The following is a 57,671-nucleotide window of genomic DNA, read 5'->3' as shown; positions in this document are numbered from 1 at the left end:
GGTCAGCCCGTCGAGGACGTCGACGTCGGGCCGGGCCATCGTCGGCATGAGGCCCTGCACGAAGGCGCTGTAGGTCTCGTTGATCATCCGCTGCGACTCCGCGGCGATCGTGTTGAACACCAGGGAGCTCTTGCCCGAGCCGGAGACGCCGGTGAACACGGTCAGGCGGCGTTTGGGTATCTCGACGCTGACGTCCCGGAGGTTGTTCTCACGCGCGCCGTACACGCGGATCAGGTCGTGGCTGTCGGCGGCGTGCGGCTCGGGCGCCTCCGCGTCCGCCCTGGTGGCCGTGCTCATCGTGATCTCCCTCGGTCGGGTGAGGCCTCTGCGTCGGCGTCGTCTGGGTCGGCCCACCAGCGCCGGGCGACGGCCGTCGCGTGCCGGTCCATGTGACCGGTGGGGTCCGTGGTGCCAACGCTAGACGGGGGAGCGGGGGCGGCGCTTCTCGATTCCTGACCGGAGGGCCCGGAGCGCCTAGTCCATGGCGGCGCGGCCGTGGCGCCAGTAGCCGATGAAGGCGATGTCGTCCTTGGGGATGTGGTGTTGGCGGACGAGGGTGCGGCGTAGTTCGGTGGGGAGGGCGTTCTCTCCGGCGACGAAGCAGTAGGGGCGTCCTGGGGGGAACTCGGTGGTGCGTACGGTCTCCAGGGCGAGTTGTCCGGGGACGGTGTGGGGGTCGGTGCGGGGTAGCCAGTGCACGTCGACTCCGGGCGGGGCCTGGACGGGGCGGATGTCGTCTGTGCTGGGGACTTCGAGGTAGGCCTGTCCGCGGAGGTGGGCGGGGGCCTGTTCGAGGATGGAGAGCAGGGCGGGTACGGCGCTCTCGTCGCCGACGAGCAGGTGCCAGTCGGCCTCCTCCGAGGGCACGTAGTACACACCGTCCGCGAGCATGCCCGCCTCGTCGCCGGGAGCGGCGGCGCGGGCCCAGGCGGAGGCGGGACCGGCGTCGCCGTGGTCCACGAACTCGATGTCCATCTCCAGCGCCTCGGGGTCGAAGCGGCGCACCGAGTAGCTGCGCACGTGCGGCTGGCGGCTCGGCGGCATGGCGCGGAGCTGCTCGAACCACCGCTTGCCGGCGTCGGCGGGCATGTGCAGCCGGTCCTGGCCCTCGCGGGGAAGGAACAGGCGCACGAACTGGTCCCGTCCGAGGAAGGCGAAGTCGGCCAGCTGGGCGCCGCCCAGGGTCACCGTGACGAAGTGCTTGCTCAGGCGCTCGGTCCGCACCACGCGGGTGCGGATCATGGCGCGGTGGCCGGGCTGTTCGACGCGCACGGGACCTCTTCCTCCTGGTTCGGGGGCACGGGGGTGGACCGCCTCCAGGTGAGGTTAGCCGAACCTTGCTTCGCCTGCGTTATCCCGGTTCCGAACCCCGGGACCCCTCCAGCGGCTGGACCGCGCGCGGAGTCCGGACACCCTGCAGGTCAGTCCCGGGACCCGGCCCGCACCCACCGCCACAGGCCGCCCGCCCGGTGGCCATGGGGCCAGATGGCGCGTCTTTCACACCTCTTGTCCAAGTTATGAATCTACGTGGTAAAGGTGCCATTTGTCTGTTTTTCCATTGAACGGGGGAGCCTCTTCACGAAACCGGGCACCCCAACGGGACACGACTGTCGGCACCGTGCCCCAGAATCGGCGTATGACACAGCCAGCACACCGACACCACGCCATCGACTACCTGGAGCTCACGGTCACCGACCTGGACCGGGCGCGGCGCTTCTACGCCGAGGCGTTCGGATGGCGCTTCAACGACTACGGCCCCGGCTACGCGGGCATCCAGGACCCCGAGGGCCCGGACGCCCCCGAGGTGGGCGGCCTCGCGCTGGGCGAGGAGACGCGCGCGGGAGGCCCCTTCGTCCTGCTGTACTCGGCCGACCTGGACCGCTCCGTCGAGGCTGTGGAGGGCGCGGGCGGCCGTGTGGTGCAGGGCCCCTACGCCTTCCCCGGCGGGCGCCGCTTCCACTTCACCGACCCCAGTGGCAACGAACTGGGCGTCTGGGCCGAGGCCTGATGGGCGGGCAGGGGCACGAGGGGGGCGACCCCGCCGTGGAGCACCTGACCGCGACCCTGCGCCGCCGCCGGGAGGAGCTGGCGGGAGCGGTCGGGGTGCGGATCGGCAACGCCCTGGTGGTGCACGCGCTCGCCACGCACATGTGGGCGGGGGTGCCGGTGCCCGCTGTGGCCTGCCACGCGGCCGTGGACCCGTTGCGGCTGTCCCCGTCGGCCGGGCCGGTGACGTGCCGGAGGTGCCTGGGCCGTGGCCGCCAGGAGCAGCACCAGGTGCCCGGGCAGACCGAACTGGAGGTGTGACCGGCCGCGGTCCGGGGCCGGTCGGCACGCGAGGCGGCGGTGTGCCCCTCCGCCGCCCGCGCCCGGCTCCGTCCCCGCGTGCTTCCCGCCGCCCGGCTCAGGCGGTGCGGCCGGTGTGGCGGGCGACGGCCTCGTTGAGGACCGCGCAGGCGCGGCGCAGGTCGGCGGGGTGCGCCGACCCGTAGCCCAGGACCAGTCCGTGCACGGTCGGGGCGCCGTGGCTGGCCCGCGAGGTGTCGTCCACCAGCACGCCCCGTTCGGCGGCCTCGGCCACCACGGGGGCGACGGCGTCTGCGGGCAACGGGAGCAGGACGTGCAGGCCCGCGGTGTCCCCGACGGGGCGGGTGGTGAGGAGGTCGATCAGCAGCCCGCGGCGGCGGGCGTACTCCAGGCGCATGCGGCGCAGGTGCCGGTCGAGGTCGCCGCGTTCGAGCAGCAGGGCGGTGGCGGCCTGGACCGGAACGCTGGTGCGGTCCGACAGGTCGTGGCGGACGGCGGCCAGGCGTTCCAGCAGCGGGGGTTCGGCGACGATCCAGCCGATGCCCAGGTCGGGGGAGAGGGTCTTGGACAGGGTGCCGAGCAGGATGACGCGGTCGGGGTCCAGGCCGTAGAGGGCGGGCAGGGGCGCCACGTCGTAGCGGAACTCGGCGTCGTAGTCGTCCTCCACGATCATCGCCGCGTTCCGGCGGGCCCAGGCCAGGAGGCGTTCGCGGCGCGGGACGGGCAGCCGTCCGCCGAGCGGGTACTGGTGGGCGGGTGTGGTGTGGACGAGGGTCAGGTCGTCGGGCAGGTGCTCGGTGAGGATGCCGTCGTGGTCGACCGGGCAGGGGAGCACGCGGGCTCCGCGGGCGGCCAGGATGGTGCGGGCCTTCTGGTAGCCGGGCTCCTCCACGCCCGCGCGGGTGCCCGCGCCGAGCAGGGCGGCCCCGACCAGGTCCAGGCCGTTGCCGGTGCCGCGGGTGACCATGACGTTCTCGGGGCCGATGCGTACTCCGCGGGTGCGGCGCAGGTGGTCGGCCAGGAGTGCGCGCAGCCGGGGCAGGCCGCGGGGGTCGGGGTCCTCGTCCAGGGGTTGTTCGGCCGCGTGCCGCCAGGCCCGGCGCCAGGCGGCGCGGTCGTGGTCGCGGACCCAGGGGGCGCCGGGGCGCAGGTCGATCATGCCCTGGCTGCGGGCCTGTTCCCGGGAGGGGCGCGGGGCGGTGGTGTGCACGGCGGGGGCCGCGGTGGTGGACGGGGCGCCGTGTCCGCTGTCGTCGTCGTTGCCGCTGACGGTGTGCTCACCGGCGCCGCGTCCGTCGTCGGGGAGCCGGGCGGGGGAGGGAGGTGAGCTGTCCTGGGCGACGAACGTGCCCGAGCCGTGGCGTCCCTCCAGCCAGCCCTCGGCGTAGAGCTGCTGGTAGGCCTCGGTGACCACGGTCCTGCTCACGCCCAGCTGCGCGGCCAGGGCGCGGCTGGAGGGCAGGCGTTCCCCGGGGGCGAGGGCCCCGCCGGACATGGCCTCCCGCAGTGCGTCGGACAGCTGCGCCGTGAGGGGGCGGGCGGCGGAACGGTCGAGGTGGAAGGCCGGTTCGGCCAGGCGGCGGGGCACAGTGGTCCTTCGTTTTCGGGTAGAAGTGGCCATGGTCGTAAGGTCCACTTGCTTCCTAGGCTACGGTCATGCTCTCCACGACAGAACGCACCCGGCTGCGCCGCGGCAAGCACAAGGCCCGCACCGACCGGGCCGACCTGTACGACCTCCTGGACGAGGGGATGGTGTGCCACCTGGGGGTGGTGGTCGACGGCGCGCCCATGGTGGTGCCCACCGCCTACGGGCGGATCGGGGACACCCTGTACCTGCACGGTTCGACGGGGGCGCGGTCGCTGCGCGCGGGCGGTGAGGTGTGTGTGACCGTGACCCTGCTGGACGGCCTGGTGCTGGCCAGGTCGCTGTTCCACCACTCGGTCAACCACCGCTCCGCGATGGTCTACGGCGTGCCGCGGGTGGTGGAGGACGAGCGGGAGCGGCTGGAGGGGTTGCGCGCGCTGGTCGAGCAGTTGACGCCGGGGCGGTGGGAGGAGGCCCGGGAGCCGACCGCGAAGGAGTTGGCGGCCACGCGCGTGCTGGCGCTGTCGCTGGAGGAGGCGTCGGTGAAGGTGCGGACGGGGCCGCCGGCGGATGACGAGGAGGACCTGGCCCTGCCGGTGTGGGCGGGGGTGCTGCCGGTGCGGCAGGTGTTCGGGGAGCCGGAGTCGGATCCGGGACTGGCGCCGGGGCTGGAGGTTCCGGCCTCTGTGGCGGGGCGGTCGCTGTTCCCGTCGCCGCTGTCCTGAGGTCGGGCGGGCCGGGAAAACGGTACGCGGGAAAAGCGTGGGGCCGACCCGCCGGACATTCTTTGGTCTATTGGATAGGCCAATGGTCCTTTATTGCGGTGCGTTCGCCGACCGGACACCGTCCTGGTCACCGCCGCCGCGGGAATCAGCCCTCCGGTGTGGCGAACCTCGCGTGAAACGGGGGTCGGGCGGTGCGGCCGAGCGTTTTTTGTGGGGTTCCCACAATGCATCGGCTTCGCTATGCGTGGTTCGGCCCATTGGTGTACCGGGCGGTAACCGACCAGGGTAGAAAGGTAGGTGCAGGCGACGCTCCGAGACCCGGACGTCGCCTTCTGCGCGTGGTACTTGGGAGGCTCAACCGGTGTTCAGTCGTGTCGCCATCGTCAACCGTGGAGAGGCCGCGATGCGGCTCATCCACGCTGTCCGGGACCTCTCAGCGGAAACCGGCACGCGGATCGAGACGGTGGCCCTCCACACCGACGCCGACCGCGACGCCACCTTCGTCCGCGAGGCCGACGTCGCCTACTCGCTGGGTCCCGCCTCGGCCCGTCCCTACCTCGACCACGCCGTCCTGGAGCGCGCGCTGGTCCAGACCGGCGCCGACGCGGCGTGGGTGGGCTGGGGCTTCGTCGCCGAGGACCCGGCCTTCGCCGAGCTGTGCGAGAGGATCGGCGTCACCTTCGTCGGGCCCAGCGCCGAGGCCATGCGCAAGCTCGGCGACAAGATCGGCGCCAAGCTGATCGCCGAGGAGGTCGGCGTCCCGGTCGCGCCGTGGAGCCGCGGCGAGGTCGCCACCCTGGAGGAGGCGCTGCGCGCCGGTGAGGAGATCGGCTACCCGCTGATGCTCAAGGCGACCGCGGGCGGCGGCGGTCGCGGTATCCGCATGGTCGCCTCGGGCGAGGACCTGGCCGAGGCCTACGAGCGCACCAGCCAGGAGGCGCTGCGCGCCTTCGGCTCCGGCGTGGTCTTCCTGGAGCGCCTGGTCACCGGCGCCCGCCACGTCGAGGTCCAGATCATCGCCGACGGACAGGGCACGGCGTGGGCGCTGGGGGTGCGCGACTGCTCGGTGCAGCGGCGCAACCAGAAGATCATCGAGGAGTCGGCCTCCCCGGTCCTGGACGCGGAGCAGACCGCGCACCTGAAGGCGTCGGCCGAGCGGCTGGCGCTGGCCGTGGACTACCGCGGCGCGGGCACCGTCGAGTTCCTGTACCACCCGGGTGAGAAGCTGTTCGCGTTCTTGGAGGTCAACACCCGCCTCCAGGTCGAGCACCCGATCACCGAGATCACCACCGGCACCGACCTGGTCCGGCTCCAGCTGCACGTGGCCAGCGGCGGCAGGCTGGAGGGCCCCCAGCCGGTCGAGTCCGGCCACGCCGTCGAGGCCCGGCTCAACGCCGAGGACCCCGACCGCGACTTCGCGCCCGCCCCGGGCCGCATCGCGCGCCTGGTCCTGCCCTCCGGTCCGGGCGTGCGCGTGGACACCGGTGTGCGCGAGGGCAACACCATCCCGGCCGACTTCGACTCGATGATCGCCAAGGTCATCGCCTACGGCCGCGACCGCGAGCAGGCGCTGGCCAGGCTGCGCCGCGCGATGGCCGAGACCACGGTGATCATCGAGGGCGGCGCGACCAACAAGAGCTTCGTGCTCGACCTGCTGGACCAGCCCGAGGTGATCGACGCCAGCGCCGACACCGGCTGGATCGACCGCGTGCGCGCCCAGGGGCGCCTGGTCAGCCACCGCCACTCCGCGGTGGCCTTGGCCGCGGCCGCGATCGAGGCCTACCAGGACGAGGAGGAGGTCAGCCGCCAGCGGCTGCTGTCCACCGCGCACGGCGGCCGCCCGCAGGTGCAGCACGAGAGCGGCCGTCCGCTGGACCTGAAGCTGCGCGGCGTGGGCTACCGGGTGAGCGTGGCCAGGGTCGGGCACCGGCGGTTCCGCGTCGGCGTCTCCGGAGGCGGCGACGTGCACCCGGCGGACGTGGAGGTCGAGCGCTTCGACGCGCACAGCGGCCAGATCGTGGTCAACGGCCGCCGGTTCCGGCTGGTGTCGGCCACGCACGGGCCGGTGCACCTGGTCGAGGTGGACGGCGTCACGCACCGGATCAGCCGCGACGAGGGCGGTGTGCTCCGCTCCCCGGCGCCCGCCCTGGTGGTGGCGACGCCGTTGGCGGTGGGCGACGAGGTCGAGTCCGGCGCGCCCGTCCTGGTGCTGGAGAGCATGAAGATGGAGACGGTGCTGCGTGCGCCGTTCCGCGCCCGGGTGCGCGAGTGCCCGGTGTCGGTGGGCAGCCAGGTCGAGACCGGTGCGCCGCTGATGCGGTTGGAGCCGCTGTCCGACGGGGACGCCGAGGAGGCGGAGTCGGGCTCGGAGGCCGTGGCGATCGAGCTGCCCGAGGAGGCCGGGGAGGCGTCCGCGGCCGAGCGCGTGGAGCGCGGCCTACAGGACCTGCGCGGTCTGCTGCTGGGCTTCGACGCCGACCCGCACGACCGCGGGCGGGTGCTGGCCGACTACCTGGTCGCGCGCGCCGAGCTGGGCGGTCGTCCGGTCGAGGGCGAGCTGGACCTGTTCACGGTGTTCGCCGACCTGTGCGAGCTGAGCCGCAACAAGCCGGGCGGGGAGCCCGACACCGAGCCGCACAGCTCGGTGCACAGCCCGCGCGAGTTCTTCCACAGCTACCTGCAGAGCCTGGACGTGGAGCGCGCCGGGGTGAGCGAGGGCTTCCAGGCCAAGCTCACCCGGGTCCTGGCCCACTACGGGGTCTCCGACCTGGACCGCACGCCGGAGCTGGAGGCCGCGGTCTTCCGGATCTTCCTGGCCCAGCAGAACACGGGCGCCGCGCTGGCGATCGTGTCGGAGCTGCTGCGCCGCTGGCTGGCGGGCGGGCCGCCCGCGGAGGCGCTCAGCGAGCGCGCCGGGCTGGCCCTGGAGCACCTGGTGGAGGCCACGCAGGTGCGTTTCCCCACGGTGTCGGACCTGGCCCGCGGTGTGGTCTTCCGCTGGTTCGCCCAGCCGCTGCTGCGCCGCAACCGGGCCCGGGTCTACGCCGCGGTGCGCGACGACCTGCGCCACCTGGACCGCGACCCGGACGCGCCGGACCGGGCGGAGCGGATCCAGGCCATGGTGGCCAGCGCCGAGCCGCTGGTGCGGCTGGTCGGCCAGCGCATGGGGCGGGCCGGGCGCGACCACGTCCCGCTGCTGGAGGTGCTGACCCGCCGCTACTACGGCAACCGCGGGCTGTCCCGGGTCGCCGCGCGCGAGGTCGGGGGCTGCCGGTTCGTCACCGCCGAGCACAACGGCGCGGGCGGCCTGACGCGCGTGGTCACGACCGCCGTCGACATCGCCGCCCTGCCCGACGCCCTCGGGGCGGTCGGTGAGCTGGCCGCCGACGTGGCCGAGCGCGGCCTGGTGGCCGACCTCTACCTCACCTGGGAGGGCCAGCCCGACGCCGACGCGATGGCGGTGCGGCTCGGGGGGCTGCTGGCCGAGCACCCGCTGCCCGCGGGTGTGCGCCGGGTCACCGCCACCGTCGCCGGTACCAGCGGCGCGGTGATGCACCACCACTTCACCTTCCGGCCCGAGGGGGACGGCTTCGCCGAGGACCGGCTGATCCGGGGTCTGCACCCGCAGATCGCGCGGCGCCTGCAGTTGCAGCGCCTGCGCGAGTTCGACCTCACCCGGCTGCCCTCGGCCGACGAGGAGATCTACCTGTTCCGGGCGGTGGCCAAGAGCAACCCGGCCGACGAGCGCCTCTTCGCGATGGGCCAGGTCCGCGACCTGACGCCGCTGCGCGAGGCGGACGGGCGCCTGATCGCGCTGCCCGCGCTGGAGGACACGGTCACCGGGTGCCTGGACGCGATCCGCAACATCCAGGCGCAGCGCCCGCAGAACCGGCGCTTCGACACCAACCGCATCATGATGTACGTGTGGCCGGCGACCGAGCTGACCTCCGAGGAGCTGGACACGCTGGTCCAGCGGCTGCTGCCGACCACGGCCGGGGCGGGGCTGGAGGAGGTCCAGTTCCTGGCCCGCCAGCGCACCTCCTCCGGTGAGCTGACCGAGGTCGCGGTGCGCATCAGCCTGGACCAGGGCCAGGACGCGCGGGTCCACGTCGAGGAGCCCTCGACCGAGCCGGTGCTGCCGCTGGACGACTACCGCCAGAAGGTGCTGCGCGCGGCCCGGCGCGGGACCGTCTACCCCTACGAGCTGACCGGCCTGCTGTCGGGTCCGGGCGGCGGTTTCACCGAGTACGACCTGGACGACAACGGTGTGCTGGTCCCGGTGGACCGGCCGCGCGGGCACAACTCCGCGGCGATCGTGGCCGGTGTGGTCACCACGCCGACCATGCGCCACCCCGAGGGGGTCACGCGCGTGGTGCTGCTGGGCGACCCGACCAAGGCGCTGGGCGCGCTCTCGGAGCCCGAGTGCTCGCGGGTGATCGCCGCGCTGGACCTGGCCGAGTCGATGCGGGTGCCGCTGGAGTGGTTCGCGCTGTCGGCGGGCGCGCGGATCTCGATGTCCTCGGGCACCGAGAACATGGACTGGGTCGCGGCCGCGCTCAAGCGGATCGTGGAGTTCACCCAGGACGGCGGCGAGATCAACATCGTGGTCGCGGGCATCAACGTCGGCGCCCAGCCGTACTGGAACGCCGAGGCGACGATGCTCATGCACACCAAGGGCATCCTGGTGATGACGCCGGACTCGGCGATGGTGCTCACCGGCAAGCAGTCGCTGGACTTCTCCGGCGGGGTGTCGGCCGAGGACAACTTCGGCATCGGCGGCTACGACCGGGTGATGGGCCCCAACGGGCAGGCGCAGTACTGGGCGCCGAACCTGGCCTCGGCCCGTGAGATCCTCATGGCGCACTACGACCACACCTACGTCGTGCCGGGGGAGGAGGCGCCGCGCCGGGCCAGGACCCTGGACCCGGTCGACCGCGACGTCTCGGTGTTCCCGCACGCGGTGGCGGGCAGCGACTTCGCCACCGTCGGCGAGATCTTCTCCGCCGAGCACAACCCGGACCGCAAGAAGCCCTTCGACATCCGCACGGTGATGCGGGCGCTCTCGGACCAGGACCACGCGGTGCTGGAGCGCTGGGCGGGCATGGCCGACGCCGACACGGCGGCGGTGCAGGACGTGCACATCGGCGGTTGGCCGGTGTGCCTGGTGGGGATCGAGTCGCGGTCGGTGCCGCGGCACGGCTTCCCGCCCACCGACGGCCCCGACACCTACACGGCGGGCACGCTGTTCCCGCGTTCGTCCAAGAAGGTGGCGCGGGCGATCAACGCGGCGTCGGGCAACCGGCCGCTGGTGGTGCTGGCCAACCTGTCGGGGTTCGACGGCTCACCGGAGTCGCTGCGCAAGCTCCAGCTGGAGTACGGGGCCGAGATCGGCCGGGCGATCGTCAACTTCGACGGCCCGATCGTGTTCTGCGTGATCTCGCGCTACCACGGCGGCGCGTTCGTGGTGTTCTCCAAGGCGCTCAACCCGAACATGACGGTGCTCGCGCTGGAGGGCTCGTTCGCCTCGGTGCTGGGCGGGGCCCCGGCGGCGGCCGTGGTGTTCGCGGGTGAGGTCAACACGCGTACCGCGAGCGACCCGCGGGTGACCGGGCTCCAGGAGCAGGTGTCGGCGGCCAGCGGTGCCGAGCGGGCCGCGCTCAACGCCCGGTTGGCCGAGACGCAGTCCTCGGTGCGGGCGGAGAAGCTCGGCGAGGTCGCCGCGGAGTTCGACCGGGTGCACAGCATCCAGCGCGCGGTCGAGGTGGGTTCGGTGGACGCGATCATCAGCGCCGCCGAGATGCGGCCGCGCATCATCGAGGCGATCGAGCACGGCATGAAGCGTTAGGGCCGGTCGTGGGCGGGGCGCGGGTGGACCGCGGCCGCCCGCGTGGGGCGGGGGTGCGGCGGCGGACCGCGGCCCCGCCCCGTTCGTGTGCGCCGAGGGGGTGGGCGGTGGGTCCGCCTCCGGCGTGTGGGCGGACCGGGACGACGGACGAAAGCACCGGTCGGCCGGACCGCCCCGTCCGTGTTGTCAGCGGATCTTCTCGCCGTACACGTGGTCGACGGGCATGGTCATGAGCACCCTGCGGTCGGAGACCATGACCGACCGGTACTCCTCCCAGTCGGGGTGCTCCCCGGCGGCGAGGCGGTAGTAGTCCACCAGTGACTCGACCTCGGGGCCGTGCGGGTCGGTGCCCGGCCCGGTGAGGGTGGCCACGCCCTCGGCGGTGGCCCACGCCCAGCCGTCGGCGCTGGTGACCTGGAGTGTGGCGCGCGGGTCGCGGCGCAGGTTGGCGGTCTTGGCCCGGCCCTCGGTCATGGAGACGTGCAGCAGGTCGGTCTCGGCGTCGTAGAAGGGCTGGACGGGGGAGAGCTGGGGGCGGCCGTCGGCCTTGATGGTGGCCAGGACGCCGAGCTTGCTCTGGGCGAGCAGCGCGCGCGGGTCGAACGTCGTCGTGGTCATGTTCCAGGACCCCTCTCTGCCGGATGCTGGTGGTGCGCGGTGGTGCGGGGCCGTGTGCGGCCGGTCACGATCGTACTCCCGGTGTGTGCGCCGGTCCCGGCTCCGCCGCGTGGTCCGCGCCGCCGTGTCCGCCGGCCGCGGCCCGCGCGGCCGTGTCCGCCGGCCGCGGCCCGCGCGGCCGGGCCCGCCACCCGGCGTTCCGGGGCGCCCGCGTCGGTGTCGGCCGGAGCGAGGGTGCGGCCCCAGCGCTCCACCGGCTCCCCGGAGTCGCGCTGACCGGGGCGGGCACCGGAGCGGTGGCGCGGGCGCGGCCCCTGTGCGCCTTCCGGCCGCGAGGGGCCGAGGGGGCCTTGATAGTCTGCCGGGGCCAGTCGTACCACGTACGTGGTCAGGGAATCCGGTGCGAATCCGGAACTGACGCGCAGCGGTGAGGGGGACGGGCGGGGTACTCACGCCACTGGGGCGGAGGCCGCGGCGACCACGGAGTCGAGGCGGCACCGACCTGGGAAGGCATCCCGTCCGGGCGAACCCGAGTCCGAAGACCTGCTGGCCCCTCCGCGTCGAGTGCGCGGAGGCGTCCCGTGCCAGGCTCCGCGTTCGAGCCCCGACATCCAAGGCATGCCCATGCTGCGTCGCGCCCCGCGCCCCCTTCCCCTCCTGCTCGCCTCCGTCCTGCTGCTCACCGCCTGCGCCCCGTCCCCGGAAGGGGGGAGCGGGGGCACGGAGGCCGCCGACGCCGACGGCGCCCGCACGGTCGACAACTGCGGACACCGGGTGAGCGTCGACGCCCCGCCCGAGCGGGTCGTCTCCCTCAACCAGGGCAGCACCGAGATCCTGCTCTCCCTGGGGCTGGCGGACCGCCTCGTCGGCACCGCCACCTGGACCGATCCGATCATGGAGGGGTTGGAGGAGGCCAACGGGGGCATTCCCCGCCTGGCCGACAACGCCCCCTCCTTCGAGGTGGTCCTGGACGCCGAACCGGACTTCGTGACGGCCTCCTTCGTCTCCACGCTCGGCACGGGCGGTGTCGCCACCCGCGAGCAGTTCGAGGAACTGGGCGTGCCCACCTACGTCTCCCCGACCGACTGCGCCACCGGCAAGGACAACGACAGCGGGGGAGACGGCTCGCGCAGCGAACCGCTCACCCTCGACGCCGTGTACGGCGAGATCCGCGACCTGGCCCTGCTGTTCGGGGTCGAGGAGCGCGGGGAGGAGCTGATCGCCGAGCTGGAGGGGCGGGTGGCGGCGGCCACCGCGGACCTGGACGCCTCCGGCGTCTCCCTCATGTACTGGTTCGCCAACTCCCAGTCGCCCTACCTCGCGGGCTGCTGCGGCGCCCCCGGCGCCATCACCCGCGCGGTCGGCGCGCGCAACGCCTTCGACGACACCCACGACGAGTGGCCCCAGATCAACTGGGAGACCGTGGCCGACCGCGACCCCGACGTCATCGTCCTCGGCGACCTGACCCGCGACTCCCAGACCGCGGAGTCCGCCGACGCCAAGATCGCGTTCCTGGAGTCCCACCCCGCCACGGGCAACCTCACCGCCGTGCGCGAGGAGCGCTACGTCCTGCTCAGCGGCCAGGCCATGAACCCCTCGATCCGCACGGTCGAGGGGATCGAGCAGGTCGCCGAGGGTCTGCGCGGCCTCGGGCTCGGCCGGTGAGCGGTGCGCGTCTGGCGCTGCTCTCCTGCGGTGGACTGGTGCTCCTGGCCGTGTCGGTCTCGGTCGCGGTGACCATCGGCCCCGCCGACATCACCACGGCCGAGGTCTGGAGGTCGGTCGCCGCGCGGCTGGGGTTCGGCGAGAGCGGCCTGTCGCCGCTGCGCGAGGGCATCGTGTGGGACCTGCGCATGCCCCGCACCCTGCTCGCCGCGGTGTGCGGGGCGGGGCTGGCGCTGTGCGGGGCGGTCATGCAGTCCCTGCTGCGCAATCCGCTGGCGGACCCCTTCGTGCTCGGGGTGTCCTCGGGGGCCTCCACCGGGGCGGTCGCGGTGCTGGTGCTGGGCTGGGGCGGCGCGGTGGTGTCGCTGTCGGCGGGCGCCTTCGTCGGCGCGCTGGTCTCCTTCGGGCTGGTGGTGCTGCTCTCGCACACCCTGGGCGCGAGCATGGACCGCGTGGTGCTGTCCGGGGTGGCGGCCATGCAGCTGTTCTCGGCGCTGACCTCGTTCATCGTGCTGACCTCGGCCGACGCCGAGACCACGCGCGGGGTGCTGTTCTGGCTGCTGGGCTCCCTCAGCGGTGCCGGGTGGGACGACGTGGTGCTGTGCGCGGTGGTGCTGGCCGGTGTGCTCGCCGTGTGCCTGGCGCACACCACCACCCTGGACGCGTTCGCCTTCGGTGAGGAGGCCGCGGCGAACCTGGGCGTGCGGGTGGCCCGCGCCCGCATGGTGCTGCTGTGCGCCACCGCGCTGCTCACCGCCGCGCTGGTCAGTTCGGCCGGGGCGATCGGCTTCGTGGGGCTGGTCCTGCCGCACGCGGCCCGCGCGCTCACCGGCGCGGCCCACGCCAGGCTCCTGCCGGTCACCGCGCTGGCGGGCGCCGTCTTCCTGGTGTGGGTGGACACGGTCGCCCGCACCGCGCTGGACCCCCAGGAGATCCCGGTGGGGGTGGTGACCTCCCTCATCGGGGTGCCCGCCTTCGTCGCCGTGCTCTACCGCGCCAGGAGGCACACGTGACCCCATCCGACCAGGCGGTGGCGCGCGGCCGCGACGGTGCGTCCTCCGCGACGGCGCCGGGGAAGGACGCCGCGCCGCAGGAGCTCGGCGGGAGCGGCCCGCCCGTGCGCCAGGCGCCCCCGACCGACGACCGACGGCCCGAAGGAGGGGACCGGGCGCGGCGCGGCGCGCCCGCCGGGACCGGCCTGCACGCCGAACGGGTGAGCCGCCTGATCGGCGGAGGGCTCGTCCTGGACGGTGTCACCCTGGCTCCGCGCCCCGGCGAGACCGTCGGCCTGCTCGGCCCCAACGGTTCGGGCAAGTCCACGCTGCTGCGGCTGCTCTCCGGTGTCCTGTCACCCTCCGCGGGCGTGGTCGCCCTCGACGGGACGCCGCTCGACCGGACCGCGCGCCGGGCGGTGGCGCGGCGCGTGGCCGCCGTCGAACAGAACGCGCACACCCAGACCGAGCTGACCGTCCGCGACGTGGTGGCCCTGGGGCGCGTCCCCCACCGCCGCGCCTGGACGCCCATGTCCGCGGCCGACGCGGACGCCGTCGCGGCGGCTCTGGGGCGCACCGGCCTGACCGGTACCGCCGACCGGTCCTGGCACACGCTCTCCGGCGGTGAGCGCCAGCGCGCCCAGATCGCCCGAGCCCTGGCCCAGGAACCGAGCGAGCTGTTGCTGGACGAGCCGACCAACCACCTCGACATCCAGTACCAGCTCGACCTCATGGAACTGGTCGCGGGCCTGCCGGTCACCACCGTCATCGCCCTGCACGACCTCAACCTGGCCGCGATGTACTGCGACCGGCTGCTGGTGCTGTGCGGCGGGCGCGTCGTCGCCGAGGGCACGCCCCCGCAGGTCCTGACCCCCGCCCTCATCGAGGAGGTCTACGGGGTCCGGGCCGAGGTCGAACCCGGACCCGGACACCCGGTGATCCGCTTCCTGCGCCGCGGCTCCGAGCCGCCGCGCCACAGTGACGCCCCCGCCGCCAAGGCGCGGACGACCCCCGGACCCGAGCGGTCCGACCGACGATGGGGAGCCAACCCCGAAGGAGGAATCCGGCCATGACGGTACGGATCGCACTGCTGTCCACCTCCGACACCGATCTGCTCTCCGCGCGGGCCAGCGACCGCGCGTACGCGTGGGCCAACCCCTCCCGCGCCTCCGACGCCGAACTCACCGGCGTCGTCGAGGGCGCCGACCTGGTGGTGGTGCGGCTGCTCGGCTCCCCGCACGACCTGTGGCCGGGCCTGGCCGCCGTCCGGGAACGGGGCACGCCGCTGGTCGTCCTGGGCGGCGAGCAGCAGCCCAGCGCCGAACTCATGGAGCACTCCACCGTCCCGATCGGCCTGGCGGCCGACGCCCACCGCTACCTGGCCGAGGGCGGCCCGGCCAACCTCGCGCGCCTGCACGCCTTCCTGTCCGACACCGTGCTGCTGACCGGCGAGGGGTTCGAGGCCCCCGCGCCCGTCCCGCTGTGGGGTCTGGCCGAGCGAGACCGTCCGCGCGGCTCCGCGCCCGCGTCGTCCGCCGCCGCCTCCGGCGACCGGTCCCCGACGGCGGGGCCCTCCTCCGACGGGAACCTGCCGAAGGTGGGCATCCTCTACTACCGGGCGCACGAGGCGGGCGGCAACACCGCCTTCGCGCACGCCCTGGCCGACGCCGTCGACGCCACCGGGCAGGCCGTGGGCGTGCCCGTGTTCGCCGGATCGCTGCGCTCGGCGCCCGACGAGCTGTACGAGGCGCTCGGCGGCTTCGACGCCCTGGTGGTCACCGTCCTGGCGGCCGGCGGCAGCGTGCCCGCGTCCGCGAGCGCGGGCGGCGACGACGAGGCGTGGGACGTGGAGCGGATGGCGGCCCTGGACGTTCCCGTCCTCCAGGGGCTGTGCCTGACGAGCCCGCGCGCCGACTGGGAGGCCTCCGACGACGGCGTCACCCCGCTGGACTCGGCGAGCCAGATCGCCATCCCCGAGTTCGACGGCCGCATCATCACCGTCCCCTTCTCCTTCAAGGAGATCGACCGCGACGGCCTGCCCCGCTACGTCGCCGACCCCGAGCGCTGCGCCCGCCTGGCCGGGATCGCGGTCGCCCACGCCCGACTGCGGCACGTGCCCACCGCCGACAAGCGCGTGGCGGTGGTCCTGTCCGCCTACCCCACCAAGCATTCCCGCATCGGCAACGCCGTCGGGCTCGACACGCCCCGTTCGCTGGTGCGCCTGCTGCGCCGGATGCGCGCCGAGGGCTACGACCTGGGAGAGCCCGGCGCCCTGCCCGGCCTGGACCTGCCCGACGAGACCGAGGCCGGGGACGCGCTGATCCACGCCCTGATCGCGGCGGGCGGCCAGGACGAGGACTGGCTGACCTCCGTGCAGCTGACCGACGCCCAGGTGCGCATCACCCCGGAGGAGTACGCCGCCTGGACCGAGGGCCTGCCCGCCCCGCTGCGGGAGGCGATGGCCGAGGCCTGGGGCGCCGCGCCCGGCAACCTCTACGTCAACGACGCGGGCGAACTGGTCCTGGCCGCGATGCGCGCGGGCAACGTCGTCGTCCTGGTCCAGCCCCCGCGCGGCTTCGGTGAGAACCCGATCGCCATCTACCACGACCCCGACCTGCCTCCCAGCCACCACTACCTGGCCGCCTACCGGTGGCTGGAGCACGGCTTCGGCGCCCACGCCGTCGTCCACCTGGGCAAGCACGGCTCGCTGGAGTGGCTGCCCGGCAAGAACGCCGCGCTCTCGGCCGCCTGCGCCACCGACGCGGCGCTCGGCGACCTGCCGCTCGTCTACCCGTTCCTGGTCAACGACCCGGGCGAGGGCGCCCAGGCCAAACGCCGCGCCCACGCCACGGTCGTGGACCACCTCATCCCGCCGATGGCCCGCGCCGAGTCCTACGGGGACATCGCCCGCCTGGAGCAGCTGCTCGACGAGCACGCCAACATCGCGGCCATGGACCCGGCCAAGCTGCCCGCGGTGCGCGGCGAGATCTGGTCGTTGATGCGCGCGGCCGAGATGCACCGCGACCTCGGACTGGAGGAGCGGCCCGACGACGAGGAGTTCGACGACTTCCTGCTCCACGTGGACGGCTGGCTGTGCGAGATCAAGGACGCGCAGATCCGCGACGGCCTGCACGTGCTCGGCGAGGCGCCCGAGGGCGAGGCCCGGGTGAACCTGGTCCTCGCGGTTCTGCGCGCCGCCCAGGTGTGGGGAGGGGTGGGCGCCGCGGTGCCCGGTCTGCGTTCGGCGCTGGGCCTGAAGGAGGACGCGCCCGCCGCCGAGGTCGACCAGGTCGAAGCCCTGGCCCGCGGACTCGTCGAGCGGATGGAGGCCGCCGACTGGGACCCGGCCGCCGCCTCCGGCCTGCACGACGACCCCGGGGTGCGCTCCGTCCTGGAGTTCGCCGCCGCGCAGGTGGCGCCGCGCCTGGCCCGCACCACCGACGAACTCGACCACGTCGTCCACGCCCTGGCGGGCGGTTTCGTCCCGGCGGGCCCCTCCGGCTCCCCGCTGCGCGGCCTGGTCAACGTGCTGCCGACCGGCCGCAACTTCTACACCGTCGACCCCCGCGCCGTCCCCTCCCGGCTGGCCTGGCAGACCGGGCAGGCGATGGCCGAGTCCCTGCTGCGCCGCCACCTGGAGGACACCGGGACCTACCCCGAGTCGGTGGGCCTGTCGGTGTGGGGCACGTCGGCGATGCGCACCTCCGGCGACGACGTGGCCGAGGTGCTGGCGCTGCTGGGCGTGCGCCCGGAGTGGGACGAGGCCTCGCGGCGGGTCTCGCGGCTGGACGTGGTGCCGCTGGAGGAGCTGGGCCGCCCGCGCGTGGACGTCACGGTGCGCATCTCCGGCTTCTTCCGCGACGCCTTCCCGCACGTGGTCGCCATGCTGGACGACGCCGTGAACCTGGTGGCCGACCTGGACGAGCCCGAGGAGAGCAACTTCGTGCGCGCCCACACCCGCGCCGACCTGGCCGAGCACGGCGACCGGCGCCGCGCCACCACCCGGATCTTCGGCTCCGCGCCCGGCTCCTACGGCGCGGGCATCCTCCAGGTGGTGGAGTCGGGCACCTGGCGCGACGACCGCGACCTGGCGGAGGTCTACACGGCCTGGGGGGGTTTCGCCTACGGGCGGGGCCTGGACGGCGTGGCGGCGGCCGACGACATGCGCGCCAACTACCGCCGGATCAAGGTCGCGGCCAAGAACGTGGACAGCGCCGAGCACGACATCGCCGACTCCGACGACTACTTCCAGTACCACGGCGGCATGATCGCCACCGTCCGCGCCCTCACCGGCGCCGACCCCAAGGCCTACGTCGGCGACTCCACCTCGCCCGACGCGGTGCGCACCCGCACCCTGGCCGAGGAGACCGCCCGCGTGTTCCGGGCCCGGGTGGTCAACCCGCGCTGGATCTCGGCCATGCGCCGCCACGGCTACAAGGGCGCCTTCGAGCTGGCCGCCACGGTCGACTACCTCTTCGGCTTCGACGCCACGGCCGGTGTGGTGCACGACTGGATGTACGACAGGCTCGCCGCCGAGTACGTGCTCGACGCCGACACCCAGGAGTTCCTGCGCCGCTCCAACCCGTGGGCGCTGCACGGTATCGTCGAGCGGCTGCACGAGGCCGCACGGCGCGGTCTGTGGGCCGAGCCGGACCCGGCGACGCTGGAGGCCCTCCAGGAGGTCTACCTGGAGGTCGAGGGAGACCTGGAGGACCGGTCCGAGTGAGGGTGCGCATCCTGGGCATCGGCATGGGGGCGCGGCACGTCACCCCGGAGGTCGCCGACGCGCTGCGCGGCTGCGACTACGCGGTGGCCGCCCGCAAACGCGGGGACGACGGGCTGCTGGCCCTGCGCCGGGCCGTGTGCGAGGCGCACGGCGTGCCGCTGGTCGCGGTGTCCGACCCCGAACGCGACCGCGACGACCCGGCGGACTACGCGGCCGCGGTGGCCGCCTGGCACGAGGCGCGGGTCGCCGCCTACGAGCGGGTGCTGGGCGAACGCGGCGGCACCGCGGCGTTCCTGGTCTGGGGCGACCCGGGGCTGTACGACTCCACGCTGCGGATCGTGGAACGGATCGCCGAGCGGGGGGCCGTCGCGGTGGAGTACGACGTGCTCCCCGGCGTCAGCGCCCCCCAGCTCCTGGCCGCGCGGCACCGGATCGTGCTGCACGAGGTGGGCCGTCCGGTGCACGTGACCCCCGCGCGCCGCTTGGGCGAGGCGGTGGCGGCGGGGCAGGACAACATCGTGGTCATGCTCGGGGGCGAGGCCGTGCTCGGGGGCGAGCTGGCGTTCGGGGAGTTGAGGGACTGGACGGTCTGGTGGGGCGCCAACCTGGGCACCGACACCGAGGAGCTGGTCGCCGGGCGGGTCGGCGCGGCGCAGCTCGACATCGCCGCGCGCCGCAGGCGGGCCAGGGCGCGGGCGGGCTGGGTGATGGACGTCGCGCTGCTGAGGAGGCCGAAGTGAACGGAACCGGGCCGGGGGCTCCGGTCGGGGGTGGTGGCCCGTCCCCGCGCGGAGCGGCCCCGTCGGACGAGGGCGGGCGACGAGGAGGGGAGGGCCGCGTGCGGAGCGCGTCCGTCGAGGGTGGCGGCGGGCCGCAGGCCCCGGTGGGCCCCGGAGGAGGGCTCCTGGTCGCCGGGACCACCTCCGACGCGGGCAAGAGCGTGGTCACCACCGCCCTGTGCCGGGCCTTCGCGCGCCGCGGCGCGCGGGTCGCCCCCTACAAGGCGCAGAACATGTCCAACAACTCCATGGTCTGCCACGGCCCCGACGGCCGCCCGGCGGAGATCGGCCGCGCCCAGTGGGTGCAGGCCCTGGCGGCCCGCGCCGTGCCCGAGCCCGCCATGAACCCCGTGCTCCTCAAACCGGGCACCGACCGGCGCAGCCACGCCGTCCTGCTCGGCCACCCCGCCGGGGACGTCTCCTCGGCCGACTGGGAGACGGGCCGCCGCCACCTGGCCGAGGCCGCGCACGCCGCCTACGACGACCTCGCGTCCCGCCACGACGTCGTCGTCGCCGAGGGCGCGGGCAGCCCAGCCGAGATCAACCTGCGGGCGGGCGACTACGTCAACATGGGCCTGGCCCGGCACGCGGGCCTGCCCGTGGTGGTGGTCGGCGACATCGACCGGGGCGGCGTCTTCGCCGCGATGTACGGCACGGTGGGTCTGCTGGAGCCCGCCGACCAGGAGCTGGTCGCGGGCTTCGTGGTCAACAAGTTCCGCGGGGACCCCGGACTGCTGCGGCCCGGTCTGGAGGACCTCCAGCGGCTCACCGGCCGCCGGGTCTACGGCACCCTGCCGTGGGACCCGGGGCTGTGGCTGGACTCCGAGGACGCCCTGGACCTGGAGGGCCGCCGCACGCGCGGGGGAGCGGGGCTGAGGGTGGCCGTGGTGCGCCTGCCCCGGATCAGCAACTTCACCGACGTGGACGCCCTCGGGCTGGAACCGGGCCTGGACGTCGTCTTCGCCTCCGGCCCGCGCGACGTGGCCGACGCCGACCTGGTCGTCCTGCCCGGCACGCGCTCCACCCTGGCCGACCTGGCCTGGCTGCGCTCGCGCGGGCTCGATCGGGCGATCGTCGAGCACGCCCGGCGCGGTCGGCCGCTGCTGGGGATCTGCGGCGGGTTCCAGATGCTCGGCCGCACCGTCACCGACGCCGACGGGGTCGAGGCCGAACCCGGGGCGCGCGCGGACGGCCTCGGGCTGCTGGACGCCCGGACCGACTTCACCGCGGACAAGACCCTGCGCCTGCCCTCGGGGGAGGCGCTCGGGGCGCCCGCGCACGGCTACGAGATCCACCACGGTCGGGTCACGGTCGGCGGCGGCGCGGAGGGGTTCCCGGGCGGCGCCCGCGCGGGCAACGTCTTCGGCACCATGTGGCACGGCAGCCTGGAGGGCGACGCCTTCCGCGCCGCCTTCCTGGCCGAGGCGCTGGGCTGCGCGCCCTCCGGGGTGCGCTTCGCCGCCGCCCGGGAGCGGCGCCTGGACCTGCTCGCCGACCTGGCGGAGGAGCACCTGGACGTGGACGCCCTGCTGGCCCTGGCCCGTGAGGGCGCCCCGGCGGGTCTGCCCGTGCTGGCCCCGGGAGCCCCGCCCGCCGCACGTCCGCGGCGCGGGCCCGGAGCGGAGGTGTCCCGGTGAGGCTGCTGCTTCTGGGGGGAACGTCCGAGGCCCGTGAGCTGGCCGCCCTCCTGGTCGACGCGGGCGTGGACGTGACCACGTCGCTGGCCGGGCGGGTGGCCCGGCCCCGCCTGCCGGTGGGCCGGGTCCGGATCGGCGGCTTCGGGGGAGTGCCGGGCCTGCGCGCGGCGCTGGCCTCCTACGACGCGGTGGTGGACGCCACCCACCCCTTCGCCCTGGGCATGACCGCCAACGCGGCGGCCGCCTGCACGGACCTTCCCCTGCTGCGGCTGGAGCGGCCGGGCTGGGACCCCGACCCGGCCTGGCGGTACGCCGCCACCCACGAGGAGGCGGCGGAGCGGGCCGCGGAGCTCGGGGAGCGGCCCTTCCTCACGGTGGGCCGCCAGGAACTCGCCCGCTTCGTGCCGAGGCTGGAGGGGCGGGCGGTCCTGGCCCGGGTGGTGGACGTCCCCGAACTCGCGCTGCCCGGCACGTGGTCCCTGCTGACCAGCCGGGGGCCGTACACCCTCGACGGCGAACTGGACCTGATGGGCGGGCACCGCGCGGACGTGCTGGTCACCAAGGACTCCGGCGGCGCCTACACCCGGCCCAAGATGGAGGCGGCCGGGCTGCTGGGCGTTCCGGTCGTGGTGGTGCGGCGCCCGCCGGGTCCGACCGGCGTGCCCACCGTCCACGACGTGGCCGCGGCGTTCGCCTGGGTGACCGCCCTGGGGTGAGAGAAGAACGTGGGACGGTCGCGGCCGTCGCTACCGGTGCGCGCGGGCCGCGTCAGCGGGCGAACCGGCTCTTCAGCTCGTCGGTGTCCAGGATGATCCCGGTGCCGGGGATTTCGACCCTGTCGCCGTAGACGTGCCTTGACCGGTCCTGGTACTCACCGTGTTCGGGACGGGAGTGCACCACCACGGCGTTCACGTCACGGTCGACCAACAGGTAGGCGGGGATTTCGGTGGCGGCGTAGGCAGCGGGCTTCTCGACCCGGTCGCGGGCGTGCGTGTCGGCGTCCCAGGAGGTCACCTCGATGACGGCGAGAACCCCGTCGGGCTCGGCCCATTCGCCTTGGCCGTCGAAGTAGCCGACCGGTGTCAGGATGCCGTCGGGGCGGGCGCGTCCGTTGCGGTAGGTGTCGACCTTCAGGCCTTGGCCCTGTGTGAGGTCCAGGTCGGGCCGGTGTGCCATGAACTGGCGGAACAGCCACGTCAGGATGCTGTTGTGGTCCCCGTCGGTCACGCCTTCGGCCCAGATCTTTCCGTTGACGTATTCGAGTTTGACGTCCTCGCGCTCGGCAGCCAGGGCGATGGGCTCGAACTGTTGGACGGTGACGGATGGGTGGGTGGGCGGTGGGTGGTGGTCCGCAACGGTCATGGTGGGCTCCTCCAGCGCACATTCTAGGCCAACGCTTCGTGCAGGACACGTGTGCTCCCCGAGGGGCTCGACGCGTGGACTCCGGGTGATGACCGGGGTCGGTACCGCCATGAGAACCCGGACACCGTCGAACCCGGGAAAGGTGACGCTCGGGACGCGCGGACGCGCACGGCTCCCGTGTCCGGCTGGTCAGGACGTGCGTTCCGGTTCCGCTGAGGGGGTCTCGGCCCGGGGGCCGCGCAGTGCGGGCATCAGGACGCCGTCCACCAGCGACACGAGGAAGTCCCGGTCGAAGGGCCTGCGCTGGACGAGCGCGCGGTAGGCGGCCATCGACGCGACCACCTGCGAGAGGGTGTCGACGTCGGCCGCGGCCGAGGCCTCCCCGCGCTCGACGGCGCGCCGCATGAGGAAGCGGTGGGCCTCGGCCCAGGGCTGGACGATCGCGGCGCTGACGGCGTCGGCGGACGCCTCGTCCTGGACGAGCATCGAGGCCAGTCCCGCCATGATCCGGAGCCTGCGCTCGCCCTCCCGTGCCGACTGGGGCCGGAACAGGCCGAGCAGGTCCTCCCGGAGGTCGCCGGTGTCGGGCAGGCTCCCGGTGTCGACCTGCTCGCGCTTCATGCGCGCCACCGCGTCGACCACCAGTTCCGTCTTGGAGGGCCAGCGGCGGTAGAGCGTGGCCTTCCCGGCTCCGGCCCGGGCCGCGACGGCGTCCATCGTCAGCCGGGCGAACCCGGCTTCGGCCAGGACATCCAGCGTCGCGTCGAGGATGGCGCCGTCACGGGAGCGGTCCCGCCTGCGGCCGGGGCGCGCGGGACCGCCGCCGGGCGCGGCGGGGGCGCGGGTGTCGCTGTCTCTTGTCATGGCGGTCTCCTCCTCGTCCCACCGCTGGTCGGAACGATACACGTCAGTTCCGGAACAGAGTAGTTCAGGAACGGAATAGTTCCGGAACTGGCGCGTATCGAAATGTCCGAACGGTGTGGCACGATGAGCCGATGCACCACGTGAGTGACGACGAACGGCGCGCCCGCATCGGCGTTCGGCACGCCCTGGCGGCGGGTTTCCACGCGGACTCCCCGGAGGCGGCCACGCGGGCGGTGACCGCGCTGCACGCCACCGAACCGGCCACCGTCTACCTGTCGTGCCGGGCGCGCGTGCCCTCGCTGACCGTGGCCGACCTCGACAGGGCGCTCTACGAGGACCGGCGGCTGGTGAAGCAGCTGGCGATGCGGCGCACGCTCTTCGTGTTCCCGCGCGAACTGCTGCCCGCGGTGTGGCCGAGCGCCTCCGCGCGCGTCGCCGCCGCGGAGCGCGCCCGCATGCGCAAGGACCTGGTCAGGGAGGGGATCGCCGACGACGGCGACGCCTGGCTCGACCGGGCCCGGGCCGAGGTCCTGGCCCTGCTCGCCGACGAACCCGAGGGACTGGTGGCCGCCGACGTGCGCCGGGCGGTGCCGGGGATCGACGTGAGGGTGACGGGGTCGGCGGGTGAGGTGTGGTCGGCGCCGCGGGTGCTCACCCTCCTCGGCGCAGCCGCCGACATCGTGCGCGGCGCCAACACCGGCCGCTTCGCGGTCTCGCAGCCGCGCTGGACCCTGACCGGGCACTGGCTCGACGGCGTTCCCGCCCCGTGGAGCGCCGCCGAGGGCTACCGGGAGCTCGTCCGCCTCTGGCTGCACAGTTTCGGACCGGGGACCGAGGACGACATCGTCTGGTGGCTGGGGTCCACCAAGACGGCGGTGCGCACGGCGCTGGCCGAACTCGGCGCCGTCATGGTCTCCCTCGACGGCGGTGCCACCGGCTGGCTCCTGCCCGACGACCTCGGCCGGACGGCCGACCCGGGCCCGTGGGTCGCCCTGCTGCCGGTGCTCGACCCGACCGTCATGGGCTGGCGCGGCCGGGACTTCTACCTGGGCCCCCACCGCCAGCAGCTCTTCGACAACCGCGGCAACGCGGGCACGACCGCCTGGGCGGACGGCCGCGTGGTCGGGACGTGGGTGCAGGACGGCTCCGGCGCGGTGCGGGTGCACCTGCTCGAACCGGTGTCGACGGCGACGCGGCGGGCCCTGGGGGAGGAGGCGGCGCGCCTGACCGAGTGGCTCGACGGCGTCCGCATCGGCACCGGCTACGTGTCGCCCGCGATGAGGGCCGCCCGGGCCGCGTGGGAGTGAGGGCGGCCTGACCCAGCGGTGACGGGGCGGCCCTCCCGGCTGCCGAGAGAGCGGCCGTCGCGTCTGTTCACCCGGAGCCGGTCCCCGACCGCACACGCCGGAACCGGGCGGCGGGCTTCCGGCCCGCGGTCGCACACGGCCTGACCGGAAAGGCGGCGAAGGCGGGTCCGGCGCGGGCCGTCAGGAGGGACGGCCCGTCGGGGAGCGGAACGGGGGCTAGGAGCGCACGGCGTCCGCGAAGCGGGCGGCGAGCCGGGGGTGCCCGGCCCAGTGGACGTGCAGGTAGGAGGCGTGCAGCGTCGGTGAGGCGAAACCCTCCGGCGCTCCCTCGATCTCCCACGCCGGGAGGTCGCCGCAGGCACCGGGGGTCAGGGCGGTGCGGTGGAACTCGTGCCCGGTGACCCGCTCTCCGGCCCGGGTCACCAGGGTGTCCCCCGGTGAGACCGCCTCGGGGTAGCGCAGGGTGAGCCGCCCCGTCATCCGGGCGCGCGCGGGGACGGCCCCGGCCATGGGCTCGCCGTCCAGAGACTCGGCCAGGTAGAGCAGACCCGCGCACTCGGCGACGGTCGGCACCCCGTCCCGCACCGCCTCGCGCAGCTGGGTCAGCAGGCCGCGGTTGGCGGCGAGCTCACCGGCGTAGACCTCGGGGAAGCCGCCGCCGAGGTAGACGCCCCGGGTGCCCGGGGGCAGCGCGGTGTCGCCCAGCGGATCGAACGCGACGACCTCGCACCCGGCGGCGGTGAGCAGTTCCTCGGTCTCGGCGTAGCGGAAGGTGAAGGCCCGGCCGCCCGCCACCGCGACCACCGGCCGCCGGGACGCGGGGGGTTTGTGGGGTCCGTGGTCGGTGTGGGCTGTGTGGCGCTCACCGGGATCTCCGGGGGCACGAACCGTGTGGGGCTCGCGGTCCGTGTGGGCTGCCTGGGGATCCTGGGACTCCTTCCGCGTTCGCGCCGGGTCTTCGAGCGGGGCGCCGGGACCCGAGTTTTCCCATGCCCGTGTCCGACCTCCGAGCGGAGTACCGGGAACCGATCTCTCCCGCGCCCGTGCCGGGCCCTCGGGCGGGGACCCCGGAACGGGTGTTCCCAGTGCCCGTGCCGGATCCCAGGGGCCGGCGTCCAGCGCGGGCGCTGAGCGGGCCACCGCGAGCAGCGCGTCCAGGTCCACCTGGCGCGCGACGTGCTCCCCGAGCCGTTCGACCACGCGCGCCGACTCCGCCCGCTCCGACGCCGGAACCAGTCCCAGGTGCCGGGACGGGCTGGCGAGCCGCTCGTCGCGGTGGACCACGCCGAGGACGGGCAGGTGCGTGGCCCGGGTGATCTCGGCGACGTTGCGCACCGAACCCGCCTGGTTGAGGATCACCCCGACCACCTCGACCGCCGGGTCGTAGGCGGCCATCCCCGCCACCAGCGCGCCCACCGAACGCGACATCCGCGACACGTCCACCACCAGCACCACCGGTGTACGCGTCAGGGCCGCGACGTGCGCGGACGAGGCGAACCCGTCCGTGCCCAGCCGCCCGTCGTGCAGGCCCATCACACCCTCGATGACGGCGACGTCCGCGCCGTGCGCCCCGTGCAGCAGCAGCGGTGCCACCCGCTCCACGCCGACCAGGTGCGGGTCGAGGTTGCGGCCCGGACGCCCGGTGGCCAGGGCGTGGTAGCCGGGATCGATGTAGTCGGGGCCCACCTTGTGGCCGCTCACCGCGTACCCGGCGTCGCGCAGCGCCGCCATCAGCCCGGTCGCGACCGTGGTCTTGCCCTGCCCGGTCATGGGCGCGGCGATCATCAGCCGGGGCAGCGCCGTCGGCCGTGCACGCGGTGTCGGCCGGAGCAGCCCCGTCGGCCGGAGCAGCCCCGTCGGCCGGGCCGACGGCGTCGGCCCGGCGGGCTTCGGGAACCCCGTCGTCCAGCCCCCGCGCTTCCCGGCGGGTGCCGGGACCCCCGCTTCTCCGGTTCCCGCGTACTCCTCGGCGGCCTTCGCGTGCCCTGCCGTCCGGCTTCGCGAACCCTCCGAGGTGCCCCGGGAGGTCACCACTCGATGCCCCGCTGCCCCTTGCGCCCGGCGTCCATGGGGTGCTTGACCTTGGTCATCTCGGTGACCAGGTCGGCGGCCTCCAGCAGCCGCGGGTCGGCGCGGCGGCCGGTGATCACCACGTGCTGGCGGCCGGGGCGGTCCCGCAGGGCGGCCAGGACGTCCTCGACGTCGACCCAGCCCCAGTTGAGCGGGTAGGTGAACTCGTCCAGGATGAGCAGGTCGTGCGTCTGGTCGTGGAGCCTTCGCCTGATCTCCGCCCAGCCCTCGGCGGCGTCCGCCGCGTGGTCCTCGGCGTCGCCCTTGCGACGGCTCCACGACCAGCCCGAACCCATCTTGTGCCACTCGACCGGACCGCCCTCGCCGGTCTGCTCGTGCAGCTCACCCAGGCGTTCCAGCACGGTCTGCTCGCCGATGCGCCACTTCGCCGACTTGACGAACTGGAACACCCCGATCCGCCAGCCCTGGTTCCAGCCGCGCAGCGCGAGGCCGAACGCGGCGGTCGACTTGCCCTTGCCGTCACCGGTGTGCACGGCGAACACGGGCTGGTTGCGGCGCTGGCGCGTGGTGAGCCCGTCGTCGGGGACGACGAGCGGCTGTCCCTTGGGCATCAGGCGGCCCTCTCTCGTACGGCGGTGCCCAGCGCGTCGGCGCTGACCTCGCTGACGGGCATGTGGTCGGCGCCCAGGCGGGCGGCCAGGGAGGCGGCCAGGCCCAGGCGCAGCGGCCCGGACTCCCCGTCCACCACGACGGTGGTCACGCCCAGTCCGGCGACGTGGTCGGCGGCGGCCATCGCGCGGCCCACCGCCCCCTTGCCGCCGGTGGCCCGGCCGTCGGTGACCACGACCAGGAGCGGGCGCAGCCTCGGGTCCCGCAGCCGCTCGCGGCGCAGGACGCGGGCCGCCTCCTCCAGGCCCTCGGCCAGCGGGGTGCGCCCCCCGGCGGGCAGGTCGTCGAGACGGGCCGCGGCCACGTCCACCGAACGGGTCGGCGGCAGCGTGAGTTCGGCCCCGCGCCCCCGGAAGGTGACCAGGCCGACCTTGTCGCGGCGCCGGTAGGCGTCCAGGAGCAGGGACAGGATCGCGGTCTTGACCTCGGTCATACGCCTGCGCGCCGCCATGGAGCCGGAGGCGTCCACGCAGAACAGCACCAGGTTGGTCTCCTGACCCTCGCGGACCGCGACGCGCAGGTCGCGGGGGCGCAGCCGCAGTCGGCCGCCGTTCTGGGGCCGCAGCGCGGCGGCCCGCACGGTCTCCACCAGGTGGACCGCGCTGCCCGCGCCCCGGCCGGGCTCGGCGGCGCCGATCCGGCGGCCCCGCGTGCCGACGGCCCGGCTGCGCCTGCCGTCGGCGCCCTCGCCGGAGCCCCGCACGGTGAGCAGCCGGGTCCGGTAGGGGGCGGCGGCCCCGGCGGTGGTCGGGGAGGCGCCGGAGGGGCGGGGTTCGGGGGAGTCGCCCTCGGCGTCCTCGGGCGCGTGCTCGGCGGAGGCGGGGGAGCGCTCCGGGTCGGGCTGTTCGCCGTCGGAGGTCTCGGCCTCCCCGGCGTTGTCCGGGGGACTGGCGTTGTCGGAGGGGTCCTGTGGGTCCTGTGTGTCCGACGGGGTTTCGGAACCGTCGTCGTCGGTCCCCCGCGGGCCCGGCGGCTCCGGGGGGTCGGGCGGCGGTTCCTCGTCGCCCAGGATCCGGTCCAGGAGTTCCTCGTCGAGTCCGGGCGCGTCGAAGGGGTTGCGTCGGCGCCTGTGCGGCAGGGCGAGCGTGGCGGCGCGGCGGATGTCGGCCCGGGTGACCGAGGTCCGGCCCGACCAGGCCGCGTGCGCCATCGCCGTGCGCGCGGTCACGATGTCGGCGCGCAGGCCGTCCACGTCGTAGGCGGCGCACACCTCGGCGATCTTCAGCAGCGCGGCCTCGGACAGGCGCACCCGGCCCAGTGCCTCCCGGGCCGCCGCGATGCGTTCGGCCAGCGCCTTCTCGGCCTCGTGGTAGCGCCCGGCGAAGGCGGCGGGGTCGGCGTCGTGGGACATGCGCCTGCGCACCACCTCGGCGCGGACCGCGGGCTCGGACGGCGCGGCGACCTCGACGGTGAGTCCGAACCGGTCCAGGAGCTGCGGGCGCAGCTCGCCCTCCTCGGGGTTCATGGTGCCGATGAGCAGGAACCGGGCCGCGTGCTCCACGGAGAACCCGTCGCGCTCCACGGTGACCCGGCCGGTCGCGGCGGCGTCCAGGAGCAGGTCGACCAGGTGGTCGTGCAGGAGGTTGACCTCGTCGACGTAGAGGATGCCGCGGTGGGCCCGGGCCAGCAGGCCGGGTTCGTAGGCGACCCTGCCGTGGGTGAGGGCCTGTTCCAGGTGCAGGGAGCCCAGGACGCGGTCCTCGGTGGCGCCGACGGGCAGTTCGACCAGGCGCACCGGGCGGCTCTCCACGGCCGTGCCGGACCCGAAGGGCCCGTCGGGGGAGTGCTGCGCCGGGTCGGCGGGGTCCACGGAGAACCGGTCGCCCTGGTAGACGTCGACGGGCGGCAGGAGGGAGGCCAGGGCCCGGACCGCGGTGGACTTGGCGGTGCCCTTCTCGCCGCGCACCAGGACGCCGCCGATCTCCGGCGAGACGCTGGTGAGGACGAGGGACAGGCCCAGGTCGTCGAGTTCATCGGCGTCGCAGCCGACGATCGCGGAAAAGGGGTAGTGCGGTGACCGCAATGGCATGTAGAGGCTCCCGCTCATGTCGCCATCGGTAAGGGACGGGCGCGAGGCCGGTCTTCGGACTTGCCGGGTCCTTCCTGGACGGAAGGCTCGGTTCACCGCAGCGGGCCTGTGCCGGAGTCTCACCGGGCTTCCCAGATTCTCCCCGTCGGCCGTCCCCACCGTTTCCGATGGCTGGGCCGTTGGGGCACCTCATGCCTGCCGCCACGATAGCGTCCGAGGAATGAAGGACGACAGCCGCCCTCCCGTCACCCACCACCGCCCGGATGCCGCTGCGCGGGGGAGTGGTGCACCCTCAACGGACGCCTGCGGCGCGGAGCCTCCTTCCGTCACCCACCACCGCCCGGATGCCGCTGCGCGGGGGAGTGGTGCGCCCTCGACGGACGCCTGCGGCGCGGAGCCTCCTTCCGTCACCCACCACCGCCCGGATGCCGCTGCGCGGGGGGGCGGGGCCTCCCCACCCGCCGGGCACCGGATCACCGTCGTCGGTATCGGCGCGGACGGCTGGTCCGGCCTGCCCGAGCGGCTGCGCGCGCTCGTCCTGGCCGCCGACACGGTGCTGGGCGGGCGCAGGCACCTGGCGATGCTCCCCGACCGGCCCCGGCAGCGCCGCCGGGTCTGGCCCTCACCCCTGCGCGAGGGACTGCCGCCACTGCTGGCCTCCCTCGACAGCGCTGCCACCGACGGCGCTTCCAGCGACAGCGCCTCCCCTGACGGCCCCTCCACCGTGGCGCTGGCCTCCGGCGACCCCCTGGTGTCCGGCATCGCCACCACCCTGATCGACCTGCTGGGCGCGGACGCCGTGCGGGTGGAACCCGCCGTCTCCTCGGTCGCCCTGGCCCGCGCCCGCATGGGCTGGCCCGCCGAACGCTGCACTGTGGTGGGCCTGGTCGGCCGCGACCCCCGCCTGCTGCTGCGCCAGCTCGCCCCCGGCCACCGCGTCCTGGTGCTCTCCTCCGACGGCTCCACCCCCGCCGCGGTCGCCGCCCTGCTGGTCGGCGCGGGCTACGGCGCCAGCCGGATGAGCGTGCTGGGCGACCTGGGCGCGGACTCCGAGTCGCGCCTGGAGACCACCGCCGACCACTGGCTCGCGTCACCTCCCGGCACGGTGCCCCCGCTGCACGTGCTGGCCCTGGAACTCCTGGGCCCGCCCGGCCACGGCCTGGTCGCGGGGCTGCCCGACGACGCCTTCGAACACGACGGGCAGCTCACCAAACGCGACCTGCGCGCCTCGGCGCTGGCCCGCCTGGCCCCCTCACCGGGCCAGCACCTGTGGGACGTGGGGGCTGGCGCGGGGTCGGTCGGCATCGAGTGGATGCGCGCCCACCCCTCATGCACCGCCACGGCGGTGGAGGCCCACCCCGAACGGGCCGCGCGGATCGGCCGCAACGCGGGCCGCCTCGGTGTTCCCGGCCTGGACGTGGTCACCGGCCGCGCGCCGGACGCGCTGGCCGGGCTGCCCGCGCCCGACGCGGTGTTCGTCGGCGGCGGCGCGACCCGGCCGGGCGTGCTCGACGCCTGCCTGGGGGCCCTGCGACCGGGAGGGCGGATCGTGGTGCACGGGGTGACGCTGGAGACCGAGCACCTGCTCGCCGACGCCCACCGGCGCCACGGGGGCGAGCTGACCCGGATCGCCGTCGAGACCACCGCGCCCATCGGCGGGTTCACCGGCTGGACGCCCGCCCGCACGGTCACCCAGTGGTTCCTGGACGTGTCTGCCAGGCAACGACCGGAGTGACCCTGGGGAGGCCAGCCGCTCACGGTTGGGGCGGTTGTGGCGCGTCGTAGGGACGGAGCGACCCGCTTTTCGGTACCCCGTGAGACTTCGGCTCCTCGGATTTCCGCTTCGGGCATGCCTTCCGTCCTTCCTCGGCGTTACTCTGGCCAGAGGCCGTGTCCGCGTCGTCGCTCACCATCACGGACATCACCCAGGGGGCTTCATGACCGTCGTAGAACACCACCCGCCACCCGAAACACCAGCGCTTCCGATGAGCCCTGAGCTGTTCGAGCACCTCGCCGGACAGGCGTTCGAGGCCGACCGTGTTCGTATGGAGATGTTCAACGGGAAGGTCTGGGTCCACAAGGTGACCGACGGAGCGCACGCGGGGATCCTCACGTGGCTGATGCGTGAGTTCATCGCTCACCGCCCTGACCTGGACCTCATCACCAGCGGACTGGGAATCAAGGTCGACACCTACCGCAACGGGCGCGCCCGTCCCGACGGCATCCTCGCTCCGGTCGGTCACTTCGACCAGGCGGGGGAATGGGCCGATCCGGAGGGCGTCCTGGCCGTCGTCGAGGTCACCTCCTGGGACGCCGACACCCATGCCCGCGACCGTGTCGAGAAACCCGCCGCCTATGCGGCGACCGGTATCGGCGTCTACCTGCTGGTGGACCGGGACGCCGATGCCGTCGTGGTCCACAGCCGACCCGTCCGCGGCCAGTACCTGGACCGAAGCACCCATCCTTACGGTGAGGCCGTCCAGATCCCCGGCGTCGACGTCACGCTGGACACCGAAGCACTCAAGCGGTTCGTCCGCTGACACTGACGACCCGGGGGCGGGCCGGTCCGACGCCCACCGGCGCCGCGGGGGCGAGCTGACCCGGATCGCCGTCGAGACCACCGCGCCCATCGGCGGGTTCACCGGCTGGACGCCCGCCCGCACGGTCACCCAGTGGTGCCTGGCGGTGCTGCCCTGACCCTCCGCTGCGCCGCTTCGCGCCCGGGCGCCGGAGGCACGGGAGCCCTCGGCCCCCGCGCACGCCCCTCCCTCCACACGAACCCGCCCGTGGAGCCTCCCGAACCCCTTCGGAGCCCTCCCTACCCGCTGGCCCGCGGCCGGGCCGGGTCGTAGAGGTAGGACTCACCGCCCGCCCCGGGATCGAGCGCCCACCCCACCAGGATCACCGCCGCCTGCCGGAACCCGGCCTCCTCCACCGCGTCGGCCACGGTGGAGACCGTGCCGCGCAGCACCGCCTCGCCCGGCTGGCTGGCCCGGTACACCACGACCACCGGGCAGTCGCCGCCGTACTCGGGTTCGATCTCGGCCATCAGCTCGCGCACCCGCCGGATCGCCAGGTGCAGCACCAGCGTGGCCCGGGTCGCGGCGAACGCGGCCAGCGACTCGGTCCCGGGCATGGCGGTCGAGCGGGCCCGCGTCCGGGTCAGCACCACCGACTGGGCCACCAGCGGCACGGTCAGCTCCCGCCCGGCCAGCGCCGAGGCGGCCGCGTACGCGGGCACCCCGGGCGTGACGTCCCACGGAACGCCGTGCGCGTCGAGCCTGCGGGTCTGCTCGGCCAGCGCCGAGTACAGCGACGGGTCGCCGGAGGTGAGCCGTACGACGTCGCGGCCCGCCGCGTGCGCGGAGACCAGGTGGTCGGTGATGCGGTCCAGGTCCAGGCCCTGGGTGTCCACCAGTTCGGCGCCTGGCGCGCAGTGCGTCAGGACCTGCGGGTCCAGATAGGTGCCGGGGTAGAGGACCACGTCGGCCCCGGCGAGCATGCGCGTGGCGCGCACGGTCAGCAGGTCGGCGGCGCCGGGTCCCGCGCCCACGAAGTGCACGGTCACGGCTTCACCCACCTGGGGGTCCACACGCGGCCCGCCCCGGTGAACCGGGTTCCCGAGGCGCCGACGATGAGCAGGCAGCGCATGTCGACGGCGGCGGGGTCGAGTTCGCCCAGGGTGGTCACCGTCAGGGACTCGCCTTCGCGGCCCACGTCGCGGCCGACGACGACCACGGTGTCGGGTTTGCGGTGCTCCAGCAGGATCCGGCGCGCGGTGACGATCTGCTCGGTCCGGGACCGGGAGGCGGGGTTGTAGACGGCCAGCGCCAGGTCGGCCTCGGCGACGGCGCGCAGACGCCGCTCGACCACCTCCCACGGCTTGAGGCGGTCCGACAGGCTCATCACCGCGAAGTCGCCGCCCACGGGGGCGCCCGCGCGGGCCGCGACCGCCTGGACGGCGCTGACCCCCGGCAGCACCCGGACGGGCACGTCCCGGTAGGCGGGCTCCTCGGCCGCCTCGAACACGGCGGTGGCCATGCCGAAGACCCCGGCGTCCCCGCCGGAGACCACGGCCACGCGTTCGCCGCGCCCGGCCAGATCGAGGGCGAACCGGGCGCGCTGGAGTTCGACGGTGTTGCCGGAGGCGTGCCGGGTGAGCCCGGGGCGCTGCGGTACCCGGTTGACGTAGGGGCCGTAGCCCACCACGTGGTCCACCTCGGCCAGCGCCGCGCTCGCCTCGGGGGTGAGCCAGCACTCGGGGCCCGGGCCCAGGCCCACGACCAGCAGTTCGGCCGCCTGTCCGGTGGTCGCGGACTCCGGTTCCGCCGCCGGTCCGGCGGAACCGGGCCCCGCTTGGGTCGTCTGCGCCGTGTGCGTTGTCTGTGCCGCCTGCGTCCGCGCGGCCTCGCCGACCTTGCGGGAGCGCGGCCCGTTGCGGCTGTCCCCGGTCACCAGCACCAGGGAGAAGTAGGGCACCGACGCCGGGTCCACCTCGGCCACCGGCAGCCGCCGCTCCCCGCCCATCGAGGCCCGCTCCACGTACACCGCGTGTTCCAGCCGCCCGGCCGCGGTCAGGGCGCGGCGGACGGCCGGGAAGGTCCGGCCCAGTTTCATGACCACGGCCGCGTCGGTGTCGGCCAGGCGGCGGGCCAGTTCCGGTTCGGGCAGGGTGCCGGGCAGCACGGTGAGCACGTCGGTCTGCCGGGCCAGCGGAGCGGCCGCGGCGGCCGTGGCGGCGGCGAACGCCGGGACCCCCGGCACGATCTCGGTGGGGTAGCGCTCGGACAGCCGGTCGTGCATGTACATGTACGACCCGTAGAACAGCGGATCGCCCTCGGAGAGCAGGACGACGTCGCGCCCGGCGTCCAGGTGGGCGGCCAGGCGGGCGGCGGACTCCTCGTAGAAGTCGGCCAGCGCTCCCGCGTAGCCGCCCGGGTGGTCGGTCGCCCCGGTGGTCACCGGATAGGTCAACCGCTCCTCGACCACCCCGTCCGGAATCAGCGCGTCGGCGATGCGGCGGGCGTTGGACTCCTTGCCCACACCCGCGTGGTAGGCGACGACGTCGGCCGCGGCGATGAGCCTGGCCGCCTTGAGGGTGATCAGCTCGGGGTCGCCCGGGCCGACGCCGACGCCGTGGAAACGGCCGGTCATTCCTCCTCCTTGGCGAGTGCGTTGAGGGCCGAGGAGGTCATCGCCGAACCCCCGCGGCGGCCGCGCGCGGTCACGTAGGGGACGTCGACGCCGTGCCGGTCGCGCAGCTCGGTCAACGCCTGCTTGGACTCGGCGGCGCCGATGAAGCCGACCGGGCAGCCGACGATCGCGGCGGGGCGCGGAGCGCCGTCGATCAGCATCTCCAGAAGGTGGAACAGGGCGGTGGGCGCGTTGCCGACGGCGACCACGGCGCCGTCGAGCAGCGGCTCCCACAGCGACACCGCGGCGGCCGTGCGGGTGGTACCCCACTCCCGGGCCAGGCCGGGCACCCGCTCGTCACCCAGGAGGCAGAGCACCTCGTTGTCGCTGGGCAGGCGGCTCGCGGTCACGCCGGAGGCCACCATGCGCGCGTCGCACAGGATCGGCGCACCGGCCCGGAGGGCGGCGCGCGCCGCGGGGACCAGGTCGGGGTGGACGACGAGGTCGTCGGCGAGGTCGACCTGGCCGGTGCCGTGGATCATCCGCACGGCGAGCCGCTCGGCGTTGGCGGGCAGGTGGTCGAGCCGGGCCTCGCGCCGGATGGTGGCGAAGGAGTCGGCGTAGATGGCGGGCCCGTCGTCGACGTACTCGTAGTGCCGGTTCGGTCTTCTCGGGGAGGTCACCGCGCCTCCCCGGGAACGAGGACGGAGCGCCACGGCGTGACGACGAGTTCGCCGGATCCGGCCTCGACGGCTTCGGCGGCGAGCGCGTCGGCGGCGGTCCGGTCCAGGCCCTCCTCGGGCACGGGGACGTGTCGTCCGATCCCGGGCAGCGGGCCGTGCGGCAGCGGCGGCGCGGGTTCGGGCAGCCCCGGGTCGGGCGGAGCCGGGTCGGTCAGGGGCGAGGGGAGTTCGGCCACGTGCCAGGGGGCGTCGGGGCCGTCCCCGCGCAGCTCCAGGAACCGGTCGGCGAGGCGCACGAGCGCGACCGCGGCCTCCTCCACCGGTGTCAGCGGACCCCAGTGCTCCCCGACCCTGAGCTGGGCGGTGCGGGCGTCGAGGGCGACCGCCCCCAGGTCGCAGGAGCGCTCCAGCAGGTCGCCGCTTCCGTCGTCCAGGGCGAAGAGGAAGCGGCCGGGAAGGGCGGCGCGGCGCGGTTCGGCGCACAGCAGCCCGTCCAGCTCGGCGGCCACGGGCCGCAGGTCCGCCCTTCCGGCCCCGAGCCCCGTGCGGGGGGAGACCATGATGTTGCGGACCAGCTCGTGGGAGGGCGAGGGCAGCAGGCCTGTGCCCTCCAGGGCCCGGAGCACCTCGGGGGACAGCCGCCCCCCGCTTCCGGGCAGGGCGCGCAGTTGCAGGTTGGCCCGCCCGGTGACGTGGATCCGGCCGTCGCCGTACTCCTGGGCCACGGCGGCCAGGGCGCGCAGCGAACGGACGGGGAGCCTGCCGCCGACGAGCCGGAGCCGGACCAGCAGCCCGTCGTCGGCGGGCCAGGGCCGCAGGGCGCCCGGGCAGCGGTCGCGCCGGGCGCGGACGGTGGGGGATGGGGATGGGGATGGGGAGCCCATCGGGGACATGCGCGTCCTTCTGGTCAGGGACCCGTTCGCGGGGTCCTCGGTTGACCTGGCGGCCCGTCACCGCCAGCGCCAGCAGGTCTTCGGACTCGGGATCGACCGGTGCGGAGCGCCTTCCCGGAGCGTGCGCTCCAGTGGCTGTCCCGGGGAACCGCGTCCCCGGGGCGTGCCCGCCCGTCACCCTCACCGCTGCGCGTCAGCCCCGGATTCGCACCGGGTTCCCTGCCCCACGAGGTGGAGTTCGACTGGCTCGACGAGGGTACCGTTCCCCTCCCGGGCCAGGTCCGGGGGCCTTCCCCCGAAGGGCCGCGGACCGGTACCGTCCCGGGGCGCCGTGGTGGGGCCCGGAGCCCGGGAGCGCGGCCCGCTCCCGGAGGCGGCCCCCGGGGCCGCGGGGGCTGAAAGGTGCCCCGCGCGGCTGTCCGCGACCGAAAGCGGCGACGCGCGTTCGCGGGCCCGTCCCCGGTTCTTGTTCGGGCAGAGCAGCGGTGGTGGCGGCGGGTGCGGAGCTTTTCGAGGGCTTTGCGGTGATTTTAGGGTTTCTTGTTTCGGGCAGTGGAACGGGCGAGGGGCGGTTCGCAGCAGTACACCGCTCCCCACGGGAACCACCGAAGGAGGAAGAGCATGAGCGCCAGTGAGAAGGGCCGCAGCCAGGCCGAGATGGTCAAGGGCAAGGCCAAGGAGACCACCGGCAAGGCCACCGGCAACGACCGCATGAAGAACGAGGGTCGCGCCGAGATGGCCAAGGGGCGCCTGCGCCAGGGCAAGGAGGACCTGAAGAAGGGCCGGTAGGTGCCGCCTTCGCGGACGGTCGCGGACGGCCCCCCCGCCAACGGGAGCCTCCCGCCCGACCGGCCGGACGGGGAGGGGCGCGAGCCCCGGTCCCGCCGTGGCCGCCGACCTGACCGCCTTCGCGTCCGAGGGGAGCGGAGCACGTGCCCCGCACGTGCTCCGCTCCCCTTTCGCGTGGCCGCCCCGGGCGGGGCTCACGTCGTGGAGCGCTCCTGCTCCGGTTCGAGGCGGCGGATGCCGAAACCCCGGGTCAGCGGCGCGAGGAAGGCGATCAGGGCGGAGAACAGCAAACCGCTCCAGTTGAACACCGCCCACGGCAGGAACTCGAAGTTGGCCACGCCCAGGGTGGTGGCGAAGAAGACGCCCGACACCGTCCAGGGCATCAGCACCTCGGTGATCGTGACCGAGTCCTCCATGCTGCGCGACAGGTTGACCGGGTGCAGGTTCCTGGCCCGGTAGGCGTCGCCGTAGACGTCCTTGACCAGGAAGAAGGTCACCAGGGCGTTGGAGGTGCCGTTGATGATGGTGAAGCCGGAGAGCAGGGTGGTGAGGATGAGGCTGCCCGTGGACCGCAGCCTGGCGATGAGCCCCTCCAGCAGGACCCGCAGCACGCCCGACTTCTCCAGCGCCGAGGCGAAGAAGAAGGCGCAGAAGACGAAGAACGCCGAGTTGTACATCGAGTACAGCCCGCCCCGGTTCACCAGCTCGGCCAGGACGTCGGAGACCCCGTCCCCCTGCGGCAGCATGTCGGTGGTGAATCCGGAGACGACCGCGGCGAACAGGTCGCCCGCGCTCGCCCCCTGGACCAGCAGCGCGATCAGCAGCGCCGTCATGGACGACGCGAACAGCACGACCAGCGGCGGCTTGCGCATGATCGACCCGGCGAGCACGACCACCGCCGGGATCAGCAGCAGCGGGTTGAGGGTGAACAGCTCGTTCAGCTCGGTGACGACCTCGTCGATACCGCCCAGGCCGGCGGACGAGGTGGTGATGGTGGTGCCCGCGAGCAGGAAGACGACGGCGGCCAGCACCGACGAGGGCACGGCCGTGTAGAGCATGTGCCGGATGTGCTCGTAGAGGTTGGCGCCCGCCGCGAGCGAGCTCATGTTGGTGGTGTCCGACAGCGGCGAGAGCTTGTCCCCGAAGTAGGCGCCGGACACGACCGCGCCCGCCGTGATCGCCAGCGACACGTCCATCGTCTGGGCCACCCCGATCAGGGCGACGCCGATCGTTCCGCCCGAGCCCCAGGAGGTGCCGGTGAAGGTGGAGACCAGCGCGGTGGCCAGGAAGGCCAGCACGTACAGGTAGGACGGGTTGATGAGCTCCAGGCCGTAGTAGACCATGAGGGGGATCGTCCCGGCGATCATCCACGAGCCGATGAGCATGCCGATGCTCAGCAGGATCAGGACCGCGGGCAGGGCGCTCCTGAGCTTGTCGCCCATGTTCGTCAGCACGTCGTCCCAGCGCACGCCGTGCCAGAGCGCGAAGAGGGCGAACACCACCCCCGCGAAGATGAGCATGAGCTCGGCGGGGTACTTCAGGACGCCGATGCCGCCGACCAGAATCGCGACGGTGATGACCACGGGGACGCACGCCGCCGCCACGCCGGGTCGGCGGACGTGTTCGTCCGGGGGGTTAGCCATCTACTTTCCTCTCGGTGATGACCGCTTTCGGTCCTCTACAGTGCGGTGAAGGCCCTTTCGAGATCCTCGATCTGGCTGTCGGCCCCCTCCAGACCCACGGAGAGGCGGACCATTCCGGGGGAGAATCCCCTCTCCCGCATCGCCTCCTCGTTTCCGGGCCGGACGGGGGCGGTGACCAGGCTTTCGTAACCGCCCCAGCTCGCGCCGATCCGGAACAGCGAAAGACGGTTGATGAAGGCCGCGACCTTCTCGAAGGAACCGTCCTTCAGGTCGAAACTGAGCAGCCCGGAGAAACCGCTGAACTGGTTCCTGATCAGGGGGTCGTCGGGCCGGTGGTCGTGGTGGGGGTGGTGGATCGCCGCCACCTCGGGCCGGGTCGCCAGGTAGTCGATGACCCGCACGGCGCTGCGCTCGTGCTCGGCCATCCTGATCGGCAGCGTCCGCAGTCCGCGCAGCACCATCGACGCCTCGACGGCCGACATGACCGAGCCCAGGAGCTGGAACCCCGTGTAGAAGAGGTCGCGCACGAAGGAGGCCGGGCCGATCACCGCCCCGCCCAGGACGTCGCTGTGACCGCCGATGTACTTGGTGCACGAGTGGATGACGATGTCCACCCCGGCCAGGATCGGCTTCTGGAAGAGCGGCGTGGACCAGGTGTTGTCCATCACGGTCCAGACGCCCCTGGCCCGTGCGGTCCGGGTGATCGCGGCCAGGTCCAGGACCTTCATCCGCATGGTCCCGGGGCTCTCGACGTAGACCAGCGCCGTGTTCTCGCGCAGGTGGGGCTCGATGTCGGACGTGCCGTCGGGGAGCACGGTGTGGTCGATACCGAAACCGCGCAGGTGCTCGGCCATCTCCAGGGCCGGGCCGTAGGTGCTGTTGACGAAGAGGACGTGGTCTCCGCCGCGCAGCAGGCTCATCAGGACGGCGCTGATGGCCCCCATTCCGGAACCGAAGCACTTACAGGCCTCGCCGCGCTCCAGAAGGGCCAGCCTCTCCTCCAGAAAGGCCACCGTGGGATTGGCGCCGCGGCTGTAGACGTACCTCTCGTGTTCCTGTTCCTGCTCCTGGATGAACGCCTCGAACGAGGGTTTGGTGAAAACGCTGGTCTGGAAAACCGGAGGGGCGACCGCGCCGTGGACGTTCTCCGGCCCCTCCCACGCGCTCATGCAGATTTCCCTGTCGGACCTGTCCACCGTTGCCCTCCGGTCGGCTCGTGGGCGCGCTCGCACGGGTGCGGTGGGGGAGGTTTTCGACCCGCCGCCGCGCCCGCAGTCGCCGCCCGTGTGCGGGCGGTGCCCGCGCTCGTGTCGGTGCGGTCGGCGGACGCCCGTGGTAGGCGACACCGCTCGCACGCGTGCTCACGGCAGGGCCGCGCGGTCGAGACGACGCGGGGCCCGTGCCGGTGCGGTCATCTTGTAGTACAAGCTGCTAAGTAGTCAATGGGGTGGTGCTGGTCCGTCCGCGGGTTCCGGTCTCTGTACGCTGGGGAGTCGGCACATCCCTCCAGCGAAGGACGAGGCGTACACGATGGGATCAGCGTCGCCGGGGACCCAGGGCGAAGGGCTCGCGGGCCGGTCCCAGCCGCGGCACGCCCGGCCGAACTCGCTGACCTCGCAGGTCGTCGCCTTCGTCGAGGAGCTGTGCGTGGGCCCCGACGCGCGGCCGGGCAGCCAGCTGCCCTCGGAGAAGGAACTCGCCGAACGCTTCGGCGTGAGCCGGGTCGTGCTGCGCGAGGCCCTGAGGACCCTGGAGGCCAAGGGCCTGATCCACCGCCGCCAGGGCAAACCCGCGGTCATCGCCTCGCCCAACGCCCTGCCGGTGGAGAACTTCGTGGCCCTGTCGGTGCTGCGCGACCGCCGGGCGCTGATGGAGTTCACCGAGATCCGCAAGGCGCTGGAGGTGCACGGCGCCCGGCTGGCCGCGCAGCGCATCGCCGGACCGGAGGAGGAGCAGACCCGCGAGGACATCGCCCGGGCCCGCCAGGCCATCGCCGACATGCGCGCCGCGCCCCTGGACGTGCCCAACCGCGTGCGCACCGACTTCGCCTTCCACCAGGCCCTGATCTCGGCCTCGGGCAACCGGAGCCTCACCCAGATCCTGGACGCGCTCGAACGGTCCCTGGCCGACAGTCGCGAGCAGAGCCACCGCCGCTTCCTGGCCACCGCGCAGGACCCGGCGGTGTCCGCGACCGAGCACGAGGAGGTCCTGGAGGCGGTGCTGAGCGGCGACCCCGCCCGCGCGGTGGCGGCGATGGAGGACCACCTCCAGGTCACCCTGCGCGAGATCGAGACCCGCCCCAAGGCGGAGGGGGCGCGGGAGGACCCGGCCTGACCGGTCGCCGCAGTCCCGGTGGCGCGCGCCCTAACCCGACGCCCCCGCCACCGGCAGGGTCAGACGCAGCGTCAGCCCGCCGCCCGGGGTGGTCTCGGGCAGCAGCGAGCCCCCCATGGCCTCCACGAGCCCGCGCGCGAGCGCCAGGCCCAGCCCGAGCCCCGTCGCCGCGTCGGTGTCCCCGAGCCGCTGGAAGGGCACGAACATGCGCCCGCGCTCGTGCTCGGGCACCCCGGGGCCGTGGTCGGCCACCAGCAGTTCCACCTGGTCGCCCGTCCAGGAGGCGGTGACCGAGGGCGGCCGGTCGTGCGGGCTGAAGCGCAGGGCGTTGCCCACCACATTGGCCAGCACCCGCTCCAGCAGGCCGGGGTCGGCCGCGACCTCCGGCAGCTCCTCGGGCACCCGCACCCGCACGGCGCGCCCCTGTCCGCCCAGGTCGTCCAGGACCGCGAACACCGACTCGCGCAGCGACAGGCCCGTGACCGTCACGCCCAGCACGCCCGCCTGGAGGCGGCTCATGTCCAGCAGGTCGGTCACCAGCCGGGTCAGGCGGTCCAGGGACTCGTCCGCCGCGGCCAGCAGTTCGGCCTGGACCTCCTCGCTGAAGCGCACCTCCCGGCTGCGCAGACTGGTCACCGACGCCTTGGCCGAGGCCAGGGGAGCCCGCAGGTCGTGGCTGACCGCGGCCAGCAGCGCGGTGCGCATCCGGTCGGCCTCCGCCAGCGTTCCGGCCGCGGCCGCCTCCTGGGCCAGCCGCTCCTGGCGCAGCGCGACGGCGGCCTGCGCGGCGAAGGCCTCGATGATGCGCCGCTCGCCCGCGCGCGGCCGGTGCCCGTGCAGCACCAGGGTCAGCCCCTCGTCCACCGGGACGTCCACGTCGGCCCCGCCGGGGGCCGAGTGGGGAAGCTCCCCGACGGAGGCGACCGCCTCCCACGCGCCGGGGTCGTTGCGGTGGTCGGGCCGGGAGGAGGCCTGCGGCCTGCGCTCCAACAGCGCGACCGACTCCAGGGAGAAGGTCTCGCGCAGCCTCTCCAGCAGCGCCTCCAGGGGACGCGAGCCCCGCAGCACGCTTCCGGCCACCGTGGCCAGGGTCTGGGCCTCGGCGCTGGCCCGCGCCGCCTCGCGGGTGCGACGCGCGGCCTGGTCCACCACCACGCTCACCGCCACGGCCACGAACACGAACACCACGAGGGTGAGCAGGTTGCCCGGCTGGTTGACCACCAGCGTCTCGTAGGGCTCGGTGAAGAAGAGGTTGAGCACCACGAACCCGCTGAACGCCGCCGCCAGCGCGGGCCACAGCCCGCCGACCAGCGCCGTCGCCGTCACGGTGGCGAACACCAGCAGGATTCCGCCGCTGAGGTACTCCTCGCTGTGGGGGACGCCGGTGCCGAACACCAGCAGCGCCAGCGCGGTGAGCGCCAGCGCGTACCCCGCCAGCCTGCGGCGGCGCGAGACCGCTCCCGAGCGGGCCCGTCCGGAGCCGCGCTCGGCCTCCTCCAGGGTGACCAGGTGGACGTCGATGGACTCCGACAGCGCCGCGGTGGCCGCGCCCACCCCCGGCCGCAGCAGGCGGGCGAGCCTGCCCCGCCCGCTCGCGCCCAGGACCAGCTGGGTGGCGTCCACCCCCTGGGCGAACGCGGTCAGCGCGGCGGGCACGTCCTCGCCCAGGACCTGGTGGTAGGTGCCGCCCAGGTCCTCCACCAGCACCCGCTGCCGGGCGAGCATGGCGGGGTCGGCGCCCACCGGGCCGTCGCCGAGCGCCACGTGCACGGCCAGCAGCTCGACTCCCCTGCCGCGCCCCGCGATCCGTGCGGCCCGGCGGATGAGCGCCTCCCCGCCGGGGCCTCCGCTCAGGCCCACGACCACGCGTTCGCGGGTCTGCCACGCCGAGGCCGCGCGGTGCTCGCCGCGGTGGCGTCTGAGCTCGTCGCCCACCCGGCCGGCCAGCCACAGCAGCGCCAGCTCGCGCAGGGCGGTCAGGGTGTCGGCCCGGAACCGGTGGCCCAGCGCGGCGTCGATCCGGTCGGGGCCGTAGACGTTGCCGTGCGCGAGCCGCCGCCGCAGGGCCTCGGGCGTCATGTCCACCAGTTCGATCTGGTCGGCCCCGCGCACCCACGCGTCGGGCACGGTCTCGCTCTGGCGGGTGCCGGTGACGCGCTCCACGACGTCGTTGAGCGACTCCAGGTGCTGGACGTCGAGTGTGGACAGCACCGTGATCCCCGCCTCCAACAGGGCCTCGATGTCCTGCCAGCGCCGGGCGTTGCGCGCACCGGGGGCGTTGGCGTGCGCGAGGTCGTCCACGAGGACGACCTGCGGACGGCGGGCCAGCACGGCGTCCAGGTCCATCTCCTCCAGGCGGGTTCCCCGGTGGGTCAGGACGGCGCGCGGGACCGTCTCCAGGTCGTCCACCATCGCCTCCGTCATCGCCCGGCCGTGGCTCTCCACGAACCCGATGACCACGTCGGCGCCGCGGTCGCGGCGCCGGTGCGCCTCGTCCAGCATCCGGTAGGTCTTGCCGACACCGGGCGCCGCGCCCAGGTAGACGCGCAAGTGGCCGCGTGTCATCGTGTGCCCCCTTCCGGCCTCCCCATCCTGACTGGTCACGGAGGTGTTTTCGGACATTTCACTGCTAACGGGGCGCTAAATCCGGCCCCCGGGCTGCCAAGGGAGCGTTAGCGTTCCCCTCGTGCCGGCCGCCGCCGCGCGGAGTCGTCGCGGCGCCGGTGCCGTCGCGACCTGCGGACACGGCGCTCGTGCCGCGGCGACCCGCGGGCGCGGCGCGTCTGGCATCGTGAGCGCGAGGCCCCCTCCGGGGCGTCCGAACGGGGGAGATACGGACCAGTATGGACACGGACACCGGCACCGGCGCGGACAGAGCGCCCTCGGTCCTCGTCGTCGACGACGATCCCCTCATCCGCAGGACGCTGGAGGTGAACCTGCGGGCCCGCGGCTACACGGCCTACCTGGCCGACACCGGTGAGCACGCGCTGCGGCTGGTGGCCCGCCACCATCCCGACCTGCTCCTGCTCGATCTGGGCCTGTCCGGCATGGACGGCCTGGAGGTCCTGCGGGGACTGCGCGGGTGGACGGACGTGCCGGTGGTCGTGCTCTCGGGGCGCGACACCGAGCCCATGAAGGTCCAGGCGCTGGACCTGGGCGCCGACGACTACGTCATCAAGCCCTTCGGGATGGACGAGCTGTTCGCCCGGGTGCGCGCGGCCATGCGCCGCTCCGCGGTGCCCGAGTACGAGGCGGCGGTGGACACCGCCGACTTCACGGTGGACCTGGCCGCCAAGCAGGTCCTGCGCGGCGGCGAGCCGGTGCGGCTGACCCCGCGCCAGTGGCACATCGTGGAGGTCCTGGCGCGCAACCCCGACCGCCTGGTCACCCACAAGCACCTGCTCAACGAGGTGTGGGGGCCCGCGTACGGGCGCGAGACCAACTACCTGCGGGTGTTCATGACCAAGATCCGCCAGCGCCTGGAGCCGGACCCGCCCCGGCCGCGCTACTTCCTCACCGAACCCGGGCTGGGCTACCGGTTCCGGCCGGGCGGTGGAGTCGCCGGGGGAGGGGCCGCCGGACCGGAAGGCCGGGAGAACGGCCGGTGAGAACGGGAACCGGGCAGTACCCACCGGGCCCACGGGCACCACGGGTCCCGAGGATCCCGGTCCGCGCCGGTGCCCGCGCGGACCGGAGGCTGCGCGACCTGTCCGGGTGGATCAAGCCGCCGCAGCTCACGGCGGCGGCCTTCGCCGCCCTGATCCTGGTCGGCGCGGGCCTGCTGTCGCTGCCCGCCGCCACCGAGGCCGGGGAGCGGGCGCCCTTCGACACGGCCCTGTTCACCGCCACCTCGGCGGCCAGCGTGACCGGCCTGGCGGTGGTGGACACCGCCTCCTACTGGTCGGGGCTGGGCGAGGCGGTGATCCTGCTCCTGATCCAGGTCGGCGGGTTCGGCATCATGGCGCTGGCCACCGTCCTGACCCTGGTGGTCGGGCGGCGGCTCGGGCTGCGGATGGCGGTGCGCACGGGCTCGGAGGCCAAGGTGGTCACGCTGGGCGAGGTGCGCCAGCTGGTCACCGGGGTCCTGGTAGTGACGGTGGTGTTCGAGACGACCCTGGCCGTGGCGCTGACGCTGCGCTGGTGGCTGGGGTACGGGCTGTCCCTGTCCGAGGCCGTCTACACGGGCGTCTTCCACGCTGTCTCGGCCTTCAACAACGCCGGGTTCGCGCTCTACGCCGACAGCCTCATGGGGTTCGCCGAGGACCCGTGGATCACGGTCCCGGTGGCCCTGGGGGTCCTGGCCGGAGGGCTCGGGTTCCCGGTGTGGGTGGAGCTGTGGCGCTTCACCCGGCGGCGCGCCGAGCACCGCCACTGGACGCTGCACGCCAAGATCACCCTGGTGATGACGGGGCTGCTGCTCGTGGTGGGGTTTGTGGCCTTCCTGGCCCTGGAGTGGTCCAACCCGGCGACCATGGGCGGACTCGACCTGCGCGGAAAGCTGCTCACGGCCTTCTTCCAGTCGGTGATGCCGCGCACGGCGGGCTTCAACAGCCTCGACTTCGGACAGATGAACACCCAGACGCTGCTGGTCACCGACATCCTGATGTTCGTCGGGGGAGGCAGCGCGGGCACGGCCGGGGGCATCAAGGTGACGACCTTCGCCGTGCTGGCCTTCGTGGTCTACGCCAACGTGCGCGGTGAGCCCACGGTCCACGTGTCGGGCCGCCGCCTGGCCGAGGGCACCACCTCGCAGGCGACCACGGTGGCGCTGCTGGCGCTGGGCCTGGTGCTGGCGGGGACGCTGACGCTGATGACGATCACCCCGTTCACCCTGGACCAGATCCTGTTCGAGACGACGTCGGCCTTCGCCACGGTCGGGCTGTCCACCGGCATCACGGCCGACCTGCCGCTGCTGGGGCATGCGGTGCTGATGTTCTTGATGTTCGTGGGCAGGATCGGGCCGATCACGCTGGCCTCGGCCCTGGCGCTGCGCCGCCGCCCCCGCCTTTACGAGCTGCCCGAGGAACGGCCGATCGTCGGTTGAGCGGTGAGCTTTCAGCGGTAGGCGCTGGTCAGAGCGCGGTCCGCGGTGATCGGTCAGCGGTGTGCGGGCCGCCGGAGTCCGCGTCCCCGCCCCTGTCCGGTGCCACGCCGGTGGCGGGGCTTCGAGCCCCGCAACGGTCGCGACGGGCGGGCGGCGGCCCTGCCCTTGTCCGGCGTCATGCCGCTGGCGTGCGCCGCTGCCGAGGCGGTGATCGGCGGGAGAGGGCAGCGGCCCCCAACCCTTTCCGGAGAGCGCCGCGATCCCTACTCCCGCCGGGCGAGGGCGGCGGTGATCTCGGCGACGGTGCCCTTGGCCGTGCGCCCGGCGCCGATGAGGGTGGCCGACGCGGCACCGGTCCAGTCCCCGTAGCCCAGCAGGAACAGCCGGGGTTCGGCCACGGAGCGGGTTCCCTCCAGCGCGATCCGGCCCCGGTCGTCCGCCAGCCCCAGCGGGGCCAGGTGGTCCAGCACCGGCCGGAACCCCGTGCACCACAGGACGGCGTCGCAGTCCAGGGAGGTGCCGTCGTTCCAGGCCACGCCGGTGCGGGTGAGGCGGTCGAACATCGGCTCGGCCTTGAGCGCGCCGCGCTCGCGCGCCTCGCGGACCGTCGGCACCACCACGATGTCCCCGAGGCCGCCGACGCCCCTGGGGGCCTCCTCGCCCCGCTGCGCCGCCCGCTGCGCGCGGGTGGCGACGCCGAACAGGGCGCGCCCGTCCAGGTCGTCGGGCAGGAACCGGGGCGGGCGCGCGGTGGCCCAGGTGGTCTCGGCCACCCCGGACAGTTCGGCGAGGATCTGGGCCGCGGAGTTGCCGCCGCCCACGACCACGACCCGCTGCCCGGCGAACTCCTCCGGCCCCCGGTAGTCGACCGTGTGCAGCTGCCTGCCCGCGAACAGCTCCCGGCCCGCGACGTCGGGGACGTGGGGCGCCCGCCAGGTGCCGGTGGCGCTGATGACGTGGCGGGCGCGCCAGCTCACCAGCGGGGACCGCTGAGCGGGGGAGCCGGGGGAACCAGGGGAACCGGGAAAACCAGGGGAATCGGGGACGGCCGGTGGAGGCCCGTCGTGCGTTTCCCCCTCCTGCCGCCCGTCGCCGTCCACGGGCCGCTTCGCCGCGGAGCGGGGCGTCCCCGACGGGAGCCCGCGCCCGGCCCCCTCCCGGGCGAGCACGCGCAGGGCCCCGTCCTCCCGTTCGACCGCCTCCACGCGGACCGGGCGGCGCACGGGCAGCTCGTAGCGGCGCTCGTACTCGGCCAGGTAGCGGGCCACGTGTCGCGCGCTCGGGTACTCCCGCCCCTCCTCGGCGGGCATCCACCAGCCCGGCAGCATGCTGTGCTCGGCGGGGGAGAACAGCCGCAGCGAGTCCCAGTACTCGGTCCAGGACCCGCCCGGCCCCTCACCCGCGTCCAGGACGGCGAAGTCGAGCCCGGCCCGCCGCAGGAAGTACCCCGCGGCGAGCCCGGCCTGCCCGCCGCCGACCACCACCACGTCGTGCACGTGCTCCGCGCCGTCCATTCCCCGTCCCTCCGTCAGTGGTACCGCGGCGGCCGCGGCACCCGGGTTCAGCAGACGCTGTCGCCCGGCTTGGGCACGCCCAGGCCGAACAGGCTGCGGGCCCGCAGCCCCGCCCAGGTCCCGGCCAGGGCGAAGACCGCCCACAGCCACCCGTGCAGGCTGCCCGAACCGATTCCGGCCAGGTAGGCGCCGATGTTGCAGCCGCCCGCCAGACGCGCGCCGATGCCCATGAGGATGCCGCCCAGGAGCCCGGCGGCGACCAGCTTCCAGCTCAGGCCGGTGTGCAGCTTCCACGCCCCGGCGGCGGCCGCGGCCACGGCGGCGCCCAGGATGATGCCGATGTTGGTCAGGCTGGTTTTGTCCTGGAGCACCGGACCGGCGAGCTGCGCGGCCTGCTGGGGCTGGTTCCAGAACGCCCAGGTCTCGGGGTGCGCGCCCAGCAGCTGGAGCGCCTTGGCGCCCCACAGGTTGAAGGCGGAGGTGACGCCCCAGGCGCCGCCGGAGACCAGCAGCACCGCCGCGCCGAGCACCGACAGCACCAGGGCCCCGGCGATCATGGGCCAGCTGCCCCGGACCACGCGCAGCAGGCCCCGCGCCGAGGGCGGCGTGCCCACGGGCGGCGGGACGCGGCGGTTCTGCACGACGCGGGTGCCCACGACCACGGCCGCGAGCACGGCGATGGTGATGGCCCAGGAGCCACCCCACCCCACGTGGTCGGAGAGCAGGAACGGCGGCAGCGCGGGCAGGTCGTTGACCAGCGGCCACGCGGCGCTGTAGATCACCGATCCCGCGATGAAGCCGACGAGGGTGATGACGATGGCCGACTGGCCGGAGCCGACCGCGAAGAGCGTGCCCGAGGCGCAGGCGCCGCCCAGCTGCATGCCGATGCCGAACAGGAACGCGCCCAGGAACAGGGCGATGCCGATGGGTCCGGCCGAGGCCTGCGGGTCGTTGCCGAACAGCCCGGTTCCGGTGCCGATGACCAGCGCGAACAGGGTCGCGGTGGTGCCCAGCAGCACGGCGTGCGCGCGCAGGCCGGTGCCGTTGCCCACGGCGAGGAACTGCCGCCAGGCGGAGGTGAAGCCGAACCGGGAGTGGAACAGGGTGAAGCCCAGGCCCGTGCCCAGGAGCAGCAGGACGGCGGGCAGCGCGCCGTGGGTGTTCCACACGTAGGCGGCCAGGCCCACGGCCACGGCCAGGGCGATGCCGAGCGGCCACCAGCGGACCGGTTCGGCCTCGGCCGCGCGGGGCTGCGGCACGGACAGGGTCGGCCGCCAGCTCAGGGACAGGGCGGGCGAGACGGGCGCGGCGGCGTCCGGTGCGGTGCCCGCGGGGGCGGGTTCGGTGGCGCCGGGAGGCGCGGAGGGGTGAGTGGTCACGGGGCAGCTGTCCAAACGGTGACGGAGCGGGTGTCGGCCGTGGCCGAACGGGGACGGGGACACCGGTACCGCGGGGACGCCGGGCGCGGAGGAGACCGCGTGCAGGGGGAGGGGGACGGGGCCCGGTCAGCGCACGCCGTCGCGGCACCGGCGGCGACAGAGTCCGTCGTCGGTGCTCGTCAGCGACATGGAGATGAGCACCATGCGCAGGAAGCGGGCTTTATCGGACACGGGGCTCAGTGTAGGACAAAGTCCGGTGAGGGTGAGGAGACCGTGACGAAGCGCACGGGCGCGCGCTGGTCCGGGACGCCGGGTGTGTCGTCCCGGAACCGGTGGCGGGTACCGGCACGTGGAGGGGATTCGTGCGGAATTTGCGCGGAATTCGCGCCGGATGCGCGGAATCCGCCGGGCGGCATCGTTCCTGGTGGGCGGGTGTCAGAGGCTTGTGATGTCCGGTGTCCGCGGCGGGCGGCCGGATGGGTCCATGTTTACCCGGGGCAGGCCGGGTAGACAGGAGGGTGTGCACCTGCGCACCCCGCGGACCACGGGGGCGGCCGTCAAGGCCACGAGGTCCGGGGGACACGGCGCGGGTGCGGGGTCGGGCGCCTACGGGGGTGGGCGCGACCGGCCCGCGCCGGACCTCCGCTATCGGGGGATTCGAGAGGGTCCGGCGAGACGCGGGAGCCCCCGCGCGACCCGGTCGCGCGGGGGCTTTTCCCTTTTCCGGCTCGGTTGGCCGCTACGTGTAGTTACCAAAAGTTGCAATGTAACTACTCTTGGTAAACACTGGATGCGTTCCGCCGCCGTGGCCCGTCCGCGGGCCTCCGTCCGAGAAGGAAGATCCCTCCCCGTGCCCATGACACTGACGCGTGCCGCCCTCACCGCGGCCGCCGCCCTGGCCCTGGCCGGGCTGGTCGGCGCCCCCGTTCTGGCCGACGAGGCCACCGCCGAGCCCACCACGGAGCCCTCCTGTGGCAGCCCCCTGGTGCTGCTCTCGCCCGGTGCGCAGGTCGAGGGCAGCAGCTGCTCGGTGGTGAGCACGGTCGAGCAGGAGCTCCAGAGCGTCGGTTCGGGTGGCCTGTTGCCCAGCATGCCCAGCATGGCCGGTATGTCCGGCATGCCCGGCGCCGGCTGGGGCTGATCGCGGGCTCAGTCCTCCTCCGCGTGCCGGGGCACCACGACCACGGGCACCGGCGAACTGTGCATCACGCCCTGGCTGACCGAACCCAGCAGCGCGCCGCGCACACCGCCCCGGCCGCGCGAGCCCACGACCACCAGGTCGGCCTCGGCGGCGGCCTCCACCAGCGCGTCCACCGGATTGCGCTGGGTGCGCACGGCGGAGATGTCCACGTCGGCGGTGGCGTCGTCCATCACCTCGGCCAGCACACCCGAGACGAGTTCCTCGGACTGGCGTTCCAGCAGGTCGTCCGGCGGGGTCCACCCCGACTCGGTCAGGGAGGCGGTGGCGAAGGGCAGCGGAACCTCCCAGCTGTGCACCACCACGACCGAGGAGCCCTCCTGGAGCGCGGCCCGGTGCAGGGCGAAGTCCAGCGCACGCCGGGAGTCCACCGAGCCGTCCACGCCGACCGCGATCCGCAGCGGACCCGACAGTCGCGGCGCGCGCCCCTCGGCGCCGGGGACGACGACCACCGGGCAGAGCGCCTTGGCGGCCAGCCGCATTCCGGCCGCGCCCGCGAGCACCGAGCGCACCGGACCCATGCCGCGCGAACCCACGACCACCAGGTCCCCGTGGCCGGTGCGGCGCAGCAGCGCCAGCGGCGGTTCCTCCAACCCCAGGGCGGTCTCCACGCGCAGGCCCGGCCGCAGTGAGCGCACGTGCTCGGCGGCCTCCTCCAGGATGCGGCGGCCCTGGGCGGTCATCTCCTCCGTGGGAGGGAAACGGGTGGGACCGGCGTAGACCGACATGACCAGCGGCATGGACAGGGCGTGCACGACGTACAGGGGGAGCTGCCTGAGTTCGGCCTCCGCCGAGGCCCACTCCAGGGCTCCGCGCGCCGACGCCGATCCGTCGACGCCCACCGCGACCTTGGGGGAGGGGATCGGGTCATCGGCCATGGTTTCCTGCCTTCTCGTCGCGGGACGTGTTCTGCGGGTACTGCGGGAGGCGGATCCCTCCCACCGCAGAGCGTGCCCTACGGCGGGGGTCCGCACCCGTCGTGGCGGCGGTGTGGCGCGAAAAACGTCCGCTTTTCCGCGTGGTTCCCCTACCCGGGCCGTCCGCGCGGACGCACTGGTGTGAGTGGCGGGGGGTGAGTGGTGTCGTGTGCTGGGTGAGGGTGTACGTCGAGGCCAAGAGTGTTTCCCCTAGCTCCGCAGCTCCGCGCACGCGGAGGCGAACCGGGCTCCGGGGAGCGCGACAGGGACACCCGACCCGCACGGACGCCCCTGTCCGCATTCGGCCACGACCCCGCACACCCCCGCCGGGTACATCCCCGTGTGGAGGTGGTCATGTCAGGCAACTGCCCAGCGGGCCAGCACGACTGGCAATCCGGCCCCAACGGCACGGCCAAGTGCAGCAGATGCGGAGCGATCAGCTCGAAGAACTACTGACCCTCGACCTCGCAGGTCGGGGGGTGGCAGTCCACACAGTCCTCCCGGCACGCGCCGTAGTTCGTCATCGACATCGACTTGCACCGGGTGCACAGCAACCGCTTCCCGTCCGGCGGGTCGTGCCGCCACCGGTGGCGGCCCCGGCGGCAGATCCCGGACGGTTGGATACGGGTGCGGTCTGTGGAGGTCTCCATGGATGCTCACCGTAGCCGTGACGGGACAGGCGGGGAAGGCTAATCGGCCACAACCCACCCTCGCCCCGCTCAGGTTCCGCATACGCGGAGGTGAATCGGAGCCTCAGCAGTATCCCCCGACACTGACAGGAGCCACCCGTGGCCCAGTTCGGTGCGCAAGAGTGAAGGGCACCGTAGTGATCGAGTCCGACGGAGACGGCAGCGGCGGTGGTTGGACACACCGCCAGGTGGTCACGTGCAGCGGTTGCAGGGGAAGGGGGGAGACGTGATGGATGACCTCGACGCGCTCCACACCGCCTTGGTGGAGCGCCTGGACACCACCGCCGCGATCCGCGACGCGTTCGCGTCCCATCCCCGCCACCTGTTCATCCCCGACATGGTCTGGCCTGACGCGACCGGCCTGCCCCTGCACCGGACCTCCGATCCTGGCCGGTGGACGCGTCTGGTGTACGGCTCCGACGCGGTTACCACCCAGGCCAACGACGGCGGTTCGGGGCCGCGCAACGAGCCCAGTTCCTCGTCGTCAGCGCCCCAGGTGATGGCGGACATGATCGCCGCGGCCGGAATCAGCGAGGGCATGCGGGTGCTGGAGGTCGGCACCGGCACCGGGTGGAACGCCGCGATCCTGGCCTCCCTCGTGGGGGAGAAGGGGTCTGTCACCAGCATCGAGATCGACCCCGGTGTGGCGGCCCTGGCCCGGGAACGGCTGACCGGAACCGGCGTCACCGTCCGCACCGCCGCCGAGCCGCCTCCCGGGGAGGTGTACGACGCGGTCATTGCCACCTGCGCGGCGGCCCGGATACCGGACGGGTGGTTCGCCGCTGCTGAGGGTGCGGTGCTCGTGCTTCCCTGGAGTCCGCACCCGGCCGCCCACAGCACGCCGATCGTCGTCCTTGCCGTTCGCGAGGGGCGCGGGTCGGGGCCGTTCGTGCGCGAGGCCGCGTTCATGCGCGACCGCACGCAGCGCCCGGGTGACCTTCCCTTCCCCGGCCTCGGGCGGAAACCGGCTCCGGCTGCCGACCTTCCCGTCGGATCGGTGGAACTCATCGGCTCGGGGATGATGACCCAGCTGATGTTGATGGTGCCCGGGGTCCGTCTGGGAACAGGGCTGCGGCCCTTCCGGGGTGAGCCCGGCCGGATCGTGTGGATGGGTGTTGGGCAGGCGTGGGCGTACGTGTGGCCGGACGGCACCGTCACCGGCGGCGGTGATCGTGCCTTGGGTGAGGAGTTGGGGCACGCCTATCGGTTGCTGCGGGGCACCGGGTTCCCGGGTCTGGAGAGCTTTGACCTGGAAGCCGTCACCGGTCAGAACTCCTGCCGGGTGGTGTGTGCGGCCCTGGGACAGCACTGGGATCACCCCGTATCGCCCTGACTTTCTCGTCTTGCTCATCCTGCTCGTGCTGCTCTTCAGGGCTGTTCCTCCGGGCCGGGGGCCTGCGACCGCAGCCCAGGCATGGAACGCCTGTGTGCCCGGCGCGGTAGTGGGGATGAGCGCCGCCGTGCGCTGTGTGAGGATGTACGTCGAAGCCGGGAGTGCTCAGCATGTCCAGGGCCAAGGTTGCGGCGAGATAACGGCCCGCGTTGTCGCAGGTCGTTAAGCGTGAGCCCCGCGCACGCGGGGATGAACCGCTCGTGGAGGACGCCGAAAACCGGCGGAACGCGTGAGCCCCGCGCACGCGGGGATGAACCGGCCTGGGCGTCGCGACGAAAACCCTCCGGGGTGTGAGCCCCGCGCACGCGGGGATGGACCGCTCCTCTAGACACGCTCGGTCACCTGTGAACGGTGAGCCCCGCGCACGCGGGGATGAACCGTGGGGGAGCGGGGCGGAGAGCGCGCGGCCCGGGTGAGCCCCGCGCACGCGGGGATGAACCAGCGGCGGCACAGGGACACGGCCAGGGCCTGGGCGTGAGCCCCGCGCACGCGGGGATGAGCCCCGCGCACGCGGGGATGAGCCCCGCGCACGCGGGGATGAACCGGCGGGCGTACCCGAGGACTTGTGGGAAACCCGGTGAGCCCCGCGCACGCGGGGATGAACCGGGTTCGTGCCCTGACACGCGAAAACCCCCGCCGTGAGCCCCGTGCACGCGGGGATGAACCGACCACAAGCAGCCCAGCACTCCCGCGTTCGACGTGAGCCCCGCGCATGCGGGGATGAATCGGCCCTGTCCAACCAGCCCACGATCCCCAAACCTAGATGTCCGTGGCGGTATAGGAGATGGTGTTGGACGGTAGCCCGTTGGCACGCTAAGCCAGTCCGGATTTCGCAGCCGTTTCTCCAGGTCGGTTACAGCGGCGCCTCGGCCACGGTCAGGTCCAGGTCGCGGACCATGACCTCGCTGAGCTGACGCAACTGCATCTCGGTCACCTTGGCCCCGCGCAACGACGCCAGGCCCGACAGCCCGGACAGGTCGCTGCCTCGCAGGTCCGCACCGGCCATGGAAGTGTCCTGGAGGTCCACACCGAAGGCGCAGTCGTCGAAGACCGCCTTGCGTAGGTCGCACCCCTCGAAGGCGGCCTCCTTGAACGAGCAGTTCACGAACGCGACGTCACTCACGGCCCTGACCTGGGCCCAGGTGGTGTAGTCGAACTGGCAGCCCTCGAAGACCACGTCCCGCAGGGACACTCGTACCAGTGACACGCCCATCAGTCTTGACGTGCGGAACCGGCACCGGTCGAGGGCGACGTCCACCAGGCGGTGCGAGGACAGGTCCACCGACCGGAAGTCGGTGTTGGTGACCCTTTCTTCCTCCAGCGGGTTCGGGTGCGGCCAGGAGGCCACCGGGGCCTCGTCGTCGCTGGGCAGGAGCACCTTCGCGCCTCGAATTCGGGCTGTCTCCACGAAACCTTCCCCGTTCTACTTGCTCCAGTTGTCCCAGGTGGAACGGTTGTCCCAGGGGCCACCGTTCTTGTTGTCCCAGGTGTCGCGGTTGTCGAACCGCCCCAACGGGGTACGCGGCTGGAGCCGCCTGATCAGGTCAGCGACCCCAGAGGATCGCTCAAGCACGGTCATGACACTGTTCATCGTTCACACTCCCATCTTCTCGCCCAGCGCGCGGGCGAGTTCGATCTTCGAATTGCGGCAGTAGGCGGTCTCGGTGACGGTGAAGTCCCCGTGCTCGAAGTACTTGTTCGAGGCTTGTCCTCCCTGACAGAACGCGAAGAACTCGCACGCCTGACGGCACCGCCGTACGCCCTCGGTGTACTCGCGCACATAGGAGGTGTCGGCGGCGCGGTCGAGGATGGAGGCCAAAGTCTGGTCCAGGACGTTGCCGATGACGAAGTCGCCGTAGCGGTCGTCCTTGACCCCGAGCAGTTCCGGGGAGAGCACGACCACGTCGCCGTTGGTCCCCACGGTCGGGATCGGGTCGTGGAGGACTGTGTCCCGCCGGTCCTTGCGTCCGGCTCGCGCGTCGGCCAGGTAGCCCAGGAGCCGGTCGGCCTCACGTACACGCAGAGGGCTTCCGGCATCGAGACGGTCGAACATCTTCCGCCAGAAGAAGCGCACGAGTTCGGGGGGCATGGTCTGGCGGTCGTCGTTGGCGCCTTCGAGTTCCTCGATGTTGAAGCCGACACTGGTGGTGCCCAAGTCCTCGAAGAAGTCCAGCAGAGATTCGGGCTTGGTGACGGTCTGCACGGTGACCACGCAGATAGCGGAGAAGGCGATGCTATGGGCGCGTAGCCGGGAGATACCCCGCATCGCCCGGTCGAAGGACGGCCTGTTGCCCCAGTCGGTGCGTGATCGGTTGACCGCCTCCGGGCCGTCGATGCTCACACCCACACGGAAGCCGTAGCAGTGGAAGAAGTCGCACCAGGCGTCGTCGATGAGAGTGGCGTTGGTCTGGACGAAGTGACGGACTCTGCCCTGGTGGCGCAGGGGCTCGAACGGCTCTAGAAGAGCGCGGAAGCGGTCACGTTGAGTGGTCAGAGGCTCGCCGCCGTGCCAGACCACGTCCACCACGTCCCCGCCCTGGTCAGAGATCCCCTCCGCGAGGGCTTCGGCGACCGGGACGGACATTTCCAGACGGGTCTTGCGCTCAGCGGCAGGCAGATAGCAGTAGGAGCAGTTGAGGTTGCACAGTGTGGTCGGCTGGACGATCAGCGACTGGAAGCGTGAAGCCAACACGACGTCTTCCGTGTCCTGATCACGCTGGCGAGGAACATGTCGAGATGTGGCCTGCCCCGGGGTACTGGTGATAGGCATGGGGTGACCGTAAGGCGCGAACACCCCACGGCTTCGCAGTCGTCGGAGGGTAAAAGACCCGCAGAAAATTGCGGGCCGGCTCAGAACACTCCGGCTCTGCGAGCCAAGGGGCGCAGCTCGGGGGTGGACCGACGGTGTTCCCGGCGCAGCAATTCGGTCAGGACGCCCGTGGTCCCCGGGTGGTAGCGGATGAGTTCGGGGGCCAGGTGTTCGGCGTCCAAGAGGGTGTGGACCGCTGCGGCGTCCTGGCGGCGCTGTGTGTAGGCCCGAGCCAGGTCCAAACTGACCTGGACGCGTCGGCTGACTAGCCCGGTGGGAAGGGCGCTAACGTCCAAGTCCTCCCCGACATCCACCGCGGTACGTGCGTCACCGGTCGCTATGGCGGTGCTGATGGTGTGGATGGCGACGTTGGTTCTGCCGAACGCCGTCCCGTGCAAATTGCGGTCCCCGCCGAGGCGTTCGGCCGCGCGGTGAGCCTGGCGGAGCAGGCGCGGCACGGCTACCCGGTCGAACTCCGCGGCGGCGGCTGTGGCCGCCGCAAGGTGCAGCCCGCCGTAGACGCTCAGTTCCTCGGGGGTGCCAGGTCTCATCCGGCGTTCAAGCGTGCCCGCCGCGCACATCGCCAGCTCCGCAGCCTCGAGTGGGCGTCCGCGTGAGATGAACACATACGCCATCCGATAAGCGGCCACGGCGGTCAACAGGGGCTGGTCGGCCCACGCGGCGGCTGACATGGCACGGTCGGCGGCCTGCCAGGCTAGGTCCTTCTCTCCCACTTTGCGTAGCAGGGCGGCCGTGGTGTTGTAGACCATGGCTCTGGCCGCGCACACCACAGGCCGATCGGGCGCAGGGCTGTGCGCGGCGGCCTCCGCGTCCCGGATCAGTCGGGGCAGGAGTCGTCCGACCGCGTCGTAACGGGCCGCCTGGTAGGCGGCATAGGCATGGTGCGCCTGGGCGAACAGCACATCCGGGTCGACCCGGAGTTCGGTGCCGGTCTCGGCGACGATGGTCTCCAGTGTGGAGTAGCGCATCATGGCCCGCTCGATCGTGCGGGTGGCGTCGTAGCGCATATCGGTGACCGCCTCGGATTCGGTGCCGGTCAGTTCGGCGAGGTCCAGCCGGAGCAGGCGCGACAGACGGTTCAGGACCTCGTGGGAGTCCACCGTGAGGATTCCGCGTTCGACCTGGGAGAGCCAGGATTCGGAGCGCCCCACGAGTCCGGCGAGCACGCTCTGGGAGTAACCGTGTCTGCGGCGGGCGCGTTTGATCGTCTGGCCTCGGGTGGCGGGGTCCACGCTGTGCCTTTCGGTCAGAGGCTGTTCACGGTGTCGAGGACGTGTCGCCAGGTGGGCATGCGGCGCTCGTAGGGGGCGTCGGGGTCGTGCAGGACGGTGACCGCCTCCATCGTGCGCAGGGTCTCCAGGGACCGGGCGAAGACGGGGTGGGAGGCGAGCTGGGGTTTGCAGTGGGGCACCACCACGGTGGGTACCCGATAGCCGACCATCTCGCACAGCAGGGAGACCGCGAAGTTGTCCGCGATGCCCTGGGCGAACTTGTTGACGGTGTTGAAGGTCAGAGGGCACGCCAGAACCACGTCGGCGGGGGGAAGGCTTTTGCCGGTTCCGGGCATCCGGAAGTCGACACGGACCGGCTCGCCGGTCAGCTCCTCCAACTTCTCCTGGTCGTGGAAACGCGTGCCCGTGGGCGTGGAGAGCACCGTCACCCGCCAGCGCTGGTCCTGAAACGCCCGCACTAGCTCGGCGGACCCTTCGGGAGCGGGAGCACCGGACAACACCAGGTAGAGGGTTCTCGACATGGCCAGAGTCTAGAACGCGCCCGGTCCATGGACTGGGGGTCCATGGACCTTCTCATGCTGTTTGAGGGCATTCGGCAGGATCTTGGGACTCCGCTCGGCCCTGGATCTGTTTCTGGACCACGGTCGGCCCGCCTTCAGAACCGTGTGCGCGGGTCGGCTCGTAACGGCTTCAGATGAGTGCCGCCGTGCGCTGTGTGAGGATGTACGTTGAGGCCAAGAGCGCTCAGCATGTCCTGAGTCAAGGTTGCGGCGAGATAACGGCCCGCGTTGCCGCAGGTCGTTAAGTGTGAGCCCCGCGCACGCGGGGATGGACCGCCGCCCCAGGCTATTTCCCTAGA

At 73.5% G+C, this 57,671-nt stretch carries 45 protein-coding genes, 1 pseudogene, 1 CRISPR repeat array and 3 riboswitches (1 of these 50 running past the window's edge); of the genes and pseudogenes, 21 read left to right on the top strand and 25 right to left on the bottom strand.

Going from position 1 to position 57,671, the window contains the following annotated elements; translation table 11 throughout:
• Window positions 1-297, bottom strand: partial view of an excinuclease ABC subunit UvrA gene (locus tag G011_RS0119760; protein WP_019610012.1) — the beginning only. It extends 2,100 nt beyond the left edge of the window; 297 of the gene's 2,397 nt are visible here — the first part of the coding sequence; the start codon lies at window positions 295-297; its stop codon lies beyond the left edge, outside the window.
• A gap of 177 nt (window positions 298-474) precedes the next feature.
• The gene (locus tag G011_RS0119755) at window positions 475-1,272 is read right to left on the bottom strand and encodes a siderophore-interacting protein (RefSeq protein ID WP_019610011.1); all 798 of its coding nucleotides are present in this window, start codon (window positions 1,270-1,272) and stop codon (window positions 475-477) included.
• A gap of 364 nt (window positions 1,273-1,636) precedes the next feature.
• Here G011_RS0119755 and G011_RS0119750 point away from each other — a divergent pair, with 364 nt between their 5' ends.
• On the top strand, window positions 1,637-2,008 hold the full coding sequence (locus G011_RS0119750) for a VOC family protein (RefSeq protein WP_019610010.1): 372 nt from the start codon (window positions 1,637-1,639) through the stop codon (window positions 2,006-2,008).
• Entirely contained in the window at window positions 2,008-2,307 is a 300-nt protein-coding gene (locus tag G011_RS0119745; RefSeq protein WP_019610009.1) for a hypothetical protein, read from the top strand. Before G011_RS0119750 ends, G011_RS0119745 begins: the two co-directional genes overlap by 1 nt.
• A gap of 97 nt (window positions 2,308-2,404) precedes the next feature.
• Here the strand turns inward: G011_RS0119745 and G011_RS0119740 are convergent, their stop codons facing one another.
• Window positions 2,405-3,895, bottom strand: a complete 1,491-nt coding sequence (locus G011_RS0119740) for a PLP-dependent aminotransferase family protein (protein ID WP_019610008.1) — start codon at window positions 3,893-3,895, stop codon at window positions 2,405-2,407.
• A gap of 68 nt (window positions 3,896-3,963) precedes the next feature.
• Between G011_RS0119740 and G011_RS0119735 the strand changes: the two genes are divergently transcribed.
• Both G011_RS0119735 and G011_RS0119730 read left to right on the top strand, forming a co-directional pair.
• On the top strand, window positions 3,964-4,617 hold the full coding sequence (locus G011_RS0119735) for a pyridoxamine 5'-phosphate oxidase family protein (protein ID WP_019610007.1): 654 nt from the start codon (window positions 3,964-3,966) through the stop codon (window positions 4,615-4,617).
• A 361-nt stretch (window positions 4,618-4,978) separates the two neighbouring features.
• Window positions 4,979-10,462: a biotin carboxylase N-terminal domain-containing protein gene (locus G011_RS0119730; RefSeq protein ID WP_026338464.1), complete on the top strand. Its 5,484-nt coding sequence runs from the start codon at window positions 4,979-4,981 to the stop codon at window positions 10,460-10,462.
• A gap of 186 nt (window positions 10,463-10,648) precedes the next feature.
• Here the strand turns inward: G011_RS0119730 and G011_RS0119725 are convergent, their stop codons facing one another.
• Window positions 10,649-11,080, bottom strand: a complete 432-nt coding sequence (locus G011_RS0119725; RefSeq protein ID WP_019610005.1) for a PPOX class F420-dependent oxidoreductase — start codon at window positions 11,078-11,080, stop codon at window positions 10,649-10,651.
• Window positions 11,081-11,431: 351 nt separating this feature from the next.
• Window positions 11,432-11,646: riboswitch (cobalamin riboswitch) on the top strand.
• A gap of 58 nt (window positions 11,647-11,704) precedes the next feature.
• Here G011_RS0119725 and G011_RS0119720 point away from each other — a divergent pair.
• From G011_RS0119720 to G011_RS0119690, 7 genes are all read left to right on the top strand, one after another.
• Window positions 11,705-12,745 (top strand): ABC transporter substrate-binding protein, encoded by a 1,041-nt coding sequence (locus G011_RS0119720; protein ID WP_026338463.1) that lies wholly within the window; start codon window positions 11,705-11,707, stop codon window positions 12,743-12,745.
• Window positions 12,742-13,758, top strand: coding sequence for an iron ABC transporter permease (locus G011_RS0119715; RefSeq protein ID WP_019610003.1), 1,017 nt, complete (start codon window positions 12,742-12,744; stop codon window positions 13,756-13,758). The genes G011_RS0119720 and G011_RS0119715 overlap by 4 nt, the downstream gene beginning before the upstream one ends.
• Entirely contained in the window at window positions 13,755-14,810 is a 1,056-nt protein-coding gene (locus G011_RS30045) for an ABC transporter ATP-binding protein (protein WP_019610002.1), read from the top strand. The genes G011_RS0119715 and G011_RS30045 overlap by 4 nt, the downstream gene beginning before the upstream one ends.
• A complete protein-coding gene (gene cobN / locus G011_RS0119705) occupies window positions 14,807-18,463 on the top strand; it encodes a cobaltochelatase subunit CobN (protein WP_019610001.1) in 3,657 nt (1,218 codons plus the stop codon). The genes G011_RS30045 and cobN overlap by 4 nt, the downstream gene beginning before the upstream one ends.
• Window positions 18,460-19,203 carry a precorrin-6A synthase (deacetylating) gene (gene cobF / locus G011_RS0119700; protein WP_019610000.1) on the top strand — a complete coding sequence of 248 codons (744 nt, stop codon included), beginning with the start codon at window positions 18,460-18,462 and terminating at the stop codon, window positions 19,201-19,203. Before cobN ends, cobF begins: the two co-directional genes overlap by 4 nt.
• Before the next feature lie 98 nt (window positions 19,204-19,301).
• Window positions 19,302-20,879 (top strand): cobyric acid synthase, encoded by a 1,578-nt coding sequence (locus G011_RS0119695; RefSeq protein ID WP_019609999.1) that lies wholly within the window; start codon window positions 19,302-19,304, stop codon window positions 20,877-20,879.
• Window positions 20,876-21,595: a cobalt-precorrin-6A reductase gene (locus G011_RS0119690; RefSeq protein ID WP_019609998.1), complete on the top strand. Its 720-nt coding sequence runs from the start codon at window positions 20,876-20,878 to the stop codon at window positions 21,593-21,595. The genes G011_RS0119695 and G011_RS0119690 overlap by 4 nt, the downstream gene beginning before the upstream one ends.
• A 52-nt stretch (window positions 21,596-21,647) precedes the next feature.
• On the opposite strand, the gene G011_RS0119685 is transcribed toward G011_RS0119690, so the two are convergent.
• On the bottom strand, window positions 21,648-22,241 hold the full coding sequence (locus G011_RS0119685; RefSeq protein ID WP_013152651.1) for a Uma2 family endonuclease: 594 nt from the start codon (window positions 22,239-22,241) through the stop codon (window positions 21,648-21,650).
• Window positions 22,242-22,430: 189 nt separating this feature from the next.
• On the bottom strand, window positions 22,431-23,105 hold the full coding sequence (locus G011_RS0119680; RefSeq protein WP_036552853.1) for a TetR/AcrR family transcriptional regulator: 675 nt from the start codon (window positions 23,103-23,105) through the stop codon (window positions 22,431-22,433).
• Window positions 23,106-23,236: 131 nt separating this feature from the next.
• On the opposite strand from G011_RS0119680, the gene G011_RS0119675 reads away from it, so the two are divergent.
• Window positions 23,237-24,412 carry a winged helix DNA-binding domain-containing protein gene (locus G011_RS0119675; RefSeq protein ID WP_019609996.1) on the top strand — a complete coding sequence of 392 codons (1,176 nt, stop codon included), beginning with the start codon at window positions 23,237-23,239 and terminating at the stop codon, window positions 24,410-24,412.
• Between the two features lie 216 nt (window positions 24,413-24,628).
• On the opposite strand, the gene G011_RS0119670 is transcribed toward G011_RS0119675, so the two are convergent.
• From G011_RS0119670 to G011_RS0119660, 3 genes are all read right to left on the bottom strand, one after another.
• Complete coding sequence (locus G011_RS0119670) at window positions 24,629-26,197, bottom strand: cobyrinate a,c-diamide synthase (RefSeq protein ID WP_019609995.1); 1,569 nt, start codon at window positions 26,195-26,197, stop codon at window positions 24,629-24,631.
• 242 nt (window positions 26,198-26,439) lie between these two features.
• On the bottom strand, window positions 26,440-27,054 hold the full coding sequence (gene cobO / locus G011_RS0119665) for a cob(I)yrinic acid a,c-diamide adenosyltransferase (protein ID WP_019609994.1): 615 nt from the start codon (window positions 27,052-27,054) through the stop codon (window positions 26,440-26,442).
• Window positions 27,054-29,135, bottom strand: a complete 2,082-nt coding sequence (locus tag G011_RS0119660; protein WP_019609993.1) for a VWA domain-containing protein — start codon at window positions 29,133-29,135, stop codon at window positions 27,054-27,056. Before G011_RS0119660 ends, cobO begins: the two co-directional genes overlap by 1 nt.
• A gap of 33 nt (window positions 29,136-29,168) precedes the next feature.
• A riboswitch (cobalamin riboswitch) is annotated at window positions 29,169-29,313 on the bottom strand.
• 48 nt (window positions 29,314-29,361) lie between these two features.
• Between G011_RS0119660 and cbiE the strand changes: the two genes are divergently transcribed.
• The 3 genes and pseudogenes from cbiE to G011_RS33020 all read left to right on the top strand — a co-directional run.
• Window positions 29,362-30,876, top strand: coding sequence for a precorrin-6y C5,15-methyltransferase (decarboxylating) subunit CbiE (gene cbiE, locus G011_RS0119655; RefSeq protein WP_231391533.1), 1,515 nt, complete (start codon window positions 29,362-29,364; stop codon window positions 30,874-30,876).
• Window positions 30,877-31,078: 202 nt separating this feature from the next.
• A complete protein-coding gene (locus G011_RS0119650; RefSeq protein WP_026338462.1) occupies window positions 31,079-31,681 on the top strand; it encodes a Uma2 family endonuclease in 603 nt (200 codons plus the stop codon).
• A gap of 25 nt (window positions 31,682-31,706) precedes the next feature.
• Window positions 31,707-31,838: pseudogene (locus G011_RS33020) on the top strand (cobalamin biosynthesis bifunctional protein CbiET); the annotation flags it as partial.
• 121 nt (window positions 31,839-31,959) lie between these two features.
• Here the strand turns inward: G011_RS33020 and cobM are convergent.
• From cobM to G011_RS0119630, 4 genes are read right to left on the bottom strand one after another with little or no spacing between them, the layout of a single operon-like run.
• Complete coding sequence (cobM, locus tag G011_RS0119645) at window positions 31,960-32,721, bottom strand: precorrin-4 C(11)-methyltransferase (RefSeq protein ID WP_026338461.1); 762 nt, start codon at window positions 32,719-32,721, stop codon at window positions 31,960-31,962.
• Window positions 32,706-34,295: a precorrin-2 C(20)-methyltransferase gene (locus tag G011_RS0119640; RefSeq protein ID WP_019609989.1), complete on the bottom strand. Its 1,590-nt coding sequence runs from the start codon at window positions 34,293-34,295 to the stop codon at window positions 32,706-32,708. The genes cobM and G011_RS0119640 overlap by 16 nt, the downstream gene beginning before the upstream one ends.
• On the bottom strand, window positions 34,292-34,957 hold the full coding sequence (locus G011_RS0119635) for a precorrin-8X methylmutase (protein WP_019609988.1): 666 nt from the start codon (window positions 34,955-34,957) through the stop codon (window positions 34,292-34,294). The genes G011_RS0119640 and G011_RS0119635 overlap by 4 nt, the downstream gene beginning before the upstream one ends.
• Window positions 34,954-35,850 carry a nitrite reductase gene (locus G011_RS0119630; RefSeq protein WP_019609987.1) on the bottom strand — a complete coding sequence of 299 codons (897 nt, stop codon included), beginning with the start codon at window positions 35,848-35,850 and terminating at the stop codon, window positions 34,954-34,956. The genes G011_RS0119635 and G011_RS0119630 overlap by 4 nt, the downstream gene beginning before the upstream one ends.
• 53 nt (window positions 35,851-35,903) lie before the next feature.
• Window positions 35,904-36,112: riboswitch (cobalamin riboswitch) on the bottom strand.
• 359 nt (window positions 36,113-36,471) lie between these two features.
• Here G011_RS0119630 and G011_RS30775 point away from each other — a divergent pair.
• Window positions 36,472-36,639 carry a CsbD family protein gene (locus tag G011_RS30775; RefSeq protein WP_019609986.1) on the top strand — a complete coding sequence of 56 codons (168 nt, stop codon included), beginning with the start codon at window positions 36,472-36,474 and terminating at the stop codon, window positions 36,637-36,639.
• 194 nt (window positions 36,640-36,833) lie between these two features.
• Here the strand turns inward: G011_RS30775 and nhaC are convergent, their stop codons facing one another.
• Complete coding sequence (gene nhaC, locus G011_RS0119620) at window positions 36,834-38,282, bottom strand: Na+/H+ antiporter NhaC (RefSeq protein WP_019609985.1); 1,449 nt, start codon at window positions 38,280-38,282, stop codon at window positions 36,834-36,836.
• Between the two features lie 35 nt (window positions 38,283-38,317).
• The gene (locus G011_RS0119615; protein ID WP_019609984.1) at window positions 38,318-39,451 is read right to left on the bottom strand and encodes a PLP-dependent aspartate aminotransferase family protein; all 1,134 of its coding nucleotides are present in this window, start codon (window positions 39,449-39,451) and stop codon (window positions 38,318-38,320) included.
• Window positions 39,452-39,812: 361 nt separating this feature from the next.
• On the opposite strand from G011_RS0119615, the gene G011_RS0119610 reads away from it, so the two are divergent.
• A complete protein-coding gene (locus tag G011_RS0119610; RefSeq protein ID WP_019609983.1) occupies window positions 39,813-40,616 on the top strand; it encodes a FadR/GntR family transcriptional regulator in 804 nt (267 codons plus the stop codon).
• A 30-nt stretch (window positions 40,617-40,646) separates the two neighbouring features.
• Here G011_RS0119610 and G011_RS0119605 read toward each other — a convergent pair whose 3' ends face one another.
• Window positions 40,647-43,181, bottom strand: coding sequence for a DUF4118 domain-containing protein (locus G011_RS0119605; RefSeq protein ID WP_019609982.1), 2,535 nt, complete (start codon window positions 43,179-43,181; stop codon window positions 40,647-40,649).
• A gap of 278 nt (window positions 43,182-43,459) precedes the next feature.
• On the opposite strand from G011_RS0119605, the gene G011_RS0119600 reads away from it, so the two are divergent.
• Window positions 43,460-44,224: a response regulator gene (locus tag G011_RS0119600; protein WP_019609981.1), complete on the top strand. Its 765-nt coding sequence runs from the start codon at window positions 43,460-43,462 to the stop codon at window positions 44,222-44,224.
• Window positions 44,221-45,660: a TrkH family potassium uptake protein gene (locus G011_RS0119595; RefSeq protein ID WP_019609980.1), complete on the top strand. Its 1,440-nt coding sequence runs from the start codon at window positions 44,221-44,223 to the stop codon at window positions 45,658-45,660. The genes G011_RS0119600 and G011_RS0119595 overlap by 4 nt, the downstream gene beginning before the upstream one ends.
• A gap of 263 nt (window positions 45,661-45,923) precedes the next feature.
• Here G011_RS0119595 and G011_RS0119590 read toward each other — a convergent pair whose 3' ends face one another.
• Complete coding sequence (locus G011_RS0119590) at window positions 45,924-47,174, bottom strand: FAD-dependent oxidoreductase (protein ID WP_019609979.1); 1,251 nt, start codon at window positions 47,172-47,174, stop codon at window positions 45,924-45,926.
• A 47-nt stretch (window positions 47,175-47,221) separates the two neighbouring features.
• Window positions 47,222-48,553: a YeeE/YedE family protein gene (locus G011_RS0119585; protein ID WP_013152672.1), complete on the bottom strand. Its 1,332-nt coding sequence runs from the start codon at window positions 48,551-48,553 to the stop codon at window positions 47,222-47,224.
• Window positions 48,554-49,409: 856 nt separating this feature from the next.
• Between G011_RS0119585 and G011_RS0119580 the strand changes: the two genes are divergently transcribed.
• Window positions 49,410-49,694, top strand: coding sequence for a hypothetical protein (locus tag G011_RS0119580; RefSeq protein ID WP_019609978.1), 285 nt, complete (start codon window positions 49,410-49,412; stop codon window positions 49,692-49,694).
• Between the two features lie 8 nt (window positions 49,695-49,702).
• On the opposite strand, the gene G011_RS0119575 is transcribed toward G011_RS0119580, so the two are convergent.
• Both G011_RS0119575 and G011_RS0119570 read right to left on the bottom strand, forming a co-directional pair.
• A complete protein-coding gene (locus G011_RS0119575; protein ID WP_019609977.1) occupies window positions 49,703-50,629 on the bottom strand; it encodes a universal stress protein in 927 nt (308 codons plus the stop codon).
• Between the two features lie 488 nt (window positions 50,630-51,117).
• On the bottom strand, window positions 51,118-51,318 hold the full coding sequence (locus G011_RS0119570; protein ID WP_019609976.1) for a hypothetical protein: 201 nt from the start codon (window positions 51,316-51,318) through the stop codon (window positions 51,118-51,120).
• A gap of 268 nt (window positions 51,319-51,586) precedes the next feature.
• Here G011_RS0119570 and G011_RS0119565 point away from each other — a divergent pair, with 268 nt between their 5' ends.
• Window positions 51,587-52,690: a protein-L-isoaspartate O-methyltransferase gene (locus G011_RS0119565; RefSeq protein ID WP_026338459.1), complete on the top strand. Its 1,104-nt coding sequence runs from the start codon at window positions 51,587-51,589 to the stop codon at window positions 52,688-52,690.
• Between the two features lie 228 nt (window positions 52,691-52,918).
• Window positions 52,919-53,252: direct repeats of the CRISPR family, unit length 28 nt; unit sequence GTGAGCCCCGCGCACGCGGGGATGAACC.
• 351 nt (window positions 53,253-53,603) lie between these two features.
• On the opposite strand, the gene G011_RS0119560 is transcribed toward G011_RS0119565, so the two are convergent.
• The 5 genes from G011_RS0119560 to G011_RS0119540 all read right to left on the bottom strand — a co-directional run bounded on the left by G011_RS0119560 (window position 53,604) and on the right by G011_RS0119540 (window position 57,333).
• A complete protein-coding gene (locus tag G011_RS0119560) occupies window positions 53,604-54,158 on the bottom strand; it encodes a pentapeptide repeat-containing protein (protein WP_026338458.1) in 555 nt (184 codons plus the stop codon).
• Between the two features lie 15 nt (window positions 54,159-54,173).
• The gene (gene amcA, locus G011_RS32145) at window positions 54,174-54,329 is read right to left on the bottom strand and encodes a multiple cyclophane-containing RiPP AmcA (protein ID WP_196808527.1); all 156 of its coding nucleotides are present in this window, start codon (window positions 54,327-54,329) and stop codon (window positions 54,174-54,176) included.
• A 15-nt stretch (window positions 54,330-54,344) separates the two neighbouring features.
• On the bottom strand, window positions 54,345-55,442 hold the full coding sequence (gene amcB, locus G011_RS0119550; RefSeq protein ID WP_051104386.1) for a cyclophane-forming radical SAM peptide maturase AmcB: 1,098 nt from the start codon (window positions 55,440-55,442) through the stop codon (window positions 54,345-54,347).
• Between the two features lie 158 nt (window positions 55,443-55,600).
• A complete protein-coding gene (locus G011_RS0119545; RefSeq protein ID WP_019609971.1) occupies window positions 55,601-56,812 on the bottom strand; it encodes a helix-turn-helix transcriptional regulator in 1,212 nt (403 codons plus the stop codon).
• A gap of 14 nt (window positions 56,813-56,826) precedes the next feature.
• Entirely contained in the window at window positions 56,827-57,333 is a 507-nt protein-coding gene (locus G011_RS0119540; RefSeq protein WP_051104385.1) for a flavoprotein, read from the bottom strand.
• Window positions 57,334-57,671 lie beyond the last annotated feature (338 nt).

The organism is Nocardiopsis sp. CNS-639 (genome assembly GCF_000381685.1).
In the GTDB taxonomy this organism is placed as follows: Bacteria; Actinomycetota; Actinomycetes; order Streptosporangiales; family Streptosporangiaceae; genus Nocardiopsis; species Nocardiopsis dassonvillei.
The sequence above is the reverse complement of the archived record's forward strand: the minus strand, read 5'-3'. Positions and strand labels throughout refer to the sequence as shown.

Bases quoted from the DNA above. Each gene is read 5' to 3' on its own strand.
- G011_RS0119720 (WP_026338463.1), top strand. From the start codon at position 11,705: ATGCTGCGTCGCGCCCCGCGCCCCCTTCCCCTCCTGCTCGCCTCCGTC.
- G011_RS0119640 (WP_019609989.1), bottom strand. From the start codon at position 34,295: ATGACCGGCCGTTTCCACGGCGTCGGCGTCGGCCCGGGCGACCCCGAG.
- G011_RS30775 (WP_019609986.1), top strand. From the start codon at position 36,472: ATGAGCGCCAGTGAGAAGGGCCGCAGCCAGGCCGAGATGGTCAAGGGC.
- G011_RS0119540 (WP_051104385.1), bottom strand. From the start codon at position 57,333: ATGTCGAGAACCCTCTACCTGGTGTTGTCCGGTGCTCCCGCTCCCGAA.
- G011_RS0119685 (WP_013152651.1), bottom strand. From the start codon at position 22,241: ATGACCGTTGCGGACCACCACCCACCGCCCACCCACCCATCCGTCACC.
- G011_RS0119680 (WP_036552853.1), bottom strand. From the start codon at position 23,105: ATGACAAGAGACAGCGACACCCGCGCCCCCGCCGCGCCCGGCGGCGGT.
- cbiE (WP_231391533.1), top strand. From the start codon at position 29,362: ATGAAGGACGACAGCCGCCCTCCCGTCACCCACCACCGCCCGGATGCC.
- G011_RS0119675 (WP_019609996.1), top strand. From the start codon at position 23,237: ATGCACCACGTGAGTGACGACGAACGGCGCGCCCGCATCGGCGTTCGG.
- G011_RS0119565 (WP_026338459.1), top strand. From the start codon at position 51,587: ATGGATGACCTCGACGCGCTCCACACCGCCTTGGTGGAGCGCCTGGAC.
- G011_RS0119570 (WP_019609976.1), bottom strand. From the start codon at position 51,318: ATGGAGACCTCCACAGACCGCACCCGTATCCAACCGTCCGGGATCTGC.
- G011_RS0119670 (WP_019609995.1), bottom strand. From the start codon at position 26,197: ATGATCGCCGCGCCCATGACCGGGCAGGGCAAGACCACGGTCGCGACC.
- cobO (WP_019609994.1), bottom strand. From the start codon at position 27,054: ATGCCCAAGGGACAGCCGCTCGTCGTCCCCGACGACGGGCTCACCACG.
- amcA (WP_196808527.1), bottom strand. From the start codon at position 54,329: ATGACCGTGCTTGAGCGATCCTCTGGGGTCGCTGACCTGATCAGGCGG.
- G011_RS0119745 (WP_019610009.1), top strand. From the start codon at position 2,008: ATGGGCGGGCAGGGGCACGAGGGGGGCGACCCCGCCGTGGAGCACCTG.
- G011_RS0119600 (WP_019609981.1), top strand. From the start codon at position 43,460: ATGGACACGGACACCGGCACCGGCGCGGACAGAGCGCCCTCGGTCCTC.
- G011_RS0119735 (WP_019610007.1), top strand. From the start codon at position 3,964: ATGCTCTCCACGACAGAACGCACCCGGCTGCGCCGCGGCAAGCACAAG.
- G011_RS0119750 (WP_019610010.1), top strand. From the start codon at position 1,637: ATGACACAGCCAGCACACCGACACCACGCCATCGACTACCTGGAGCTC.
- G011_RS0119580 (WP_019609978.1), top strand. From the start codon at position 49,410: ATGACACTGACGCGTGCCGCCCTCACCGCGGCCGCCGCCCTGGCCCTG.
- G011_RS0119605 (WP_019609982.1), bottom strand. From the start codon at position 43,181: ATGACACGCGGCCACTTGCGCGTCTACCTGGGCGCGGCGCCCGGTGTC.
- G011_RS0119615 (WP_019609984.1), bottom strand. From the start codon at position 39,451: ATGAGCGCGTGGGAGGGGCCGGAGAACGTCCACGGCGCGGTCGCCCCT.
- G011_RS0119575 (WP_019609977.1), bottom strand. From the start codon at position 50,629: ATGGCCGATGACCCGATCCCCTCCCCCAAGGTCGCGGTGGGCGTCGAC.
- G011_RS0119650 (WP_026338462.1), top strand. From the start codon at position 31,079: ATGACCGTCGTAGAACACCACCCGCCACCCGAAACACCAGCGCTTCCG.
- cobN (WP_019610001.1), top strand. From the start codon at position 14,807: ATGACGGTACGGATCGCACTGCTGTCCACCTCCGACACCGATCTGCTC.
- G011_RS0119610 (WP_019609983.1), top strand. From the start codon at position 39,813: ATGGGATCAGCGTCGCCGGGGACCCAGGGCGAAGGGCTCGCGGGCCGG.
- G011_RS0119590 (WP_019609979.1), bottom strand. From the start codon at position 47,174: ATGGACGGCGCGGAGCACGTGCACGACGTGGTGGTGGTCGGCGGCGGG.
- nhaC (WP_019609985.1), bottom strand. From the start codon at position 38,282: ATGGCTAACCCCCCGGACGAACACGTCCGCCGACCCGGCGTGGCGGCG.
- G011_RS0119725 (WP_019610005.1), bottom strand. From the start codon at position 11,080: ATGACCACGACGACGTTCGACCCGCGCGCGCTGCTCGCCCAGAGCAAG.
- G011_RS0119630 (WP_019609987.1), bottom strand. From the start codon at position 35,850: ATGTCCCCGATGGGCTCCCCATCCCCATCCCCATCCCCCACCGTCCGC.